Source organism: Stenotrophomonas aracearum, assembly GCF_031834615.1.
In the GTDB taxonomy this organism is placed as follows: Bacteria; Pseudomonadota; Gammaproteobacteria; order Xanthomonadales; family Xanthomonadaceae; genus Stenotrophomonas; species Stenotrophomonas aracearum.
The window spans coordinates 2,667,482-2,723,987 of record NZ_CP115543.1; the positions used below are offsets into that span (position 1 = coordinate 2,667,482).

The following is a 56,506-nucleotide window of genomic DNA, read 5'->3' on the forward strand; positions in this document are numbered from 1 at the left end:
GCGCACAAGGGCTTCGAGGAAGGCATCGCGGTGGCCGAGCTGATCGCGGGCCTGCCGGGCCACGTCAACATGGACACCATTCCGTGGGTCATCTACACCGAGCCGGAGCTGGCCTGGGTCGGCAAGACCGAAGAGCAGCTCAAGGCCGAAGGCATTCCGTACAAGGCCGGCAGCTTCCCGTTCGCCGCCAACGGCCGTGCCGTGGCGATGATCGAACCGGCCGGTTTCGTGAAGGTGCTGGCGCACGCTGAAACCGACCGCATCCTCGGCATGCACCTGGTTGGCGCGAACGTGTCCGAACTGGTCCACGAAGGCGTGCTGACCATGGAGTTCAGCGGCTCGGCCGACGACCTGGCCCGCATCTGCCACGCGCACCCGTCGCTGTCGGAAGTGGTCCACGACGCCGCCATGGCCGTAAGCAAGCGCGCCATCCACAAGGCCAACTGACCGGCCCTGGCGTGACGCAACGAAAAACCCCGCCTCGGCGGGGTTTTTTGTGGGTTACGCAGCGACGGGGCGACCGCCGCCGAGCAGGCGTGCGGGCAACATCAATACAGCGCCCAGGAACGCGAACAGCGCCGAGAACGTGATCCCGACCAGCCGGAACGGCAGGCTCAGCAGCCACACGAACGGCCAGGCCAGCAGGGCCAGGATCGCCAGCGGCCAGCACAGCACGAACAGCAGGCACCACACGCCGAGCGCGAACAGGGTCTTCATGACGGTCTCCAGGCGGCACCTTGCCGCGTGGGACCAGCGTGCCGCCCTGCCCCACCCGGTTCAACCGGTTTGCGACGAAACGCCGGATTCGCCGACGAACCCTTATTCGAACGAACCCACCGAATCGTGCGACAGGTTGTCGAACCGGGTGTACTCGCCGAAGAACTTGAGCTTGCACGAGCCGGTCGGGCCGCCTCGGTGCTTGCCGATGATGATCTCGGCCAGGCCCTTGTCCGGGGAATTTTCCTTGTTGTAGTAGTCGTCGCGGTAGATGAACACGATCATGTCCGCGTCCTGCTCGATTGCGCCGGATTCGCGAAGATCGGCCATCACCGGGCGCTTGTCGGTTCGCGTTTCCAGCGAGCGGTTGAGCTGGGAGAGCGCGATCACCGGCACGTTGAGCTCCTTGGCCAGACCCTTGAGCGAGCGCGAGATTTCCGAGATTTCGGTCGCGCGGTTCTCGCTGTTGCCCGGCACGCTCATCAGCTGCAGGTAATCGATCACGATCAGCCCGAGGTCGTGCTCGCGCTTGAGCCGGCGGCACTTGGAACGCAGGATCTCCGGCGACACACCCGGGGTGTCGTCGATGAAGATCTTGGTTTCCTTCAGCATGCGGATCGCGCCGGTGACGCGGCTCCAGTCCTCGTCTTCCAGCTGGCCGGTACGCAGGCGCTGCGCGTTGATGCGGCCGTTGGAGGAAATCAGGCGCATCGCCAGCTGCGAGGCCGACATTTCCATCGAGAACACCGCCACGCCCTTCTTGGACTTGATCGCGGCGTATTCGGCGATGTTCAGCGCGAAGGTGGTCTTGCCCATGGCCGGACGCGCGGCCAGGATGATCAGGTCGGTCGGCTGCAGGCCCGAGGTCATCGCATCGAAGTCGGCGTAGCCGGTCGGCAGGCCGGTGATGTTGCCGCCGTTTTCGAAGCGGTTGCGCAGCTCTTCGAAGGCGTCCTTCAGCGCGCCGGGCATCGCCACGAAATCGGTGCGGCCGCGGGCACCCTGCTCGGCAATGGCGAACACCGACTTTTCCGCCGCCGACAGCAGCTCGCTGCTCTCACGGCCCTCGGGCTGGAAGCCGTCGTTGACGATGTCGGTGCCGACCTGGATCAGCTGGCGCAGCACGGCCTTGTCGCGCACGATCTCCGCGTAGGCGGCGATGTTGGCGGCGGACGGCGTGGTGCTGGCGAGTTCGATCAGGTAGGCGCCGTCGCCGACCAGCTCCATCTTGCCCTGCGACTCGAACCACTCGCCCAGGGTCACCGCGTCGAACGGGCGGTCGCGTTCGGACAGCTCGCGGATCGCGCGGTAGATGGTCTGGTGGTCGCGCCGGTAGAAGTCGGTTTCGGTCAGCTGGTCGTTGACCCGGTCGTAGCTTTCCGGGGCCAGCATCAGGCCGCCCAGCACCGCCTGTTCGGCCTCGATCGAATGCGGCGGCACGCGCAGCGCGTCGATGCGCATCTCGTCGCGATCAAAGCGGTCACCGCGGTCTTTGCGGTCGGAACGGAAGCCGGAGCGGGCGGACATGGCGGAGTGATTCCATTTTGGTGCGTAAGACAGGGTTGCACGCCGCGACCCCCGCAACAAGAACGGATAACCTGTGGATAACCGGTGGATGCATTGGGGATAGGGCGTTAGCGCACGGCTGTTGGTCGTGCGCCGGGCCGCCATTATCGCACGCGCGCCCCGCCGGGATTACCCAGCCGTGTGGGTGGCGATGAACGCCAGGAACTTGTCGGTGAAGGACCTCAGGAAGTCGCGGGTACCTTCGTTGCTGATCGCGCCGTGCTCGTCGATCAGGCCTTCCTTGAAGTGGATGAACGCCTCCGGCTGCCCCAGCACCGGCATGTCCAGGTAGGCCAGCACGTTGCGCAGGTGCTGCTGGGCCAGTGCGGTGCCGATCGCGCCGATGGAGGCACCGATCACCGCTGCGGGCTTGCCGGCGAAGGCACTGTGGCCGTAGGGACGCGAGCCCAGGTCGATGGCGTTCTTGAGCACGCCGGGGATCGAGCGGTTGTACTCGGGGGTGACGAACAGGACCGCGTCGGCCTTGCGGATCTGGTCCTTCAGGCGCAGGCCTTCGGCCGGGTAATCCTTGTCGAAGTCCTGGTTGTAGAGCGGCAGGTCGCCGATCTGCACGTACTCGAAGGTCGCCTTGCCGGCGACCAGTTTTTCCAGCGCGTGGGCCAGCGCCTGGTTGTGCGAGCCCTTGCGCAGGCTGCCGACGAGGACGGCGATGGTGGGGTTGGCCATGGGTGTCTCCGTTCGAAGGGGAACGGTCAGCGTATGGCGGGGTGGCGTTGGATGTGGTGAAGGTAGGGGTGCCTGCGTGGCCAGCGTTCCCAAGGACACGCATGGCGTGTCGCTACGCGTAGAGACACGCCATGCGTGTCCCACGCCATGCCCGTCACGCGCGCGAAACCCCCGCCCGCACCTGCTTCCAATGCGCCTGCCAGGCCTGGAACATCAACACGTTCCACAGGTGCGTGTGCCACTTGCGCTCGCCGTTCTTGAACCGCGCCCACAGCGGCGCCACCGCGTTCACGTTGAACACGCCTTCGGCGGCCAGCCGCGCCGGGTCCAGCAGTTCATCGGCCCAGCCGCGCAGGTCGCCCTTCAACCAGGCGCTCACCGGCGCGCCGAACCCGCGCTTGGGCCGGTGCACCATGTCCTGCGGCACGTACCGGCCCAGTACCCGCTTGAGCAGGTACTTGCTGACCCCATCGCGCTGCTTCATGCCCAGCGGCAGCGACCAGGCGAACTCGGCCACGCGCCAGTCCAGCAGCGGCGCGCGTGCTTCCAGGCTGACCGCCATGCTGGTGCGGTCGACCTTGCACAGCAGGTCGTCCGGCAGGTAGGTGCTGAAATCAGCCAGCATCATCGCGTCGGCCGGCGAACCGGCGCCGTGCAGCGGGTCGGCCAGGTCGTAGAAGCTGCCCGCGCCGCGCGCACCGATCACCGCCGCGACCGGGTCGCGCCAGCGCGAAATGCGGTTGCGGTACACGTCGCCAATGCCGCGCGCGCCGGTTTCGGCCAGCAGCGCGGCCAGCCCGCCGGTGCGCGAGGACTCGCCCTGGGTGTGCGCATGCGCGGCCATCCAGCGCCGCAGCGGCGCCGGCACCCGGCCCAGCATCGTCCAGTTGCGCAGGGCGCGCTGGTAGCGGCTGTAGCCGAAGAACAGCTCATCGCCACCGTCGCCCGACAGCGCCACCGTCACCGCACTGCGCGCCAGCTTTGCCACCAGTGCGGTCGGCACCTGCGAGGCGTCGGCGAAGGGTTCGTCGAACATCGCCGGCAGGTCCGGCACCACCGCCAGCGCGTCGGCGCCGCTGACGTACAGTTCGGTGTGATCCGTGCCCAGGTGCCCGGCCAGCGCCTTGGCCAACGGCGCCTCGTCGTGGTCGGAGCCTTCGAAGCCGATGCTGAAACTGTGGATCGGACTGGACGACTGCGACTGCATCAGCGCCGCCACCACCGACGAATCGGTGCCGCCGGACAGGAACACCCCGACCGGCACGTCGGCCACCATGCGCAGCCCGACCGCGTCGCGCAGCACGGTGTCGAGCTGGTTTTCGGCCTCCTCGTCGCTGCCCAGGAACGGCTGCGCCAATGCCTGCTGCATGCGCTCGCGCGCATTCCAGAACGGCAGCTGCTGCTGGTCCGGGCGGTGCGCGGCCGCGCCGGCGGCCACCGCCGCCGCATCCAGCCGCAGCACGCGGCCCGGCATCAGCTTGAAGCAGCGCTCGTGGATGCAGTGCGGCGCGGGAATGTAGTCCAGCCGCAGCAGCAGGGTCAGCGCGTCGCGGTCGATGTCGTTGTCGAAGTCCGGGTGCTGCCACAGCGCCTTCAGCTCGGAGCCGAACACCAGCGTGTCGCCGGCCCAGCCGTAGTACAGCGGTTTCTTGCCGACCCGGTCGCGGGCCAGCCACAGGCACTGTTCGGCGCGGTCCCACAGGGCGATGGCGAACATGCCATTGGCCCGCTGCAGGGTGTCGTCGAAGCCCCACGCCACGAACGCCGCCAGCAGCACCTCGGTGTCGGAATGACCCCGGAACACGTGGCCCAGGCCCTCCAGCTCCCGCCGCAGCGCGGCGAAGTTGTAGACCTCGCCGTTGTAGGCCAGCACGTAGCGGCCATCATCCGAGGCCATCGGCTGGTGGCCCAGCGGCGACAGGTCGAGGATGCTCAGGCGGCGGTGCGCCAGCGCGATACCGCTGGCCGCATCGGCCCACACCCCGCTGTCATCCGGCCCACGGTGCAGCAGGGCATCGCCCATGCGGCGTGCCTGCTGTTCCAACGCGGCCTGCTCCCGTCCCGGAGCGGCCAGCAACATTCCTGCCAGTCCACACATGCGTCAAAGGTCCTGCGCCAACACCCGCGCGGCGCTTACCACCGCATTGTCGCTTGGAAGCACGCACAATGCTGCCCCTGCCAGCGGCGTGTAGGTGTCGGCGCCGCACACGCGCTGCAGCGGCAGGTGGCCCAGCCCGGCTTCGACCAGCGCGGTGATGATGCCCTCGCCCACCCCGGCGCTGTGCCGGCCTTCGTCGACCACCAGCACCCGGCGCGCGTCGGCGGCCTGTTCGGCAATGAAGCCGGCATTGAGCGGCACCAGCCAGCGCAGGTCGACCACGCGTACCTGCCAGCCGAGTTCGGCCTCGATGCTGCGCGCAGCGCGCAGGCTCATCGGCACGCCGTTGCCGTAGGTGAATATCACCAGGTCGCTGGCCTCGGCCGCGTACACCCGCCCCTCGCCCAGCACCAGCGCCTGGTCCGGTTCGGGGTACGGGAACAGCCACTGGCCATCGCCCGGGGCGTGCAGGTCCTTGCTCATGTACAGCGCGATCGGTTCCAGGAACACTGCCACGCGTCCATCGACCCGGGCCAGCGCCGCCAGCGTGCGCAGCATCATTGCCGCATCGTCGCCGCGCGAGGGACAGCCCACCACCAGCCCGGGAATGTCGCGCAGCGCGGCGATCGAGTTGTCGTTATGGAAGTGGCCGCCGAAGCCCTTCTGGTAGCCCAGCCCGGCAATGCGGACCAGCATCGGGTTGCGGTACTGGTCATTGGAGAAGAACTGCAGCGAACAGGCTTCGCCACGCAGCTGGTCGGCGGCGTTGTGCAGGTAGGCCAGGTACTGGATCTCCGGGATCGGCAGCATGCCCAGGTTGGCCAGGCCCTGGGCCATGCCCAGGATCATGGTTTCGTCCAGCAGCGTGTTGAACACCCGGCGCGGACCGAACGCTTTCAGCAGGCCCTTGCTGACCGTGTACACGCCGCCCTTCTGCGCCACGTCTTCGCCGAACAGCAGCGCGCTGGGGTATTTGCACAGCAGGTCATGCAGGGCCTGGTTGATCTGCACCGCCAGGTGGCGCGGCGGTTGCCGTTCGGGCAGTTGCGCGGCGCTGCCGAACGCGGCCTCGCGCGCGGCGGCGCCTGGCACCCGACGGGCCTCGGCATCCACCGCCGCCGGCGTGTACGGCGCGAGCGGCGCCATGATCTCGGCCAGCGCGGCCAGCTTCGGCCGCTGGTCGGCCGCCTCGGCCGCAGCGAAACAGCGCGCGCGCATCGCCTCGTAGCGCTCCTGCAGCAGCGCCGGGGTCATCCAGCCCGACTCCAGCGCGATCCGCGCCGAGCGCAGCAGCGGGTCGGCCGCTTCGGCCGCGCACAGCTCCGGCAGCGGCCGCCATTCGATCTCGAAGTCGGTACCGGCATGGCCCATCAAGCGGGTCGTGCGCAGGTGCAGGAAGGTCGGTCGACGGGTGCGCCGGCAGTGCTCCAGCGCGCGTTGCACCTGGTCGTGGCCGCTGGCCAGGTCCAGGCCATCGGCGAAGAAGTAGTCCAGCCCCGGGCGATGGCGGAAGCTTTCGGCAATCCAGCCCTCGGGGGTCTTCACCGAGATGCCGATGCCGTTGTCTTCGCAGACGAACAGGATGGGCGCCGGCAGCTTCTGGTAGGCGGCCCAGGCTGCCGTGTTGAAGGCGGTCTGCGCGGTGGCATGGTTGGCCGAGGCGTCCCCGAACGAGCAGATCACCACGCTGTCGTCGGGGATCGGCAATGCGTGCCCGATCCGGCGCGCAGTCTCGATGGCCATCGCCGTGCCCAGCGCCTTCGGCAGGTGCGAGGCAATGGTGGAGGTCTGCGGCAGCACCCACAGCGGCTTGCTGCCCCACACCTTGTGGCGGCCGCCGCTGGCGGGGTCGTCGCGGCTGGCCGCGAACGACAGCGCCGCGTCCATCACCGGGTCCATGTCCGGCAGCTGGCGGAAGCGCTCGGCCATGAACGCACCGGAGCGGTAGTGCAGGAAGGCCGGATCGGTATGCCGGGCCAGCCGCGCCACCAGCGCGTTGCCTTCGTGGCCGGAGGAGCCGATGGTGTAGAAGACCTTGTTCTGGACGCGCAGCACGCGCGCCATCAGGTCCAGGTGGCGGCTGGCCAGCTGCGATTCGAACAGCGCGTCGAAGCCCTGCGCGTCCAGCGTGCTGCCCGGCAGGATCGGCGCGCCGGGGTCGGGACGCGGCGCGGCGGGGCTGTCCCAGTGCTGCACGAACTCGATGAAGTTGGCGTCGCAGATCTCGGCCCGGTTGAGGCCTTTCATGCGCGCGGGAATCGGATCGGGGACCACGGCCACCATGCACTACCCTCCAGCTGAGCCGAACGGACGGACCGGGCGAGCATGGCGGCAAGCGGTGCGGGTTGCCAAGCGCGGGTGCAGCATGCGGAAACGCAACAGGCCGGCGATGTGCCGGCCTGTTGCGGGGTGTTTCGTTTGCCCGGCCGCCGTTACCGGGTGGTCGTATCCAGGGCGGCGGTCTGGGTGACCAGCTGGCCATCCACCACCGGCAGGCGGTCGCTGGCCGGCTTGTTGGCCATCTTGACCGTCTTTTCGACGCCGTCGTAGCGGTAGGTGACGTTGTAGCCGGTCACCGCGTTGGTGGTGCCCATGGCGATGCGGTTGCCCGGCTTGCTGGCCATGCGCATGGTGCCGGTGGTGCCGTCTTCATTGCGGTAGGTCACGTTGTAACCGGTGACCTTGGTCGACTCGGAGGTCGCCGTTTCGGTGTGGCACTGGCGCTCGGTGCGGTTGACCACGCGGCCACCGACGTGGCGCTTGTCGACCTGGTTGCCGATCATGCCGCCAGCGACGGCGCCGGCCGCGGTGGCTGCCTTGCGGCCGTTGCCGCCGCCGACCTGGTTGCCGAGCAGGCCGCCGATGACCGCACCGGCCACGGTGCCGCCGACGTTGCCGTCGCGCTCGGGCAGGCGCTCCTGCACCACCACGTCTTCGCAGACTTCATGCGGGGTCTGGGTGGTGGAGGTCTCGCGCACCGGCTCGGTGCCGATCACGGTGGCGTAGGCCTTTTCCTTCTGGGTCAGCGGATCGACCTTGACCACGTCGGCGTACTCCAGGCGACCGGCCTTGTCCACGGCCAGGTCGTCGGTGCGGGCACCGTCGTCGGCCAGCGGCGTGGTGTCGATGGTCGGGTGGGTCGGATTCGCGGTGACCGGGTCGGCGGAAGTACCGCTCTTCATGAAGGCGGCGGTGGCGATGCCGCCGACCAGCAGGGCGCCTGCGGCGACCAGGGCAGTAGTAGTTGTGCTCTTCATTTCCGTCTCCCTGCGGACGATCCGCAACGTTCTTGATGCGGATTCCAGCATGCCATTGCTGAACGGTATCTCCACATGACGCATACACCGCTGTAACCCATTCAGGTTCTGTGCGAGAGAGGCTCGTGATAGCGTTTACAGCATCTGTCGAGGAGGTCACACAATGCCGGGTCCCCTGCTGCTGCCGGTGATGTCGTGGGCGCAGAAGCTGCGTTATCCCACGCTGTTCAAGGTCACGGCCGCGTTGTTTGCGATTACGTTGTTCATTCCCGATCCGGTGCCGTTCGTGGACGAGATCCTGTTCGGCCTGGGCACGTTGCTGCTGGCCAACTGGAAGCGCCGCAGCGACACCCTGCCCCCGCGCCTGGACCGCCACGACGCGTGAACCTGTTTGACAGCCACTGCCATCTGGACGCCGACGAGTTCGATAACGACCGCGCGCAGGTCATTTCGCGCGCGCAGGCTGCGGGCGTCCACGCGCAGGTACTGCCGGCGGTGACCGCCGCCAGCTGGCCCAAGCTGCGCGAAACCGCCCGGATGGCCGAGGGCCTGTACCCGGCCTATGGCCTGCACCCGATGTTCCTGGACCAGCACCGGCCAGAGCACCTGGACCAGCTGCGCGAGTGGATCGTCCGCGAGAAACCCTGTGCGGTGGGTGAGTGCGGGCTGGACTTCTACGTGGACGGCCTGGATGCCGAGCAGCAGCAGTTCTACTTCGACGGGCAGCTGCGCATCGCGCGCGAGTTCGACCTGCCGGTGATCGTGCATGCGCGCCGCGCCGTGGATGCGGTAATTGCCGCAATCAAACAGGTAGGCGGGTTGCGCGGGGTGATCCACAGCTTCCCGGGCAGCCCGGAGCAGGCTGCGCAGCTGCACAAGCTGGGCTTCCTGGTCGGCCTGGGCGGCCCGTTGACCTACGACCGCGCCCAGAAGCTGCGCCGTCTGGTGGCGCAGCTGCCGTTGGAGCAGCTGCTACTGGAAACGGACGCGCCGGACCAGCCGGATGCGGGCATCCGTGGGCAGCGCAACGAGCCGGCGCGTTTGACGGTGATTGCTGAGACAGTGGCAGGGTTGCGCGGTGAGGCGGTGGAGGCGATCGCGGAACAGACGACCGAGAATGCAAGGCGGTTGTTCGGTCTCGCGTAGCGACACGCCATGCGTGTCCCACGTCGTGCGGGGCATCCCGCGGGACACGCGCGGCGTGTCGCTACGCGGGTACGACGTAGCGCGCGGTTACGCCGTAACCGTTTTTTTCTTCAGCAACATCTCCAGCGCCTTCCCCACCGCCGCGAACGCAAACGCGCCGGTGATATGCGTCGCCGCCCCCAATCCCGCCCCACAATCCAGCTTCAACGCCGCGTCCGCCCCCAACTGCGGACGCAGCCCACACACAGTCCCATCGGCCTGCGGGTACTTCACGTTCTCCAGCGAGTACACCGCCGGCACGCCGAAGTAGCGCGAGGCGTTCTTCGGAAAGTTGAAGTCGCTGCGCAGCTTCTTGCGGATCAGCGCCAGCATGGCGTCGTGCTCGGTGCGCGACACATCACGAATCCGCACCAGGGTCGGGTCGGTACGCCCACCGGCGGCGCCGACGGTCAGGATCGGCAGCTTGCGGCGGCGGCACCAGGCGATGGTTTCCACCTTGACCCGGAAGCTGTCGCAGGCATCGATCACCAGGTCGAAGTCGCGGTCGAGCAGTTCGACCATGTTGGACACGGTCAGGAACGAGGCGATCGCATCGACTTCGATGTCCGGGTTGATCGCGCGGCAGCGCTCGGCCATCGCCTCGGCCTTGTTGCGGCCGTACTGCCCGGCCAGTGCCGGCAGCTGGCGGTTGGTGTTGGAGACGCAGATGTCGTCGGCATCGATCAGGGTCAGGTGGCCCACCGCCGTGCGTGCCAGCGCTTCCACCACCCACGAGCCGACCCCGCCCATGCCGACCACCGCCACCCGGCGGCGCGACAGCTGGTCCACGGTGCCTGCCCCATACAACCGGTCGATGCCGGCAAAGCGTTCGCGCAATACGTCGTTCATGGCGTCCATTTTAGACGGCCCGGGGTCGGCGATGTACGGGCGCCCTGCGCGGCGGGTAGGATGCAGCGAGCCACCCACAAGGACGCCACGCCATGAACACCCCCACCCGCCGCCCGTCTGCCGCCTACCGCTACCTGTTCGTCGCCGGGCTGGGCCTGATCGTGGGCATCGTCGCTACGGTGATGGTCTCGCGTGCGATCCAGGCGCGGCAGGACCCGTTCCCGGACAGCCTGATGCACGTGATGCAGCGCCAGGTCGACCTGCTCGGCGACGCGCAGGCGCAGAACCGCTGCAGCCTGGCCGACAGCGTGCCGCGCCTGCAGACGCTGCGTTCGCTCTCCAACGACATGGACATCGCCTTCCCGGACATGCGCGACAACGCGCAGTTCCAGCAGCATGCCAGTGGCCTGCGCGCGACCCTCAACACTGCCCTGGCGAGCCCGCCCACCGACTGCGCGGCGATGGGCACGCTGGTGGAGAAGATCAAGACCAACTGCCAGGCCTGCCACCAGGATTTCCGCTGATTCATCTGCCAGCCACGATGTGAGGGTCGGATTGGCGCCCTGTTCACGCAGGACCCGACAGGATCGGCGCCATGCGACCCACACGGAGTACCACCATGAAGATCCAACTCATTGCTGCAGCTGCCATCGCGACCCTCGGCCTGGCCGGCTGCGCCACCTCGCCCGGCTATGGCGGGGGCGGCTACAACAGCGGTTACAACAACAGCGGCTACAACAACGGTGGCAACTACAACACCAACCGCTGCGCCGACTGCGGCATCGTGACCCGGATCAACCAGGTAGCCTCGGGCCGCAGCGCGCCGAGCGCGACCGGTGCGATCCTGGGCGGCATCGTGGGCGCGGTGGCCGGCCATGAGATCTCCGACCACACCGGCGGCAGCAAGGGCAACCAGAACGTCGCCGCCGCTGCAGGCGCCGTGGGTGGCGCGTTGGCCGGCAACCAGATCCAGAAGAACGTCACCAGCGACACCTTCGACATCACCGTGCGCATGGACGACGGCCGCACCGTGGTGGTCAACCAGCGCGACCTGGGCGGGATCCGCGAGAACACCTACGTGCGCGTGGTCAACGGCCGGGTGGTCATCCGCTGAGGCCTGGCGTCCGGCCCCTGCTGGAAAGAAGAAGGCCCGCTTGCGCGGGCCTTCTTCGTTACCACGCGTGCGCGGTGGCCGGCCGGATCAGACCGGCTGGACCTTGTCGGCCTGCAGGCCCTTCTGGCCCTGCACGACTTCGAAGCTCACCGACTGGCCTTCCTTGAGGCTCTTGAAACCCTGGGTTTCAATCGCGCGGAAGTGCACGAATACATCTTCACCGTTCTGGCGGCTGATGAAGCCAAAGCCCTTGGCGTCATTGAACCACTTCACAGTACCCTGCTCACGATCAGCCATCTCACTTACTCCCTGGTATCTCTGCTTTGTCGTTGGATACGCCTTTGCGGGCGGCTGACAGCAAGGGGGAAGCGAGGTGCATCGATGGAGCGGATCTGGAAGACCTACCATCATCAGGCCACGATCCACGGTGACCTTGCCAAGCTCAGCGACTGCAACTTAACCCGGGCAAAATCAAAAAGCAACTGGCATATTCCACAAATGTCAACCCAAATTCGGCAAACATACGGCACAGCATGGACCCTTCATTCATCTTTTACCTGATCGCGGTGCTGCTGGTCCTGGTCGGCATTGCCGGCATCGTGCTGCCTGCCCTGCCCGGCATTCCGCTGGTGTTCGCCGGGCTGCTGGTCGCGGCCTGGGGCGACGGCTTCGTGCATGTGGGCTGGGTGCCGCTGACGGTGCTGGGCCTGCTGACCCTGGCCTCGTTCGCGGTGGACGTGATCGCCACCATGGTGGGCGCCAAGCGGGTCGGCGCCAGCAGCAAGGCGCTATGGGGGACCTTCATCGGCAGCATCGTCGGACTGTTCTTCATGCCGATCGGGCTGTTCGTCGGCCCGCTGGCCGGCGCCCTGCTCGGCGAGTACTGGCATACCCGCGAACTCGGCCGCTCGACCAAGGTCGGGCTGGCCACCTGGCTGGGCATCCTGCTCGGGCTTGCGCTGAAGCTGGCGCTGGTGATCACGATGCTGGGCATCTTCGCGTTTGCCTGGTGGTTCTGATGTGCGGCGACTTCACGCCGCGCGCACGGGGGGCACCGGCATAAACGCGCTGAAACCGTCACGCGCGTCGTTTCGTGCGCTGGCGGGAATCCGGGGCAGCCGCCACACTGTTCCGGCTCTCCCCTCATTCATCGGCCCGTCCCCATGACCCACCGCCCCCGTTCGGCCCTGTTCTCCGCCCTGGCCCTGGCAACCGCGAGCCTGCCCGTGGCCGCACAGGAGGCCTCGCCGACTCCGGCAACGCCGGAGGCCTGTTCGCAGGTGAGCACCGACGCGGCGCGCCTGGCCTGCTACGACAAACTGTTCCGGCCGACCGCGGAAACCACCCAGGCCGCCGACGCAGCCGCGATTGCCGCCAAGCAGGAGCGGCGCGAGGAACGCGCGGCGGCGCGCACGCCCGACGCCCCGGCCACCGAACGGGTCAAGCAGCGGGTCGGCGAGGTGTTCAAGAACGACGGCCACAACGCCGCGCTGGCCAACGCTGGCAAGGGCTCGCTGCTGGACAGCCGCTGGGAACTGGCGCAGGACTCCAAGCTGGGCGCCTTCCAGCTGCGGGCCTACAAGCCGGTGTACCTGCTGCCCGCGTTCTGGACCAGCGACAAGAACCAGATGCCGCAGTCGCCGAACCCGGACAATACGGTGACCACGCCGCAGCAGCTGGACAGCAACGAGCTGAAGTTCCAGCTGAGCTTCAAGACCAAGGTGTGGGAGAACGTGTTCGGGGACAACGGCGACATCTGGGCCGGGTACACCCAGAGTTCGCGCTGGCAGGCCTACAACGCCGACAACTCGCGCCCGTTCCGCGAAACCAATTACGAGCCGGAAATCATGATGATGTTCCGCAACGGCTACTCCATCGGTGGCTGGCGTGGGCGCATGAGCGGACTCAGCCTGACCCACATGTCCAACGGCCGCGCCGATCCGTTGTCGCGCAGCTGGAACCGGGTGATCGCCACCATAGGCCTGGACCGCGAGAACTGGGCGCTGGTGCTGCGCCCGTGGTACCGCCTGCCGGAAGACCGCGAAGACGACAACAACCCGGACATCGAGGATTACATGGGCCGCGGCGACGCGACCCTGACCTGGAACCGCAACGGGCACGAAGTCTCGCTGATGGCGCGGCATTCGCTGCGCGGCGGCGACCGCTCGCATGGCGCGCTGCAGCTGGATTACGGCTTCCCGATCAGCAACCTGCTGCGCGGGCACGTGCAGGTCTTCGACGGGTATGGCGAGAGCATGATCGATTACAACCACAAGGCCACGTATGTGGGCGTGGGCGTGTCGTTGCTGGAGTGGTATTGAGGTTACGGTGCAGCCACGCAGGGCGTGGCTCTACCGGGTGATTATGTCCAGTCGCTGATCCCCTCGCGCCGATACACATCGGCAAAGGCCGACCGCGCCTTCATGTGGTCTGCAAACGCCTTCAACACCGGCCACGAATCACTCGGTCGGGGCATGTTGCGCGACCAGCGCATCAGCATCACCAGCATGAAATCGACCACGCTCAGGCGCTCGCCCAGCACGTACGGCCCGTTGTTCTCAAGGTGCTCGGCCATCTGCTGCCAGGCCGCCTCGAGCTGTTGTCGGGCCATGGCACGGGTGGCCTCGGTATTGGCCTCGCCGGCCGGCTCACTGGCGTAGAACCACGCCCGGTATGCCGGCTGCAGCGTATTGGCGCACCAGAACATCCAGCGATAGGCCTGGCCGCGTTCCGGCGTCCCCGGTGCCGGCAGCAGCCCGGCCTGCGGGTGCAGGTCGGCCAGGTGCAGGGCGATTGCCGCCGCTTCGGTGAATACCTGCCCATCGATGACCAGGGTCGGCACCCGCCCGGCCGGATTGAGCGCCAGGTAATCGGCGCCCTTCTGCTCGCGCGTATCGAAATCCAGCAGCACCAGTACGTGCTCGATGCCCAGCTCGATCAACAGCCAATGCACCACCAGCGAGGCGGTGCTGGACGATCCATACAGCGTGGTGGCCATGTGCGGCGCCTGCAGTCGGGAAACCCCGATTATGCCTGCGCCGCAACGCTCCGCAGGGCGGACCTCAGGCCACGACCACCGGAATGGCGCCGATACGGGCCTGCCACTCGCGCGGGCCGGTGATGTGCACCGATTCGCCGGTGGAATCGACCGCCACGGTCACCGGCATGTCCTGCACGGTGAATTCGTAGATCGCTTCCATGCCGAGGTCGGCGAAACCCACCACCTTGGCCGCCTTGATCGCCTTGGAAACCAGGTAAGCCGAACCGCCGACCGCCATCAGGTAGGCCGACTTGTTGTCGCGGATCGCCTCGATCGCGGCCGGGCCGCGTTCGGCCTTGCCGACCATGCCGAGCAGGCCGGTCTGTTCCAGCACCTGGCGGGTGAACTTGTCCATGCGGGTGGCGGTGGTCGGACCGGCCGGGCCCACCACTTCGTCGCGCACCGGATCGACCGGGCCCACGTAGTAGATGAAGCGACCCTTCAGGTCGACCGGCAGCGGCTCGCCCTTGTTGAGCATGTCGACCATGCGCTTGTGCGCGGCGTCGCGGCCGGTGAGCAGCTTGCCGTTGAGCAGCAGGGTCTGGCCCGGCTTCCAGCTGGCCACGTCTTCCGGGGTGATGGTGTCCAGGTCGACCCGGGTGCCCTTGGAGGCGTCATAGGTGATCTGCGGCCAGTCTTCCAACGACGGCGGGTCCAGCATCACCGGGCCGCTGCCGTCCAGGGTGAAGTGGGCGTGGCGGGTGGCCGCGCAGTTGGGGATCATCGCCACCGGCAGGTTGGCGGCGTGGGTCGGGAAGTCCTTGACCTTGATGTCCAGCACCGTGGTCAGGCCGCCCAGGCCCTGCGCACCGATGCCCAGCGCGTTGACCTTGTCGTACAGCTCCAGGCGCAGTTCCTCGGCGCGGTTGGAGGCGCCGCGCGCCTTGAGTTCGTTGATGTCGATCGGCTCCATCAGCGATTCCTTCGCCAGCAGCATCGCCTTTTCGGCGGTGCCGCCGATGCCGATGCCAAGCATGCCCGGCGGGCACCAGCCGGCGCCCATGGTCGGCACGGTCTTGAGCACCCAGTCGACGATGGAGTCGGACGGGTTGAGCATGGCGAACTTGCTCTTGGCTTCGGAACCGCCGCCCTTGGCGGCGACGATCACCTCGACGTGGTTGCCGGGCACCACCTTGACGTTGACCACGCCCGGGGTGTTGTCCCTGGTGTTGACGCGCTTGCCGGCCGGGTCGGCCAGCACCGAGGCGCGCAGCTTGTTGTCCGGGTGGTTGTAGGCGCGGCGCACGCCTTCATTGGCCATGTCTTCCACGCCCATGGTGGCGTCGTCCCAGCGGACGTTCATGCCGATTTCCAGGAACACGGTGACGATGCCGGTGTCCTGGCAGATCGGGCGGTGGCCCTCGGCGCACATCCGCGAATTGATCAGGATCTGGGCCATCGCTTCCTTCGCGGCCGGCGACTCCTCGCGCTCGTAGGCGGCGGTGAGGCTCTTGATGTAGTCGACCGGGTGGTAGTACGAGATGTACTGCAGCGCGTCGGCGATGGACTGGATGAGGTCTTCCTGCTTGATCGATGTCACGTAATGCTCGCTTGCTCGGGGCTGGCGGGGGGTAAGCCGGCCATTTTACCCCCCGAAGCGCCGTAGTGCCGGCCGCCGGCCGGCTCCAGGCGGTGCCAGGCAGCACGGGGAGCCGGCCGCTGGCCGGCACGACCTGTCACAGGCGACTACCCTGCCCCGTCTGAGTAGGTGAAGATCCCCCATTCCCCTTTGGAGAAACCCATGTCCGCTTCCCCCCGCGTCCCCTATGCCCGCCTGGCCGCCGACGCCTTCAAGGGCCTGCTGGCCACCAGCAAGGCCGTGCATGACAGCTCGATCGACCCCACCCTGATGGAGCTGGTGTTCCTGCGCGTGTCGCAGATCAATGGCTGCGGCTACTGCATGGACATGCATGGCACCGCGCTGCGCAAGGGCGGGATCGAGCCGCGCAAGCTGGACACCCTGCCGGCCTGGCATGAGAGCCGGTTCTTCGACGCGCGCGAGAAGGCCGCCCTGGGCTGGGCGGAGGCCCTGACCCGGCTGAGCACGGCGGCGCCGTCGGACGCGGCGTTCGACGCACTGGCACCGCATTTCGATGAAAAGGGCATCAGCGACCTGAGCATGGGCATCGCAGTGATCAATGCCTGGAACCGGCTCGGCGCGGGGTTGTTGCCGCCACTGCCGTAAAGCGGGCCACAACCGGCCAAAACCGATCGACACGACGTAGTGCCGGCCGCTGGCCGGCTCCACGCAATCGCCGGCAGCACCAGGAGCCGGCCGGCGGCCGGCACTACGCGTCGACGGGGGCCGGTGCACAATGCTCCGCATGCCTCCTGCGCCTCCCCAGAAAAACCCGAGCCTGCGCGAGCGCTTCAAGGCGATGCGCAACCTGCCACCGTTCCTGCGCCAGGTCTGGCAGACCAGCCCGGCGCTGACCATGGCCAGCCTGGGCCTGCGCGTGATCCGCGCGCTGCTGCCGGTGGCGATGCTGTACGTGGGCAAGCTCATCATCGATGCCGCGCTGCTGCTGAGCCGGCACGACGCCGGCTTCCCACCGTTCGGGGAGGCGCTCTCCAGGGGGCTGCTCAATCCGCTGCTGGGCCTGCTGGCGCTGGAATTCGGCCTGGCGATCGCTTCGGACCTGCTCGGGCGCATCGTCAACTACGCCGACAGCCTGCTCTCGGAGCTGTTCACCAACGTCACCAGCGTGCGCCTGATGGAGCACGCCGCCGAGCTGGACCTGGAGGACTTCGAGGACCCGGACCTGCAGGACAAGCTGGACCGCGCCCGGCGCCAGACCATGGGCCGGATGAGCCTGATGAGCCAGCTGTTCGGCCAGGTGCAGGACGCGATCACCGTGGCCAGCCTGGCGGTCGGCCTGCTGGTGTACGCGCCGTGGCTGATCCTGCTGCTCGCGGTGGCGCTGGTGCCGGCGTTCATCGGCGAATCGCACTTCAACGCGGCCGGTTACAGCCTGAACTTCCAGTGGACCCCCGAGCGCCGCCAGCTCGACTACCTGCGCCAGATCGGCGCCAGCGTGGAAACGGCCAAGGAAGTGAAGATCTTCAACCTGCACCGGTTCCTGATCGACCGCTACCGGTTCCTGGCCGAGAAGTTCTTCCGCGCCAATCGCGCCCTCGCCCGCCGCCGCGCGTTCTGGGGTACGTTGCTGGCTGCACTGGGCACGCTGGGCTACTACACCGCCTACGCCTACATCGCGTGGCGCACCGTCCGCGGCGACTTTTCGATCGGCGACCTGACCTTCCTGGCCGGCAGCTTCCTGCGCCTGCGCCAGCTGCTGGAAGGCCTGCTGATCGGGTTCTCGCAGGTGGCCAGCCAAGCGCTGTACCTGGACGACCTGTACTCGTTCTTCGAGATCGAACCGGAGATCCATTCGCGCGCCGACGCGGTGCCGGTGCCGCAACCGATCACCTGCGGCTTCGTGTTCGAGAACGTGGGGTTCCGCTACCCGGATGCCGAGGCGTGGGCGGTTCGGCACCTGGATTTCGAGCTGCGCGCTGGCGAAGTACTGGCCCTGGTCGGCGAGAACGGCGCCGGCAAGACAACGCTGGTGAAGCTGCTGGCGCGGCTGTACGACCCTGACGAAGGCCGCATCCTGCTCGATGGGCGCGACCTGCGCGAGTACGACCTGGACGACCTGCGCGCCAACATGGGGGTGATCTTCCAGGACTTCGTGCGCTACAACCTGACCGCCGGCGAGAACATCGGGGTGGGCCTGGTCGAGGCGATGACCGACGATGCGCGCATCCGTGACGCGGCCCGGCGCGGCATGGCCGATGAGGTGATCGAAGGACTGCCACAGGGCTACGAGCAGCTGATCGGGCGCCGGTTCAAGCAGGGCGTGGACCTGTCCGGCGGGCAGTGGCAGAAGATCGCCATCGCGCGCGCCTACATGCGCGACGCGCAGGTGATGATCCTGGACGAACCCACCGCCGCGCTGGACGCGCGCGCCGAGTTCGAGGTGTTCCAGCGCTTCAAGGAGCTGTCCGACAACCGTACGGCGGTACTGATCTCGCACCGGTTCTCGTCGGTGAGGATGGCCGACCGGATCCTGGTGCTGGCCGAGGGCCGGCTGGAGGCCAGCGGCACCCACACAGAGCTGATGGCGCAGGGAGGGCGCTATGCCGAGCTGTTTGAACTACAGGCTGCCGGATACCGGTAAAAATGGCGTTTCGGGCCAGTCAATGAGAATTTATCTCATTTGAGCTAGAATACCCTCGACAACACAGATCAGACCCCACCCCCATGTCTTCCGCTTTTGGTGCCGAAACGGTGCTTGAAGTCCGTCACTGGACGGACGCCTACTTCAGCTTCACCACCACCCGCGACAGCGGTTTCCGCTTCGAGAATGGCCAGTTCGTCATGATCGGGCTGGAAACGGAGGCGCGGCCGCTGCTGCGTGCGTATTCCATCGCCAGCGCCAACTGGGAAGAGAACCTGGAGTTCTTCAGCATCAAGGTGCAGGACGGTCCGCTGACCTCGCGCCTGCAGGACATCAAGCCGGGCGACAAGGTGCTGGTCGGCAAGAAGCCCACCGGCACGCTGCTGATCAGCGACCTGCATCCGGGCAAGCACCTGTACCTGCTGGGCACCGGCACCGGCCTGGCGCCGTGGTTGTCGGTGATCAAGGACCCGGAAACCTACGAGCGCTTCGACAAGGTGATCCTCACCCACGGCGTGCGCTTCGAGAAGGACCTGGCCTACCGCGAGCTGTTCGAGAAGGAACTGCGCGAGCACGAGTTCCTGGGCGAGATGATCGGCGACAAGCTGCTGTACTACCCCGCCGTCACCCGTGAGCCGTTCCCGAACCAGGGCCGCCTGACCTCGCTGATGGAAAGCGGCGAGATGCAGCGCACGCTGGGCCTGCCGGAGCTGAACCCGGAAAACGACCGCGCGATGATCTGCGGCAGCCCGCAGATGCTGGCCGACCTGCGCCACGTGCTGGACGCGCGGGGTTTCCAGACCTCGCCGCGCATCGGCACGCCGGGGCATTACGTGTTCGAACGCGCGTTTGTAGAGAAGTAACCGGCGTTACCCCAATGCGGCCTCCACATCTCCGCGCAGGTTTTCCGGCTTGTCCGTAGGCGCGTAGCGTTCCAGCACGCGCCCATCGCGGCCGATCAGGAACTTGCTGAAGTTCCATTTGATCGCGCTCAGGCCAAGCAGGCCGTTTTTCTCCTTCTTGAGCCACGTCCACAGCGGGTGTGCGCCGTCGCCGTTCACCTCGATCTTCTCCGACAACGGGAAGTCCACTTCATAGGTCAGCGAGCAGAAGTTCCGAATCTCCTCGGCATTGCCCGGCTCCTGGTGGCCGAACTGGTCGCACGGGAAGCCGATCACCACCAGGCCGCGCTCGCGGTACTCCTTCCACAGGGTCTCCAGGCCTTCGTACTGTGGCGTGAAGCCGCACTTGCTGGCCACGTTCACCAGCAGCAGGGCTTTGCCGCGGTACTGCTCCAGCGGCTGCGGCTGGCCGTCCAGGTCCACGAACGAGAAGTCGAATGCGGTGGTCATGGTCGTGCTCCGGAAGGGGGATGGGGTGATTGTAGGTTCGAAACCCTCACCTACACATGCCTTTCGACACAAGCCCGGGGCCGTCACCACGGGTTAACCTCGGGCACTTGTCTGACCGGAGATTTCCCCTTGACCACCCGTCTTGCCCTCGCTGTCGCCGTGACCCTCGGCCTTGCCCTGCCCGCCTATTCCGCCGTTGCCGCCACCCCGGCCGCCAACGCCGCCCAGCAGGCCAACCCGTTCTTCGCCGACAGCCCGCTGCCGCTGCACTACCCGCAGTTCGACAAGATCAAGGACAGCGACTTCGCTCCCGCCTTCGACGCCGGCATGGCCCAGCAGCTGAAGGAAGTGGAGGCCATCGCCAACAACAAGGCCAAGCCGACCTTCGAAAACACCCTCATCGCCCTGGAAAAGAGCGGTGACACCCTGGACCGCGCCACGACCGTGTTCTTCAGCCTGGTCGGCGCCGACACCAACGACACCCGCAAGAAGCTGCAGGCCGACTACTCGGCGAAGTTCGCCGCGCACAGCGATGCGATCGCGCTGAACGGCAAGCTGTTCGACCGCATCCAGGCCCTGTATGACACCCGCACCCAGCTCGGCCTGGACGCCGAAGGCGTGCGCCTGGTCGAGAAGTACTACGAAAGCTACGTGCGCGCCGGTGCCAAGCTCAATGAAGCCGACAAGACCAAGCTCAAGGCGATGAACGCCGAGCTGGCCAGCCTGGGCACGAAGTTCAGCCAGAACGTGCAGAACGAAGTGAATGCCTCGGCCGTGACCGTGGACGACGTCAAGCTGCTGGACGGCCTGTCGGACGAGCAGATCGCCGCCGCGTCGGAAGCCGCCAAGGCGCGCAAGCTCGACGGCAAGTACGTCATCGCCCTGCTCAACACCACCGGCCAGCCGCCGCTGACCAACCTGACCAACCGCGACCTGCGCAAGAAGATCTACGACGCGTCGGTCACCCGCGGCAGCCGCGGTGGCGAGTTCGACAACACCGCGCTGGTCGCGCGCATCATGCAGCTGCGCGCCGACAAGGCCAAGCTGATGGGCTTCGAGAACTTCGCCGCTTACAACCTGACCAACCAGACTGCCAAGACGCCCGAAGCGGTCAACGCGATGCTGGGCCAGCTGGCCCCGGCCGCGGTGGCCAACGCCAAGCGCGAAGCCGCCGACCTGCAGGCGATGATCGACAAGGAACAGAAGGCCGCCGGCAAGCCGACCTTCCAGCTCGAGGCGTGGGACTGGGCCTACTACAGCGAGAAGGTGCGCCAGGCCAAGTACAACTTCGACGAGTCCCAGCTCAAGCCGTACTTCGAGCTGAAGAACGTGCTGGAAAACGGCGTGTTCTTCGCCGCCAACCAGGAATACGGCCTGAGCTTCAAGCAGCGCACCGACCTGCCGGTCTACCACGACGACGTGACCGTGTACGACGTGTTCGACGCCGACGGCAGCCAGCTGGCGATCTTCATCTTCGACCCTTACGCGCGTGCGTCCAAGCGTGGCGGTGCGTGGATGAACTCCTACGTTTCGCAGTCCGCGCTGACCGGCTTCAAGCCGGTGGTGGCCAACCACCTCAACATTCCCAAGCCGCCGGCCGGCCAGCCGACCCTGCTGACCTGGGATGAAGTGACCACCACCTTCCACGAATTCGGCCACGCCCTGCACGGCATGTTCTCGAACGTGAAGTACCCGTACTTCTCGGGCACCTCGGTGCCGCGCGACTTCGTCGAGTTCCCCTCGCAAGTCAACGAGATGTGGGCCGACAACCCGCTGATCCTGAAGAACTACGCCAAGGACCACCGCAACGGCACGGCGATGCCGCAGGCGCTGCTGGACAAGGTGCTGGCCGCGTCGAAGTTCAACCAGGGCTTTGCCACCACCGAATACCTGGGCGCGGCCATGCTCGACCAGCGCTGGCACCAGATCGGTCCGGACCAGGTGCCGGCGGCCAAGGACGTGATGGCCTTCGAGCGCGCCGCGCTGGAGAAGGACGGGATCTACTACGCGCCGGTTCCGCCGCGCTACAAGACCCCGTACTTCAGCCACATCATGGGCGGCTACTCCGCCGGTTACTACGCCTACATCTGGTCGGAAGTGCTGGATGCCAACACCCAGAAGTGGTTCCGTGAAAACGGTGGCCTGAGCCGCAAGAACGGCGACCATTTCCGCCAGACCCTGCTGTCCAGGGGCGGCAGCGTGGATGCCATGCAGCTGTTCCAGGACTTCGCAGGTCATGCGCCGGAGATCGGTCCGCTGCTGGAAAAGCGTGGTTTGACCCAGCCGTAATCGGCTGAGCAGGCGCGATACCGAAACCGCCCGGCACTGCCGGGCGGTTTTTTTTGGTCATCGCGGTGCCAGATACCCGCCCGGAACCCCGTTCGGCGACAACACCAGCTGCCACAGCTGCGCATGCCGGCAGCGGAAACTCGCCATCGACCCGGCCAGATAAAACCGCCACATCCGCTTGAACCGTTCGTCATACCGCGCCGGATCCAACTGCCCCCACGCCGCCTCCACATTCGCCCGCCACGCCTGCAGCGTGCGGTCGTAATACGGCCCGAAGCTGTGCCAGTCCTCCAGCACGAACAGCCCCTCGAACGCGGCGGTGATCTGCGCGGCCGACGGCAGCATCGAATTCGGGAAGATGTAGCGTGCGATCCACGGGTCGGTACGGTGCCGCGAAATGTTGCTGCCGATGCTGTGCAACAGGAACAACCCGTCCGGCTTCAGGCAGCGCCGCGCCATCTCGAAATAACCGCGGTAGTTCTTGTCGCCTACGTGTTCGAACATGCCCACCGACAGGATCGCATCGAACGGCTCCTCCACGTCGTGGTAATCCTGCAGGCGGATCTCGATCGGCAGGCCGGCGCACAGCTCGCGCGCGAACGCGGCCTGTTCCTGCGAAATGGTGATGCCGACGCCGGACACCCCGTAGCGCTCGGCCGCGAACTTCAGCGCTTCGCCCCAGCCGCAGCCGATGTCGAGCACGCGCTGGCCGGGGCGCAGTCCAAGCTTGCGACAGATCAGGTCAAGCTTGGCTTCCTGCGCCGCATCGAGGTCGCGTGCCTGGGCCCAGTACCCGCAGCTGTAGACCAGACGCCTGCCAAGCATGGCGTGGTACAGGTCGTTGCCCAGGTCGTAATGGCGACGGCCCACTTCCAGGCTGCCGCCGCCGGCCTGCAGGTTGAACAGGCGGGCCTTCAGGCCATCGGCCAGTTCGCGCCAGCCATGCACGCGTTCGTCCACGTGCGCCTGCATCAGGTGCAGCAGGAACCCGTCCAGCGAGGCGGCATCCCACTGCCCGTCCATGTAGCTTTCGCCCAGGCCCAGCGAGCCCTGGGCGATGACGCGGGTGTAGAAGTGTGGGTCGTGGACCTGGATGTCGTGCGGACGCCCCCCGTCAACGGTGACGTCCGCCTCGTGCAGCAACTCGATGACCCGCCGTTGCAGCCCCCCGTCCATGTCGCCGCCCCCGTCAGCCCTTGGCGAACAGGCCGGCGTAGGCCGGCGCCACGTGCGGCACCAGCACGGCGGCCGGCACGTCCACGGTCTGGGTGCCGTCCGAGTACGGCCCGACCTGGTACGGCGGGAACACGAAACGCACCGCAGTGATCAGGCCGTTGGGGTCGGTGATCGGCTGGAACTGGCTGAAGTTGTCGGCGCTGGCGCCGGTGCCGTCGGCAATCATCCGGCTGGCGCTGCGCAGCGCTTCCTGCTGCTGGCCGGGCTCCATGTCGTCGCTGCTCAGCCGGGTCGCCACGCGCTCGCGCAGCTGGTCGGCCACGTAATCGCTGACCGCGCCCCAGCCTTTGGTATCCGGAATCAGCGTCTCGGCGGTCAGCATCTGCTGCTGTTCGGGCAGCCACACGAAGCGGGCCACCAGCGGCTCGCCGTGGGCACCGCCGGTGTAGCGGCTGCCGTCGGCACTGATCACCACCATCTGCGGCGTTTCCAGCAATTTCTCGAAACTCAGCGACAGCTCGTACGGCATGGTCGGCTTGTCGTTGCCCAGTCCGTCCACCGCCTGCTGCAGCTCGCCGCGCGCAGCGGTGGCGTAGTCCGACAGCGCCTTGGCCAGGCCCGGATAGCGGTTCACGTCCGGCGGGTAGCTGATGCCGACCACGGCCTGCGGGGTGTTTTCGATGACATCGCGCAGTTCCAGCGGTGCGTCGACGGTCGCCTGCGGAGCGGTGGTGTCCGGCTGCGTGGTGGCCGGGCCTTCGGTGGGCGCGGCGGTAGTGTCCGGCTCGCGCCTGCAGCCGGCCAGCAGCACCAGCCCCACGGCCAACGCCAGCGCACCGGTACGCAGCGCGCGGCGGTTTCCTGCGATTTTCATTGCAATCCCCTTGTTGAATCCCGTCATGATGTTCCTTCTTCCGTGAAAGGCACCTGTTTTTTTCAGGGCGCGAGCAGATCGTCGTACTCGGTGTGGTTCTCGAAGAAGTGCTGGGCGTACTCGCAGTCCGGCACAACCGTGTAGTGATTGTCGCGGGCATGGCGAAGCGCCACTTTGGTCAGCTCCCCCGCGATGCCGCGGCCGGCGATGGCCTCGGGCACGCCGGTATGGGTAATGACCATCTGACCGTCCTCGAGGGTGTAGTCCAGCACGGCGAGCTCCCCGCGAACGCGGGCCTGGAACCGGTGCTGATCCGGAAGGTGCTCCACCTCGTAAGCCAATCCCGGCGGGGTAACCGAAGCCATGAGCGGTGTCTCCTGCGGCGACTGTCGCGATAGTGCGCAGCACCCCGCCATGATCGCGTGAAGCCTGAACAGGGGCAACAGGCGACGCGTTGGGTCACATCTGGCCCTAAAGCTCCGCCGGCTCAAGCCGATATAGGGATCGGACAGGGCGTAAAAGCTGGCATGGCTTTTGCGACTCCTGCCTGCCCCATCCGTGTCCCAAGGAGCGTTACATGGACAATGCACCTGAAGTTGCCCTGCCCGGCGATGCCGACAGCTCGCTGCTCGAAGGCCTGTTCCAGCTGTCCCTGAACGGCCAGACCAACGGGTCGGACTTCGACCTGATCGACCACGAGGTCTACACCCGTCTGCTCAGCGCCTACGGCGTCGACCAGCGCTTCGCTGCCTGATCAGCCGCCCAGGCTGAAGCGCGGGTTGCTCAACTCGGCCAGGAAGTGCCCGAAGATCTCCGGGCGCATGGCCAGCATGAAGATCACGCCGAATGCGGCACCGGCCAGGTGCGCGCTGTGGTTGATGCGGTCCCCGCCCCGGCGGTCCATCCAGATGCTGTAGCCGACGTAAAACGCGGCGAAGACGATCGCCGGGGCCGGGATGAAGAACACGAAAATTTTGCTCCACGGGCTAAGCAGGACGAAGGCAAACAAAACCGCCGACACCGCGCCCGAGGCGCCCAGACTCATGTAGTTGGGGTTCTTCTGGTTCTTCAGGTAGCTGGGCAGGATCGACACCACGAGCGCCGCCAGGTAGAACGCCGGGTAGGTAAGGTAACTGCCAGTCAGGCTCACCATCACTGTTTCGATCTGGCCGCCGAAGAAGAACAGCGTGACCATGTTGAAGATCAGGTGCATCCAGTCCGCATGGATGAACCCATAGGTCACCAGGCGGTCGTACTGGCGCTTGCGGTCCACCGCCGGCGGCCACAGGATCAGGCGGTCGGCCAGTGCGCGGTTGTTGAACGCCATCCACGAAACAAGGGCGGTGATGGCGATCAGCAGCAGGTTTACGGGGGTCATGGCGGTACTCAGGCAGCGCGGTAGTTGTCGACCATACGATAGCGCTTGGCATACCAACCAAAGGCCAACGCCGCGACGAACGCGAAGCCGGCGAAGAAGAACATCAGGAAGGCGGCTTCGCTGAGCCCGGTACTGGCGATCTGGTGGGTCACCGTTTCATTGCGCACGGCGGCATTGGACAGCAGTACCCACAGGTTGCCGATGGTGGTGGTCAGGTTCCAGAAACTCATCACCACGCCCTTCATCGCCTGCGGCGCCTGGCTGTAGGCGAACTCAAGGCCGGTGGCCGAGACCAGCACCTCACCGAAGGTCAGCAGCGCATACGGCAGCATCTGCCAGAAGATCGACATGACGTTGCCGCCGTCCATCATCACCTGGATGCCGCCGACCACGATCCAGGCCAGGCCGCTGAAGGCGATGCCGGCGGTCATTCGGCGCAGCGCGGTCGGCTCGAAGCCGAAGCGGCGCAGTGCCGGGTACAGCACCAGGTTGTTGAACGGGATCAGGATCATCACCAGCAGCGGGTTCAGCGCCTGCATCTGCGAGGCGGTGAACCAGGACGGCATGGCCATCTGCTGGCCCTGCAGCACCCAGGTGGACGCCTTCTGGTCGAACAGCGAGAAGAACGGGGTGGTCAGCGCGAAGATCACCAGCACGCGCAGCACCGAACGAACGCCTTCCACGGCTTCGGCCGGGTGCACGGCACGGGCGCGGTCGAGCTGGATCCAGGTGCCGCCGCCCACGCCGGCCAGCACCAGCACCAGCGCGATGCACAGGCAGATCACGATGCCGAGGCTGCCGACCAGGCCCATCGAGGCCACCGCCAGCACCGCGCCGAGAATGGCCAGGGTGCGGCCCGGACGGCCCTTGCCCGGCACCTGCGCCGACAGCGCGGTGCGCACCACGTTGCCGAACGAATGCGGGTCCTTCGGCGGCAGCGGCACCAGCACGTAGCGCTTGCGGCCCAGCCAGAACACGAAGGTGGCCACGAACATCAGGATGCCCGGGATGCCGAACGCCCACTGCGGGCCGAGGTTCTTCAGCGCCAGCGGGATCAGCAGCGAGGCGAACAGCGAGCCGAAGTTGATGATCCAGTAGAAGGCGTCGAACACGATCTTGGCCAGGTGCTTGTTGCTCTGATCGAACTGGTCGCCCATGAACGAGGCCACCAGCGGCTTGATGCCGCCGGCGCCCAGCGCGATCAGGCCCAGGCCGAAGAAGAAGCCTTCGCGACTGTTCTCGAACAGCGCCAGGCAGGCGTGGCCGGCGCAGTAGATCAGGCTGAACCAGAGGATGGTGTGGTACTTGCCGAAGAACTTGTCGGCCAGCCAGCCGCCGAGCAGCGGGAAGAAGTACACGCCGATCATGAAGCTGTGCATGATGTCCTTGGCCTCGCCGGCCCGGCCATCGGCCGTGATCTCCTGCAGCAGCAGCGAGGTGATCAGGAACTGCACCAGGATGTTGCGCATCCCGTAGAAACTGAACCGTTCGCAGGCCTCGTTGCCGATGATGTACGGAATCTGGCGCGGCATCCTGCCCGTGCCAACGCTGGCGGCTGCGGTCGTGCTCATGCTATGGGGCTGTCCTGCGGCTTCAAAGGGCGCAAGGTTACCGGAAGGTCCCCGGCCGCGCACGCTGCGGCCGAACGTGACATTTGACGGAAGTCACGGCACGTCCACGGCTCAAGCGTAAACTTATCGTTATGCGCCTCCTCCCCACGGTTGTCGCAGGACACTGGCACGGCTGGCTCCTGCTCCTGATGTTGACCACCCCCATCCTGTCGGCCGATGCCCGCCAGGGCGAGCCTGCGCCGCGCCTGCTGAAGATCGCCACGCTGGAGCTGCCGGTGGGCGACGACAGCGAGTGGGAACAGCGCCGCGACCAGCTGCTGCAGGTGCTGGAGGGGCTGCAGCCGGACGTGATCGCGGTGCAGCGGGTGCAGCAGTCGCAGGGCCGCAACCCGGCCTGCTGGCTGGCGACCCGGCTGCGCTACAGCTGCGACTTCGTCACCGCCGACCCGCCCAGCCAGCGCCTGCGCCATGGCAGTGCCATGCTCAGCCGGCTGCCGGTGTCCGAGGACGGGGTGACCCTGCTGCATCCGCCGGGCCAGTTCAGCACCGCCGGCATGCTGCGGGTGAAGCTGCAGGAAGCGCTGGTCAACATCTATGTGGCGCGGCTGCGTCCGGACCCGGACGAGCCGACGGTGCGCCAGCACCAGACCAGCGACCTGATGACCTGGATCGGGGCCACGTCCGATGGGTTGCCGTCGCTGATCGCAGGCGACTTCTCCGCCGACACCGAAGAGCTGGTCAGCAGTTCGCCGGGCTTCCAGCCAGCGCGCAAGAATCCCGGGGAGCGGGTCGACCCGCCCTCGCTGGTCGGCGTGGCCGGCGGGCATGGCCTGGATGTGTTGTTCCAGGTATCCCATTTCGCCAGCCAGGGCCTGCAGCCGGTGAAGCTGCCCGCGCCGGAGGGGTCCGAAGGCGGCGGGGTTCGACTGGGGATCATCGCCACGCTGCGATTGCAGGACCAAGCAGCTACAAGGTAGTGCCGGCCGCTCGCCGGCTCCAGGCTGTGCCTGGTATTGCGAGGAGCCGGCCAGCGGCCGGCACTACGGTCTGCGACAATGCCAACAGCCCGCATATGAAAACGCCGGGCTTGGGGCCCGGCGTTCTTTGATCAGGCGATCGCTTCCTGGTAACGACGCTCGACTTCGTTCCAGTCGATGACGTTGAAGAACGCGCCGATGTATTCCGGGCGACGGTTCTGGTACTTCAGGTAGTACGCGTGTTCCCACACGTCCAGGCCCAGGATGGGGGTGTTGCCTTCCATCAGCGGGCTGTCCTGGTTGCCGGTGCTCTCAACCACGACCTTCTTGTCCGGGGTGACGCTCAGCCAGGCCCAGCCGCTGCCGAAACGGGTCAGCGCAGCCTTGGTGAAGGCTTCCTTGAACTTCTCGAAACCGCCCAGGTCCGCGTCGATCGCCTTGGCGACGTCGCCCTTCGGGTTGCCACCGGCGTTGGGCGCCATCACGGTCCAGAACAGGCTGTGGTTGGCGTGGCCGCCACCGTTGTTGCGCACCGGGCCCTGCAGGTTTTCCGGCAGCGACTTCAGCTTCTTGACCAGCTCTTCCACCGGCAGGTCGGCGTATTCGGTGCCTTCCAGTGCCGCATTGACGTTGTTGATGTAGGTCTGGTGATGCTTGGTGTGATGGATTTCCATCGTGGCCGCATCGATGTGCGGCTCAAGCGCGTCGTAGGCGTAGGACAGCTTGGGGAGGGTGTAGGCCATGTGGTTCTCCTGGTAGCTCACTCGCCCGGCGAAGACCGGGCGTTGCGAAGTCGATGATGGGGATGGATGTGAAGGTTACCAACCCCCCATGTAAGGGAATGTGCATCGCACCAGGAAATCAACGGGCTGCGGTAGTGCCAGGCCCTGCCTGGCAGTAGAGTACCCCCATGCGCAAACCCCTACTCCTCCTGCTCGCCATCCTCCTGCTGGTCGGCGGCCTGGTCGGCATCAAACAGCTGCAGCGCGCGCCTGCGCCGCAGTTCGCCCCTTCGCTCACCCAACCCGACACCGGCACGGCACCCCCCGCCAGCGCCCCGGCCAACCCCGGTGCCACGGCGCAACGTTCCGCCGATGCCCTGCCCGCCTTCCTGCCACCGGAGGCGCGCCAGACCCTCGTGCTCATCCAGCGCGGCGGGCCGTATCCGCACCGCCAGGACGGCAGTGTTTTCAGCAACCGCGAACAGCGCCTGCCCGACCGGCCGCGCGGTTACTACCGCGAGTACACCGTGGACACGCCGGGCGCCGGCAACCGTGGCGCACGCCGTATCGTGACCGGCGGCACCCCGCCGACCGGTTGGTTCTACACCGACGACCATTACGAGACCTTCCGCAGTTTCGAGGTCCCACCTGCCGGGAGCTGGCAATGAATCACGATGCATTCGAACTGGGCCTGGACGACATCAACAATGCCGGCGTGTACGCGATCGGCAACGATGACATCGGGCCGTTGTCCGCGGCAATGCGCGATGCGGGGCTGCGCGTGGCCACCATCGACCTGGCCGGCTGCCACGACAAGCGCACGCTGCTGACGCGCATGGCGACGCAGCTGGATTTCCCCAGGACTTTTGGCGGAAATTGGGATGCGCTGCTCGACTGTCTTCGCGACCTGTCGTGGCTGAAGGCGAATGGCTATGCGCTGTTTTTCAGCGATGCCGATGGCCTGCGGGGCGATGCGGAGAAGGATTTCGATACGTTGCTGGACGTGCTGGATGAAGCCTGCCAGGCGTGGGCCGAACAGAACGTGCCGTTCTGGGCGTTCCTGGCGGTGACCGAGGCGTAGAGACACGCCATGCGTGTCCTCGCGGTGCCGGACCGCGCGCGATGACGCAACCCGTGGGACACGCATGGCGTGTCGCTACGCGGGTCGCCATTACCGGGAGCCGTTGTCTTCCTGTAGTTCCTTCTTGAACGGCACATCCGGTGGCGGCCTGGCCACCGCCGGCTGGTCCTGCATGTTCGGGTCGGTCAGGCCGCAGCCGCCGCCGAACTGCAGGATCGAAATCACGCAGGAAATCTTCGAGCTGGTGCCGGGAATCGGAATCTCCACGGCCTTGATGCCCTTGCGCACCCATTCGGCCAGCAGCGATTCGTTCGGTGCCCAGTATTTGTCGAACGAGGTGGGCGTGTAGTCGTATGGCGGGCGCTTGAGCCAAGTGCCGGACTGCGCGATGCGCTCCTTGCTCCAGCCGTCGTTCTCGCCGCCGGGGGCGCCGCGCTCACTGTCGCCACTGCCGTCCTGGCCGGGCACGCGCACGCTGCCGTCGGCATTGAACAATCCATCGCCGGTGCGGCCGGCGCCCTGGTTCGCCTGGGCACCGCTGCGCTCGCCGTCGCGGTTGCGGTTGGCCGCGCCCCAGTCGTCGCCCTTGGCCGGGGTGGACCAGTCACCGGGATTCGGCGCCGGGCGCGCGGCCGGTGCCGGCGAGGTCGAGGGCGTGGACGCCGTGCTGCGACTCGGCGCGGCCTGGCGGGCCGGGTTCGGGCTGGTGCTCGGCGTGGCCGAGGGCGTGCTCGCCGTTGCGCTTGGCGTGGCAGGCGCCGGACGCGGCGCGGCATTGGGCACGGTACGCTCGCGCACGCTGACCTCCAGGCTGCGCCCGGGCACGGTGATCTCACGCTGCGGCACTGGCGCTACGGTGACCGACACGGAGGGCGCCGGTGCAATTTCCCGCTCGCGCACCTGCAGGTCGCGTTGCGGCACCCGGATCTCCACCTGCGGCCCGGCGGTGGGCACCGGCGGGGTGGGCGCGGTGACGGTGGTGACTTCGCGCTCGCGCACGGCCAGCTCGGGGGTGCGCAGCTGCGGTTCAACCGGACGCAGCGTCGGGGTGACCGGGGTCGGGGTCGGCGCCTGGACCACTTCGACAGTGCGCTCGCGCACCTGCACCTCGGGGGCCTCGCGCGGAATCACGCGGACTTCGGTACGCGGCACGCTGGTCGGCGGCACCACGAAATCGGTGGTGGCCTCGGCCACGTCGGTGGCCTGGACCGGTTGTTCGACCGGCGTGGGCGCGGGAGTCGGCGGGGCCGGTTCTGCGGTCGCGGTGGGCTGCGGAGGCGGCGGCGTGGGTTCGGCGTCGCTGGTGGACGGGGGTGTGGGCGGCTGTGGGGCGGTGGCCGCTGGCGTGCGGGCGGACGCGCGCGAACGTGCCTGCGCGGCGGCGGCGGCGGCTGCAGCACTGCTGGCCTCGGCGGGATCGCCGCCGCCGCTGTCCTGCGGGGTGCCGCTGCCGAGGAACTCGACCTGGATGCGGCCGCCATCGCCGCCCTGCTCCGGCGTTACCGGCGGGCGGATCAGCGCGACCCACAGCAGCAGTGCGGCGAACAGCAGGTGCAGCAGCAGGCTGACCACGCCGGAGGTCCAGCGCATCCAGCGCTGGTCGCGCGGGGCCGGGTCCCAGGTCTGCCAGAGCAGCCGGCGCATGGCCTGCACGGTACCCAGCGCCGGCAGGCGGCCGGGCGAACCGGGCAGCGGGCGCTGGATCAGTTCGGCAATGACTTCGGAGGAGCGGAACGGGCGCGGCAGCGGCGTCATCGAACGCAGCCACAGGCCCCACCCGTAAGGGAGGCCGGTGGTTTTTTCAACGATGCGTTTTTCCGGCTGGCGAGCCAGCAGCGCGTGGAGGATCTCGTCAGCCCGGCGCAGTGTCACGCAGGACGATCAGGCAGCCGTGCCGCGGGGAATGTACGGCGCGTGCCCGCTGTCATGGTCGGTCGCGTCACGCACGGCGGTGATGCCGGGCACGCGGCCCATGAGCGTTTTTTCGATGCCCTGCTTGAGGGTGACGTCAGCCATGCCGCAGCCCTGGCAGCCGCCGCCGAAACGCAGCAGTACCACGCCGTCGGAGGAGACTTCCTGCACGGCGACCTTGCCACCGTGCGAGGCCAGCTGCGGGTTGACTTCGTTTTCCACGACCCAGCGCACGCGCTCGACCAGCGAGGCGGACTCGGCCGGCACTTCGCCCTTGATCTTGGGCGCCTTGATGGTGAGCTGCTGGCCGCCGGTGCCGTTGGTGACGATGTCGATGTCGGCACCGTCCATCCAGGCGACGCTGGTGGCGGCGACGTAGAGGGTGAAGCCGTCGCAGTCCACGGCCCACTCGTCGCCGAGCAGGTCGGACGGTTCGGCGAACTCCAGCCGGGCGTCGGCGCGCGGGGTACCGGCGTCGACGGCGCTGAGGCGCACGCCCATGCCGGGCACGGCTTCGCGCTCGATGAGCTTGCGGAAATAGGTCTGGGCAGTGTCGGAGATCTGGATCATGCGGCTATTCTAGCGGCTTACATGTTATGCGCTCATTCGGTTTATACACTGTCCGGCGCATTGTTCAGGCATACACGAGGTGGAGGATTCCATGGCCGACCTGATTCCGCTGGCCCAGGCGCACTGCGTGCCCCGCAAGGGCAGCGACCACAAGCTGGGCGAGGCCCGGGTAGCGGAGCTGCTGCCGCAGATCCCGGGCTGGGAACTGGCCGAACAGGGCCAGGCGCTGACCCGGACGTTCCGCTTCAAGGACTACTACCGGACCATGGCGTTCGTGAACGCCCTGGCCTTCATCGCCCATGCGGAGGACCACCACCCGGACCTGGGGGTGCATTACGACCGGGCGGTGGTGCGCTTTTCGACCCACGACGTGGGTGGGCTGAGCGAGAACGACTTCATCTGTGCAGCCAAGGCTTCGGGCCTGACGGAGTGAGTGATATGACGATGCGTATCGGAATGCGCGCCGGACTTGCGGGCGCGGTGTTGGTGGGACTGGTTGCCTGTGGCGGGCCGTCGACGCCGGCCACGCCGGTGGCGCCGCCGACCGAGGTGGCGGCGGTGAAGACGCCGCCGCCGGTGTACCCGATCGAGCTGGCCTGCCAGTCGGTGGGCGGTACGACGACGCTCAAGGTAGTGGTCGGCACCGACGGCAAGCCGGGGCAGATGCAGGTGGTGGCGGGCAGCGGCAACGCGCAGCTGGACGAGCAGGCACGGAAGGCGGTGGAAGGCTGGCAGTTCAAGGCGGCCACGCGCGCGGGCCAGGCGGTGCCGACGACGATCCAGGTGCCGGTAAGCTTCAACCCGCCGCAGCCGAAGCCGGACGAGTGCTTCGCGGTGGAAGAACGACTGCGTCGCGGCGGCTGATCAGGGACGGACCCGGAACGGATGCTGGATATTTCTTCTGAGAACGTATGGGTCGCGCTGCTGGTGACCCTGGCTGCGGGGCTGGCGACCGGCCTGGGCAGTCTGATGGTGTTGTTCTCGCGCCGCCCGAACCCGCGCCTGCTGGCGTTCGGGCTGGCGTTTGCGGGCGGTGCGATGGTGTTCGTGTCGCTGACCGAGATCCTGACCAAGGCGATCGATTCGTTCACGCTGGCCTACGATGCGCGGATCGGGTACGCGTATGCGACCGGTGCGTTCCTGTGCGGGGTGGTGTTGATCGTGCTGATCGACCATCTGATCCCGAACCCGCACGAGAGCCTGGACAAGCAGGACCCGATGTTCCGGGAGAACAACAAGGCGTACATCAAGCGGGTGGGCCTGCTGACGGCGGTGGCGATCACGGCGCACAACTTCCCGGAGGGGCTGGCGACGTTCTTTGCGACGCTGGAAAGTCCGTCGGTGGGGATGCCGCTGGCGTTCGCGATTGCGATCCACAACATTCCGGAGGGCATCGCGATTGCGGTGCCGGTGTATTTCGCTACGCAGAACAAGTTCTATGCGTTCGGGGCGAGCCTTTTGTCGGGGCTGGCGGAGCCTATCGGGGCGGCCATAGGGTACGTGCTGCTGTCAGGGGTCTTGAATCACGCCACCTTCGGCTGGGTGTTCGGGCTGATTTCCGGGGTGATGGTGTTCCTGGCACTGGACGAGCTGCTGCCGGCGGCCAAGCGGTACGCGAAGGGCCACGAGACCGTGTATGGCCTGGTGGCGGGCATGGCGAGCCTGGCGATCAGCCTGGTGTTGTTCAAGTGGTGATGCGCTGTTCGTCGGTGTTCGCCGGCATCCGGTAGAGCCGGGCCCTGCCCGGCTGCTGTTGGTGTCAGGCCGGTAGAGCCGGGCCCTGCCCGGCTGCTGTTGGATTCAGGCGAACAGCCGTGGAGTGCGCGGGTCCCCTGGCTTGGGCCGCCCGGTGCCGGTTTGCGGGGTCGCCGTAAACCCATCCATGGGGGCTACGCGGACGCCATCCATGGCGCCGAGTCCCCCGCAAACCGACACCGGGCGACCCTTCGACAGTTGGCCGGTGGCCACGGGAAACGCGGGTGTCGGTCGTTGGCCGACCCTGCGATCCCGATCATTTCCATGCGTTACCGGGCGCGGATGATTTCACGGCGGTCGTTTGGGAAGCGACCCTACCAAAGCAGGCCAGCGCACGGTCTCGAACCCGCGTAGAGACACGCCACGCGTGTCCGCTCTTGAAGTCGCCGTAGAGCTGTCTGGAGAAAAGCCCCCTTCTTGTTGAAGGGGGCGCGCCGAAGGCGCGGGGTTAAGGTGGAATGCCCGGATAACGCGGGCCGAAGGCCCGTCTTATCCCGGAGCGGGGCTGCCCGGCGACCGCCCCTGCACGTACAAATTGAGGCGCTGCTTTGGGCGACCAAACGACTCCCGCCCAGTCACCCCAACCGGTTCAACACCTCGACCAGCTCATCCGCCAGCGGCGCATTCAGCGTGTACGGGGTCTTGCCGTTGTCGAGAGCGAACTCCAGCGAGGCGGCGTGCAGGAACAGGCGTTTCAGGCCGATCTGCTCACGAAGGCGCTTGTTGACGTCCGGATCGCCGTATTTGTCGTCACCGGCGACCGGGTGGCCGAGGTGCTGGGCGTGTACGCGGATCTGGTGGGTGCGGCCGGTTTCGATGCGGACTTCGCAGTAGGAATGGCCGCCGCGGCGTTCCAGCACCTTGAAATGGCTCACCGATTCTTTGCCGATGGCGTTGACCTGCACATGGCGCTCGCCGCCCTGGCGCAGACCCACGTGCAGCGGGGCGTCCACGGTCATGGTGCCGTCGGGCATGCGGCCGACCAGCAACGTCAGGTAACGCTTGCGGATGCCGGCGCCATGGTCTTCACGCAGCAGGGCCTGCAGCTCGCTCAGGGCGGAGCGCTTCTTGGCCACGATGAGCAGGCCGGAGGTGTCGCGGTCCAGGCGGTGCACCAGCTCGAGGGTCTTGCCCGGGCGCAGAGCGCGCAGGGTCTCGATGGCGCCGAAGCTGATCCCGCTGCCGCCGTGGCTGGCCACGCCGGAGGGCTTGTTCAGGGCGAGCAGGCGCTCGTCTTCGTAGACGATGGCGTCTTCCAGGCGTTTCATGAACGCGGCGGGCGGGCCGGCCTTGTCTCCTTCTTCGGTGAGACGGACGGGCGGGACGCGGACTTCGTCGCCGGCTTCGAGCTTGCGCTCGGCCTTGGCGCGGCCGCCGTTGACGCGGACCTGGCCGCTGCGCACCAGCTTGTAGACCAGGCTGCGCGGCGCGCCCTTGAGCTGCCCCAGCAGGAAGTTGTCCAAGCGCTGGCCGGCACGGTCCTCCGGCACGGTCAGGAGACGGACGCTGGTCTTGCCTTCAGCGGGTTTGGCGGGCGGTGCGGTGTCGGTCATTGGCCTTTTATTCTGTTACACTCGGCGGGCGAGATAAGGGATTGATTTCGTTGGAAGTTGCTCTGGGCCAGAAGCCCGACTTCCCTCGATTCCGGCACAGTGCGCAGCCACCGCCCCCGGGGCGGCCATGTTAGCGGCTCACCGGCAGTCCCGGCCATCGCCGGATGCCTGACACGCGTCTGCGCTGAAAAAATGTCCCTGTGGCGCTCCAGCCTGGCTGAAAGCTGCCTCCGGCCCGTAATACCCAAACCAAGAAAATGTAGCGCTCCCGCGGCCTGCCGTGGTGTCGTAGCGCTGGAAGCCCAAGCCGCCCTCCCCGCGCATGCGCGATGGGCGTCGAAGCGTGACCAGAAGCGAAACCCCATGGCGTTCCGCGCGGTAGCAGCGCGCGAGGAACGCACTATGAAGCGAATGCTGATCAACGCCACGCAGGCTGAAGAGCTGCGGGTTGCCATCGTGGATGGCCAGACGCTGTACGACATCGACATCGAACAGCCGTCCAAGGAACAGAAGAAGTCGAACATCTACAAGGGCCGCATCACGCGCCTTGAACCGTCGCTGGAAGCGGCCTTCGTCGAATACGGTGGCGAACGCCACGGCTTCCTGCCGCTGAAGGAAATCTCCCGCGATTACTTCCAGGCCGGGGTCGACCACAACAAGGCGACCATCCGCGAACTGCTGCGTGAAGGGCAGGAAGTGGTGGTCCAGGTCGACAAGGAAGAGCGTGGCAACAAGGGCGCCGCCCTGACCACGTTCATCTCGCTGGCCGGCCGCTACATGGTGCTGATGCCGAACTCGCCCACCGCCGGTGGCGTCTCGCGTCGCATCGAGGGCGAAGACCGCGCCGCGCTGAAGGAAGCGCTGGACAAGCTGAACATCCCCGACGACATGGGCGTGATCATCCGCACCGCCGGCGTCGGCCGCGATGCCGAAGAGCTGCAGTGGGACCTGGACTACCTGCTGCAGGTCTGGAAGTCGATCGCCGAAGCGGCGCTGACCAAGCCGGCCCCGTTCCTGATCTACCAGGAATCGCGCCTGATCGTGCGCGCCCTGCGCGACTACCTGCGCGCCGATGTCGGCGAGATCCTGGTGGACACCGAGGAACTCTACGAGACCGCCCGCGAATTCATGCAGCAGGTGATGCCGCAGACTCTGCGCAAGCTGAAGCATTACAAGGACGACATCCCGCTGTTCAACCGCTTCCAGATCGAATCGCAGATCGAAGGCGCGTATGAACGCAACGTGCGCCTGCCGTCCGGCGGCTCGATCGTGGTCGACCAGACCGAAGCGCTGACCGCCATCGACGTGAACTCCTCGCGCGCCACCAAGGGCAGCGACATCGAGGACACCGCGTTCCAGACCAACCTGGAAGCGGCCGAGGAAGTGGCCCGCCAGCTGCGCCTGCGCGACCTGGGCGGCCTGGTGGTGATCGACTTCATCGACATGTCGTCGAACAAGCACCAGCGCGAAGTGGAAAACCGCCTGCAGAACGCGCTCAAGTACGACCGCGCGCGCGTCCAGCTGGGCCGCATCTCGCGCTTCGGCCTGATGGAAATGAGCCGCCAGCGCCTGCGTCCGAGCCTGGGCGAGTCCAGCCAGATCGTCTGCCCGCGCTGCGACGGCCATGGCCGCATGCGCAGCGTGGAGTCGCTGTCGCTGTCGATCATCCGCGTCGCCGAAGAGCATGCGATGAAGGAGAACACCGGGCAGGTGCTGGTCCAGGCCCCGGTCGAGATCGCCAACTACCTGCTCAACGAAAAGCGCAACGCGCTGCGTGAGATCGAACAGCGCCACGACGCGCCGATCGTGATCGTCGCCGACGAGCAGCTGCACACCCCGCATTACGAAGTGACCCGCCTGCGTGAAAACGAGCTGGGCGAAGACAGCGGCCGTCCGAGCTACCAGCGCGGCACCCCGCGCAAGCTGCCGGTGCACGCCCTGACCAAGGCGCAGCTGAACATTCCGGCCGCCCCGGCGGTGACCAACGTCAAGCACAGCTCGCCGGCGCCGGTGCGCGAAGTGGCCGAACCGGTCGCTGCACCGGCACCGGTCGCCCCCGCCCCGGTCGCTGCACCCGCCGCTACCGGCGTGGTCGGCTGGCTCAAGCGCATCTTCGGTGGCGAACCGGCACCGGCCGCCGCCCCGGCGCCGGCTGCACGCCCGGCCCAGGACGGCAACCGCAACGGTCGCAACAAGGACCGCAACGGCAAGGACCGCAATGGCCGTCGCGATGAGCGTGGCGAGCGCGGCGAGCGGTCCGCCGGCCAGGGCCAGAACCAGGGCCGTGGCAAGGACCGCCGCGACGACCGTGGCGAGCGCGGTGGCAAGGGCGAGCGCCGTGAAGGCGAGCGCCGCGACGAGCGCCGCCAGGACGCGACCGTCCAGGCGACCGCCCCGAACGCCGGCCAGCCGCAGCAGGGCAAGCAGCGCAATGAGCAGCAGCCCAAGGCGCCGCGCAACGAACAGCAGCCCAAGCTGAACCAGAACCAGGGCCAGAAGCAGAAGCAGCCGCGCCAGCAGAATGAGGGCGACAAGCCGCAGCGTCAGCCGCAGGCCGAAAACGCCAAGCCGGTGCAGAACGACGCCACCGTCGCCGATGCCGCGCTGGTCGCCGCCGCTGCGGTGACCGTGGCCGACGCCGCCACCCCGGCACCGGCTGCGCCGGTCGCCACTCCGGTGGCAACCCCGGCCGCTGCGGACGACACCCAGGCCGCCGTGGTCGAAGGCGACGCCGGCGAGCACGGTGAAGCACCGGGCACCGCCGATGACGCTGCGGGCGAAGGCGCCTCGCGCCGTCGTCGTGGCCGTCGCGGTGGCCGTCGCCGCCGTCGTGGCAATGGCGAGCAGGCTGCCGGCAGCGAAGGTTCGATCGACGATGCAGGTCTGGATGACGACGCCGAGAGCGACGAGCAGGACAACGACCAGGACGGCGACACCGCCGCCCCGGCCGCACGTCCGGCCGTGACCCAAGGCCAGCCGCAGCCGGAGTTCGACTTCGACGATGAAGGCGCTGCAGCCTCCGCTCCTGCTGCTGCTCCGGCTCCGGCTGCACCTGCGCCGGCACCGGTCCAGGCCCCGCGCCCGGCCCCGGTCGCCGCCGTGGCTGCCGCCGCGCCGCTGGCCGTGGTCAGCAGCCCGGTGGTGACCGCTGGTCACGCCGAGCCGACCCCGGCACCGGCCCCGAAGGCCGAGCCGGTGGCCGAACGTGCGCCGTCCTACACCGACCGCGTGCCGTTCGTGGAGTCGCCGATGCCGGTGGCTGCCCCCGTGGCTGCGCCGGTGGACGCTGCACCGCAGGCGGAAAAGCCGGTGGCTGCTGAAGCGCCGAAGGCCGTTGAAGCCGCAGTCGTGACCGAGGCGCCGAAGGCTGTCGAAGCGCCGGTCGTTGCCGAAGCACCGAAGGCGGTCGAGGCTCCGATCGTGACCGAGGCACCGAAGGCGGTTGAAGCTCCGGTCGTGACCGAGGCTCCGAAGGCTGCCGAAGCTCCGGTTGTGGCCGAAGCACCGAAGGCTGTCGAAGCGCCGGCCGTGACGGATGCGCCGAAGGCAGTCGAGGCCCCGGTGGCGGTCGACGCACCGAAGGCCGCAGACGCCATCGACGCCCAGCCCGAGCGCAAGGGTCCGACCGAAGTCGGTCGTCCGGTCCAGACCCGCATGCTGGAGCCAACCCCGGTGGCGCAGACCGGCCAGCTGTTCGGCAGCGTCCAGAGCGACGCCGCCCCGACCGACGCCGCCGCCCAGGCCGCGCACGCCGAAGCCCGCGAAGACATCCCGACCGATGAACTCGCCCCGGCCGAAGCCGCCGCCAAGGAAGAACAGGACAAGGCCGACAAGCCCTGACCCCTTCCCGGAGGTAGAGCCACGCCCTGCGTGGCTCCTACGCAGAACCCAGACAGCGGCCGAAAGGCCGCTGTCTGCATGTGCGGGGCCCGGAAAACTCGACAACCCGTTAACGCAACAGGGCGCATCGTCCTGCACGCGGGGGCGCACGTTGAGAGACTGCCATGGCTTCTCCCTCCGGCGCACTTAATGCGCCCGCCCGCTATCGCTATGACGCCGAGAATGTGCTGGTCTCTACCGGCACTGCCAGTCGACCCCAGTGGCGTTACTGGCGTGACAAGACGGTGGTTAATGCCGCAGGGGAAGGCCGCGAACTAAGCTGGGCGTACTGCGCGGGCCAGCGGATTGCCACCAAACGCAGTGGGATCGGCGGCGGCCCGATCGCGACCCTTCTGGCAACGGATCCATCGGGCTCCGTGTTGATGGAGGCTGATCTTGGCGTGCGCAGCCAGCGCTATACACCTTCTGGCTACCTGCCCTCGGAGAGAACCGAGCTTCATCCCGCCTACAACGGCGAACTGCTGGACAATCCGAGCGGTTGCTATCTGTTGGGTGCGGGCCACCATCGCCCTTACAGCCCAACCCTGCAGTATTTCCTTGCGCCGGATGCGCTCAGCCCGTTCGGCAAAGGCGGTACGAACGCGTACGCGTATTGCGCGGGCGATCCGATCAACCGCACTGACCCGACAGGTAACTTCTGGAAATGGGTACTGGCCGCAGCCAGTGTTGCCCTGGCCGTCGTGAGCGCTGGCACACTCATAGCGCCCTTGCTTGCAGGCACCGCCGCACTAACGGTTTCCTCAGCTGTTGGAATTGGGGCGGCTCTAGTGGGGGTAGCGGCCGAAGCGGGCTCGCTGATTGCGGAAGGTCTCGGAGATCACACCACGGCAGGAATTCTTGGTGTCATGGGCATGTTCGTCAACGTCTCCCAAGTGGCCATTGCAATACCATCCGCCGCGAAGAAGGCCGCCATGTTTGTTTCAGAACTACGCGAGCACGGCTACAAGATTGCCGATGCGATGAATCCTTCGGGCGGCTGGCACACGGGAGGCTACCTGAAGCTGCGTGATGCGTCCCCTTACTCGCCACGGCCGCCGGCATCGACCAAGCCACACGTGTATTACATGCCGGGAAAGAAGAGCAAGACAAAGTGGTCATCACCGGTAGCTATAGCACCAAGCGGACCTACGGTTCCCCCGGTCGACTACAGCGTCATTGGGACTGAAGCGCAGACCATCCTTCGGATGATCCATAGCGGCGCTCCGATGAAGTATCCGCAACACGATGGTATGCCGTTCCAGAATTATGAGAAGTTCCTTCCGCGTGCCCAGCCAGGCGATTACCTGGAATACACCGTTCCCACGGCCGGCGTGTACGGTCGGGGCCAACAGAGATTGGTATTGGGCGACTATGTACCGAATGGGCCGGCGGGGCCAAGGGTCGTGTATCACACAACCGATCACTACAAGACGTTCTTCGAGGTGAAGTTCCCGATGACGATGGACCCCTGGTATCCCCGCTGACGCCTTCCGGCGTGCACCCAACCTACGGCGCGAACTGCAACCTTGCCCACACGCCGTAATGGTCCGACGCCCAGCGGCCTTCTGCATACGGCTGGTCGAACAGCAGGCGCGCCTCGCGCGCGACCAGCTGGTCCTGCTGGAAGAAGATGTGGTCGATGCGCGAGGGTGCTTCGTAGTAGTGCCGGTTGAGCGTGCTCACCTGCGCCAGCTGGTTGTTCACGTGCACGCTGCCGTAGCTGTCGCCGTAGCGCTGGCGCAAGGCGCTCAGATCGCCGGCATCCACCAGCGCGTTGAAGTCGCCGGCGATCACCACCGGCGCGTCGCCGGACGTGGCGGCAATGTATTGCAACAGATCCGCCACCTGCTCGCCCCGGATACGTCCGCCGTTCTCGTCCGAACGTTCGTTGAGGTGCGTGGCGTACACGTTCACCGGCTGGCCGTCGACATCGATGCGCAGGTGCGCCACGGTGCGGTAGTCGGTGCGCGGCGCCAGCAGGTGCTCGCCACGCGCCAGCACCGGACGACGGGTCAACAGCGCATTGCCGTAGCGCTTGAAGCGCCCCGGCGGATCGGTCGACACGAACTGGTAGTCGTAGCCCAGCTTGCCTGCCAGCCACGCCGCCTGGTTGCGCACGTACGGCTTCTGGATCACTTCCTGCAGCGCGATCGCGTCGGGCTGCAGCGCCTCCAGTTCGCGCAGGATCACCTGCCGACGCTGTGGCCAGTCTTCGCGGTCATGGTGCAGGTTGAAGGTCACCATGCTCATGCCCGGCGCCTGCGGTTCGGCCGCGCGCGCCGGCAGGATCGCCAGCGCGCACGCGACCAGCATGCACCGCATGCCGGCCGCTACCCACCGCGCGCTCATGGCGCCTTGCGTTCGGCGCGACGCACCGAGGCGGGAATCTGCACGTCGACCTTGGCCGGCACCTGGGTGATGCGCAGCTCGCCGTTGATCCACTGCGCGGGTTCACCGTTGATGGTGGCCTCGCCCGGCTCACCGCTGTACGGCCACGGCAGCACCAGCCCACCCTGCGGTACCACCAGGCCCGGCTGCACCTGCAGGGTCAGCAGCTTGTCGCTGCGGCTGAGCGAATAGCCCAGCTGGCCATACGGCGTGCGCAGACCCTTGATGGCTACGCCCTGCCCTTCAAACCAGCGGACCGGAACGCCCGCCGCCAGCACCAGGCTGTCGTCAACGTCGCGGGTGTAGGCGAACATGTCCAGCGCCGAGCGCACGAAGTCCGAGGCCACCCATGCATGCGGCAGGTCGCCGACGAAGAACGGCTTGCGCGGCGTATGCGAGACCACCTCGGCCCACTGGTTCCACGCCTGCGGCGCGCGGTCCTTGAAGAAGAACTCGGTGGCCTGCCAGGCGCGGTCGCGCCAGCCCAGGCGCACGAACGCGGCCACATTGCGCCACTCGTACGGGGTGTAGTCCTTCCATTCGCGCTTGCCGTCGCGGCGCGCTTCGAACTCCTTCCAGTACCGCTCGAAGGTGTTGTTCAAATAAGGCTGCGGCAACCTGCCCTGCTCGCCGGCCGGGGCCAGCGCGATGGTGGTCGAGGTTGCATCGAAATCGCCGAGCTCGGCCGAACCTGGCAGGAAATCGATCCTGTGCAGCGCGGTGGCCGCCAGCAGCGAAGCCTGCAGGTCGTCACGGAACTGGTCGCGCGACTCGGCGATCTGCATCGCCTCGACCTTGCCCAGCGTGCTGGCGATCACCGCCGCGTCCTTGTAGCCGCGCAGCGCCCAGAAGTTGTCCCAGTACGAATGCATCGGCTTGGCCGAATAGCCTTCGTGGCTGATCGACACCGGCATCATTCCGTAGAAGGCCGCGTTGCGCGCGCGGTTCTCTTCGGTGCGTTCGCTCAGGCGCAGCTGCTCCATGTACTGGTACGCGCCCTGCACATGCGGCCACATCAGCTCCAGGAAGGTGCTGTCGCCGGTGTAGCGCCAGTACTCGGCGATGTTGAAGATCAGTTCGCCGTGGCTGTCGTTCTCCGGCACCGGGTCGGCGCCGCGCGGGTCCACGCAGCACGGCACCTTGCCGTTGTCGAACTGGTACGGCGCGTACCAGTTCACGTACTCGCGCACTGCGTCGCTGCGGCCCATGCGCAGCAGGCCTTCGGAAATCATCGCGCCGTCGCGGATCCAGCTGCGCGAGTACGAGCGCGTGCCCGGCTGCAGGCTGGGCCCGATCCGCGAGATCAGCATGTGCGCCAGCGCGGTGCGCAGGGTGTCGGCCAGCGGCTTGCCCGCCGTCGGTACCTGCAGCGAGACCTGGTCCAGCTTGGTGCGCCACATCGAGGCGACCTGCTGCTGCGCCTTGTTGGCGTCGAAGTCCTTGGGCGTGGTCCAGCTGCCGGTCTGCGGCAGCACGATGGCGACCTCGCGCGTCTGGCCCGGTTCGAGCCGCCACTTGTACAGAAGCGCGCCCGAGGCCAGCCCGGTGGGATCTCGCACTTCGGTGGCGGTCGGCAGGTTGCCTGCGGCCAGATGAGTCACTTCCAGCTTGCCGTCGAACGGGCTGGCGAAGGCCGCATCCGGGGCCTGCACCGGGAACACGCGCGGCGTGCCGTTGACCTCGACCCGGCCCGGTTCGATATCGAGCCGGTCGATCCGGCTTACCCCGCCCACGGTGTTGAGGAACTGACGCGGCGGATTCACCTGCCACGGCCGCACCGCCAGCGCCAGAGTGTAGTCGTGCGCGACCTTGTCCGGGTTGTGCAGCGTGTAACGACCGACCAGCTGCGCCTTGTCCGGGGTGCCCTGCACGAAGCCGGTCACCTTCAGCGCTGCCTGTGGGTGGCTCCAGTCGACGCTGGCGATCGGCAGGTAATCGTCCTGCAGCGATTGCCTGCTGTCCACGTCGGCCCAGCTCAGCAGCTTCTTGTCGACCAGCACGAACGGTTCAACGCTGAAGCTGGCCTTGGCCGGTTCCAGCGCGCCGTCTTCACCGATCAGCGCCTGCTCCTTGCCGCCGTCCAGGCCCAGCAGGGTCCAGTACGGCTGCTCACCGCTGAAGCCGCGCGGCACGAAGCCTCGGGTCAGGTCGGCGCCGACCGATTCGACGAAGTCATTCGGGGTGGCGGCAAAGTCCAGCGGCTTGATCGAAATGTCGCGGATGCCGTAGCGCCAGCTGCGGCCGCTTTCCAGGTCGAAGCGCAGGTAGCGCGCTTCGGTATCGGGCAGCGCCAGCCAGTCGCGGTCGCCGCCGCCACCGGCAGTGATCTCGCGCAGCGTCTTCCAGTCGCGGCCGTCCACCGAGGAACGCACCACGTAACGGGTGGCTTCCAGGCCCGGCAGCCACTGGATCACCGCGCCGCCGAACTCGCGCACCTTGTGCAGGTCCAGGCTGATGGTCTGGTCGGGCACGCCGCCGCTGATCCACACCGTGTCGGGCTTGCCATCTGCAATCCGACTCTGCAGCGCGGTGGCGGTGTCGGCGATCACCGACGGTGCCAGCGCCGAGGTATCGGCCGGCGGCAGCGGCTGCAGCGTGAGCCGGTCGAAGCAGACCGTACCGCGCCCGCCGACCTTGCTGTAAATGGTGAACTCGACCGCCGCGCTCTTGCGCAGGGTCTTGTCCGGGTCCGGGCCCCAGGCCTTGTCGATCTGGCGCTGGCGGTACTGCACCGGGCTCCAGGTCTTGGGGAAGGTGTAGCCGGGCCGGTTGACCCACCACACGTTGTCGCCGCTGGCGTCGATCAGCTTGAACTGCAGGTCGTTGCCGGGCGAATCGCCACGGATCTGGAAGCCCACCTGGTAGTTGTCCGGCCAGGTGACCGGCAGCTCGCGGCGGATCGCCACGTAGCCGGAGACCTCGTGGAAGTCGTAGTCCACGCACAGCGCACGGCCGCCGTTGGCGCCGGCCACGCTGCGCAGCGAGCCGCTGACCTGGTCGGACACCACCAGCTTCCACGGCGCCATGTCGTCGAAGCTGTCCAGGACCTTGGGCGCCGCCGGCACTGCCGGGGGCGCGGCAGGCGCCGCCAACGACCACACCATACCCAACCCCAGAACCCCCGCGACGACGGCACGCTTCACCCTTTCACACTCCCCAGCAACAGACCTTGGATGTAGTAGCGCTGCAGCACCAGGAACAGTGCCAGCACCGGAACCACCGTGACCACCGCGCCGGCCATCATCATTTCAACGTCCATGATGTGTTCGCGCGACAACGTGGCCAGGGCAACCGGCAGAGTGTAGTGCTCCTGGTCGGTCAGCACGATCAACGGCCACATGAAATCGTTCCACGCGCCCATGAAGGTAAAGATCGACAGGGTCACCAGCACCGGCTTGAGCATCGGCAGCACGATCTGGAAGAAGATTCGCAGCTCCCCTGCCCCGTCGATCCGCGCCGCTTCCAGCAGTTCGTCGGGAATCGAGCGCGCGTACTGGCGCACCAGGAAGATGCCGAACACGCTGGCCAGGGCCGGCACGATCACGCCGCCGAAGCTGTTGACCAGGCCCAGCTGCTTCATCAGCAGGAACAGCGGCAGCATCGCCACCTGGGCCGGGATCACCAGCGCCGCCAGCAGCACCTGGAAGATCCGCTCGCGGCCGACGAAGCGCAGCTTGGCGAACGCATAGCCGGCCATGGTGTTGAGCAGCAGCGAGCCCAGCGTGATCGCCAGCGAGACGAACAGGCTGTTGACGAAGTTGTTGCCCATGCCGGTGCGGGCGAACAGCTCGTGGTAGTTGGCGGTGGTCACCGACGAAGGCAGCAGCGGTGGCGGGAAATGCGCCGCTTCGCCGGTAGGCATGAACGACACCGACAGCATCCACAGCAGCGGCGCCAGGCTGACCGCAGCCAGCACCAGCAACCCACCGTTCACCCACCACGCATGCCAGCGCGACTGGCCGATCTCACGACTCATACCAACTGCCTCTTGCGGCCGAAACGCAGCATCAGGCTGGTGACAGCGAGGATGATCAGGAACAGCAGGAACGCCACCGCCGACGCGCGGCCCAGGTTCCACCACTTGAAGCCTTCCTCGAACATGAAGTAGAGGACGCTCACGGTGCTCTGCAATGGGTCGCCGCGGGTCATCACGTAGGGCTCGGCGAACAGCTGGAAGTAGCCGGACACCGTGATTACCCCGACCACCAGCAGCACCGGGCCGAGCATCGGCAGGGTGATGTGCAGGAACTGCTTCCAGCGCGAGGCGCCGTCGATGCGCGCGGCCTCGTACAGGTCATGCGGGATTGCCTGCAGGCCGGCCAGGAAGATCACCATGTTGTAGCCGAAGTTCTTCCACACCGCGAACAGCATGATGGTCGGCATGGCCCAGTTCGGGTCGCCCAGCCAGTCGATCGGGCTGATGCCCAGATGGCCCAGCCCGTAGTTCACCAAGCCGTAGCTGGTGTGGAACAGGTAGCGCCAGATCACCGCCACCGCCACCAGCGTGGTCACCACCGGGGCGAACAACGCGGTGCGGAACAGCGCCTTGAAGCGCGCGGCCGGCGCGTTGAGCAGCATGGCCGCGCCCAGCGACACGCCAATGGACATTGGCACGCCCACGATCACGAAGTACGTGGTGTTCCACAGCGACTTCCAGAACATCGGGGTCTGCAGCAGGTCGATGTAGTTGCCCAGCCCGACGAAGCGCAGGTTGCCGCCATCGGCCAGCGCATACAGGTCGAAGTCGGTGATGCTCAGCGCCAGCGCCGAGAACACCGGCAGGCCGAAGAACACGCCAATCACCAACAGCGAAGGGCCGGCGAAGATCCAGCCGGCAAGCGAACGCTGCTTCACGGGGTCACCTCCGCGCCTTCTGCCTGGGTCCGCTGCTCATGCATCCAGCGGCGCTTGGCCAGTACCTTGTCCACGCGTTCGTCCAATCGGTTCACTGCCACATCCTGGTCCAATCCACCGCGCACCACCTGTTCGGTGACGATGCGCATTTCCTGCACGATCCGCTCCCACTCCAGCACCTTCGGCGTAGGCCGCACGCGTTCGAGCTGGTCGCGGAACGGCTGCGCCAGCGGGTCGTTGGCCAGCGAGGCGAACTCCCACGTGCTGCGCCGGGGCGGCAGGTCACCGATGATGGAATGGAAGCGTTCCTGGATCGCCGGCCGCGACAGGAACTCGATCAGCTTCCACGACGCTTCCTTCTGCTGCGAGTTGCGCGAGATCACCAGGCTGGTGCCCCCGGCAATGCCGGCGCCGGGGCCTTCCGGGCCCGGCAATGCAGCGGTGCCCCACTGCCCTTCCAGTTCCTTCGGCTGCAGCTTCTTGAACTCGCGGATGTTCCAGGGGCCCGAGAGATAGAACACGTTGAAGCCGCGGAAGAATTCATCCCACACGTTCGAGATCTGGGTCTCGGACATGCGCGGCGCCCAGCCCTGGGCAAACATGTTTTCGTAGAACGCCAGCGTGCGGCGGAACCCGGGGCTGCGGAAGTTGCCGCGGGTGTCGTGGTCGCGCAGCAGCGGGTCGGGCTGCTGCAGCGCGAACGACAGCTGCTGCTCGAACTCGTTGATCGGCATCAGGATCGCGTAGCGGTCCGGACCCTGCATCGTCTTGATCGCCGCCATCATGGTGTTCCACTCGTCCCAGGTGCGGGGCGGGTGGTCGAAGCCGGCCTTGTCCAGCAGGTCCTTGCGGTAGTACAGCAGGCGGGTGTCCACGTACCACGGAATGCCGACCAGCTGGTCGTGGATGACGTTGGTGTCCCAGATGCCCTGGAAATAGTCGGCCGGGTCCACCACCTTCGACTGCGCCACGAACGGCGCCAGCGGGGTCAGTGTGTCGAGCTCGGCGAACTCGGGGATCCAGGTATTGCCGAGCTGGAACACGTCCGGCAGGCCATCGGCGGCGAACGCGGTCAGCAGCTTCTCATGCGCTGCGGTCCAGGGGATGTTCTGCACGTCCACGTGGATGCCGGGATTCTCCGCTTCGAACTCACGGATCAGCTCGGTGACCACCTCGGCTTCGCGGCCCATCGCCCAGAAGCGCACGGTCACCCCTTCCGGTTCCTTGCGGCAGGCACTCAACAACAGGCTGCCGGCAACCAGCAGCACCACACTCACCCACAGCTTGGGGCGCGACGACAAAAACACTGCTTACTTCCCCTGGGGCTGGTTGCGGTTCGAATTGGCGTTGTTCTTCTGTTCCTGCGCGGCGGCCGCACGCGACTCGGCGATGCCCATGGAACGCGCGGCAGCGGCCTTTTCATCCTTCTGCAGTTCCATCGGCTGGTCCTCGCCTTCCGGGGTCAGCCAGCCGCCACTGAAACCGGCGCGCTCCAGGCCGCGACGGATGTGCGGGTTCTTCTTCATCGTGTCCCACACGAAATCGTTGCGGTAGTTGGCGATCATGGTCAGGATCGGGCCCTGGTCGATGCCGATGTAATCGCTGGCCACCCAGCCGCGATCCGGCACGATGCGCCCGGTCTTGAGCGGAATGTCGAAGTTGAAGCTGGGGTTGAACGAATCCAGGAAGCCGTAGCTGGAATACAGGTAGTCGCCGTAGCGCTTGTGCATTTCCAGCGTGGCCGGGATCACTTCTTCCGGCGCGAACACCACCGAAGCAATGGCGGCGGTCGGCGCGATGGTGCCGTCGTCGAAGTTTTCGCGCAGGCCGGCGCCGCGCGAGGAGTAATGGCGGAACTGGCGCTGCTCGCCGCGGAACTCCTGGGTGGTGTTCTGCGGGCCGTCGCTGGCGGTCAGGCCCCACACGTTCTCGCCGTAGTCCTTCCACTGCGCCGGGTTGGCGATGGCGTACTCGCGCTGGGCCAGCGCGGCCGAGCGGCTGTTGAGGAAGTAGGTGCTGCCGCGCTCGCGCATGTACGCGTCCTGGATGTCGCGGAAGTCGATCCAGACGTGGCTGTACTGGTGCCCGAACAGCGGGCCGAAGGACAGGTATTCCTGGCCCTGGAACACGCCCCAGTCGTTGTCGTAGGTGCGAGTCCACACGGTCCACGCGTCCGGGCTGACCGGATGGGTCGGCGAGCCGAGCGCGAGGATGTAGACCATCATCGCCTCGTTGTAGCCCATCCAGTCATGGTCGATGAAGCCGCTTTCCGGGAACCAGCCCATCGAGATCAGCGGGGCGCGCTGCTGCAGCCACGGCCAGTCGACGCGCTTGTACAGCGTATCGGCGATGGCGCGGATCTCTTTCTCGCGCGCGTCGTCGCCGGTGTAATAGGACTGCGCGAACAGCACGCCCATCATCAGCAGTGCGGTATCCACGCTGGACAGTTCCACCCAGCTGTCATAGCGGTGGCCCTGCTGCATGTCCAGGAAGTGGTAGTAGAAGCCCTTGTAGCCACCCTTGCCGGTGCGCTGCGGGCCCATCGGCATGTCGCGGAAGAACTTCAGGGTGGTCAGCGTACGGTCGACCGCCTGGGTGCGGCTGACCCAGCCGTTCTCCACGCCGATCGGGTATGCGGTCAACGCGTAGCCCACCGAGGCGATGCTGGCGAACGGACGCGAGGGATAGCGGTCCGGGCTGAGCCCGTTGACCTCGTTGGTGGTGTCCCAGAAGAACTGGAAGGTGCGGCGTTCGATATCGTCGAACAGCGGCGGCAGCTCGGGTTTCATCGGGCGCGGCGGAACGTCGGCCTCCACCAGGATGACCGGCGGCTTGGGCTTGGCGGGCTGTTCTTCTGCCTGCGGCTTGCAGCCCACGATCGCTGCAGCCAACACGGCCAGAGCCAGAACACGACGTGCCTTCATCGACCACCACCTCATTTACGTGTGCGTTTCAGGGAGGATAACGTCCCTGCAACTGAAATCGTTTACAAACCATGTTCCAAAAAAACCGGCGCCACCCTCAGGCGGCGCCGGCTGTTGCGATCAGAAGCGGAAGCCGACTTCTGCCTTCACCTGGCGCGGCGTACCGACGATATCGCCGGTCTCGTTGTAGCTGGCCAGCAGCTTGCCGTTGGACTTGGTGTAGTTGTAGTTGGAGAAGTTGTCGAAGTTGAACACGTTGATGATGTCGATGCGCGCGTACAGCTCGGTATCGCCCGGCATCTTGAACGTCTTCGTGGCCTGCAGGTCGACCGAACGATAGCCCCAGATCTTGCCACCGAGCAGGAAGCGACCGTTGCCGTCCGGCACGGCGGCGCCCGGGGTCGGCAGGTCGAAACCGCTGGCCTGGGTGACCGGGTACCAGTCATTGACCGCCGTCGGCGTGGCCAGGGTGATCTTGCCGCCGAAGGTGATGTCCCAGAAGCCGGCATACGAACCGGTCAGCACGATGCGGTGACGCGGCGCACCGTTGGAACGGATGGTCGGGTAGTCGGTGATCAGGCCGCGGTCGAACGCGTAATGTTCATTGATGTCGCGGTTGTGGCGGGCCGTGGTCCAGGTGTAGGCGATCGAGGTGCCCCAGCCGCTTTCCTTGGTGAACGGCTTCTGCGCCGACAGCAGCACCTGCGTGGCACGGGTCTTGATGCCCTGCTGGCCGATGATCAGGCTGCCGAAGCCCGGGATGTTGCAGCTCCAGGCCTGGCTCAGGCCCGGCGAGGTGCCACCGCACAGGCGCGGGTCGTCGAAGAACTGGCCGGTCGGGTAACGGTTGCCCAGGGTGAACGCGAAGCCGTCATAGGTCAGCGTACGCGCCACGGTGGCGTCGGTCAGCCACTCGCCGATCTGGTTGGACATGCCCAGGCTGAACTGGTCGGCGTACGGCGCCTTCAGGTTGTTGTTGAGCAGGTCCACTTCCAGGCCGGCATTGCTGGTCGAACCGACCAGGGCCTGCAGGTTCTGGATGCCGTTGAGCAGGTTCGGATCCCAGTCGTAGCACGCGGCCTGGCCGTTGAGGCAGGCGCCGGTGGCCGGGTTGCGGAAGTAGATCGTCGGCTGCGGCAGGGCCAGCTTGGTGGTTTCCAGCTGCAGGTAGTCGAACAGGTCGCGGTCGTAGGAACGGCCGGCGCCACCGTGCACGACGTGCATCTCGTCGGCGTTGATGTCATACGAGAAGCCCAGGCGCGGCTGCCAGGCGTTCTTGAACGCCTTGCGGTTGTGGCCGGTGCTGATGTAGTCGTTGATGTTCAACCCGCTCAATGCCAGCGACTGCGCATAGGTCTGGCCAGCGGCCGCGCGCGGATCCTGGCTGTACAGCGCCGCCACCACTTCCGGCGGGGTCACGAAGTCCAGGTAGCTCGGGTTCTTTTCGTAGTCCCAGCGCAGGCCCAGGTTCAACTGCAGGTGGTCGTTGACCTGCCAGTCGTCCTGGATGAACAGGCCGATCTGCTTGACCTTCGAACGCACTTCACCGGTCACGCCGGTCACGCCGGTCACCGGCTTGACGAACTGCGCCTTGTACGGGATCGAATCCGGGAAGTCCGGGTCGCCCAGGGTATAGGTGAACTGCGGGTTGATCTCCTGCGCGTCGGACGCGTACAGGTCGATTTCCTTGTACTTGGCGCCCATCTTGATGGTGTGGTCGCCCTGCCACTCGATGCCGTCCAGGGTCAGGTTGTCTTCGATCGACCAGCCCTTCTGGCCCTTCACCTGCGAATCCAGCGCCGAAGCGCCGCCGATCTGCACCAGGGTGCGGTCGTCGGTGCCGTCCGGGGCGGTGTACACATAGCCGTTGCCGATGGTCAGCGGCACCGGGTTGTTGAACGAATCTTCGTGGGTGAGCATCAGCTCGTTGTAGAAGCGCTCACCGCTGTGGTTCCAGCGCAGCGCGTAGCGACGGTCGGTGTTCTCGGTTTCCTTGCCGTGCGACGGCGCGGTCTGCCCGCTGAACTGCTGCTGGGTTTCGTCGCGGTCCTGGAAGGTCAGCTCGATGCGGTCGTTGTCGGTCGGCTCGACGTCGATCTTGGCGAAGATCAGGTCCTGCTCGAACGGCTGGCTGGCCGGGCCCAGCTGGGCGGCGGCATCGGCCGGCAGCAGGCCGACGCGGTTGGTCACCGAACCTTCCGGGGCGATGGTTACCGGCAGGTCGAAGCGTTTGGCTTCATAGGTCACGAAGAAATGCGCCTTGTCCTGCACGATCGGGCCGCCCAGGGCGAAGCCGTATTCCTTCTCGGCCGAGACTTCCTTGCTCTTGCCTTCCTGGCGCTCGGCCGGGGTCTTGGCGCGCATGTCTTCGTCGGTGTAGCGGTAGAACGCTTCACCCTTGAATTCGTTGGTACCGGACTTGGTCGCCGCGGTCACGGCCGCGCTGGAGACCTGGCCGTACTCGGCCTTGTAGTTGCCGCTGATGACCTTGTATTCGCCAATGGCCAGCTGCGGGAACGGGTTGCCGGCACTGCCGGACTGGCCGGCGACGCCGCCGCCCTTGACGTAGCTCTTCTGGCCCACGCCGTCGATGTAGACGTTGGTGCCGTCGGCATTGGTGGCACCGCCGCGCAGCGAGGTGTTGCCCTTCGCATCACGGGTGAAGATCATGCCCGGCACCGCGTCGGCGAATTCCAGGAAGTTGCGCGAGACCTGCGGGGTGGTCTGGATCTGCTGCAGGCTGACCGTCTTGCCCACTTCAGAGGTACGCACTTCCTGCAGCAGGGTCGGCGCGACCACGTTGACGGTGTCGAGGTTGGTGGCGTTGGCCGTGGAACCGTTGGCGGGAGCGCCGCTGAAGTTCAGCGTCGCGGTCGATGCCACGGTCACGGTGACCTTCTGGGTCTGGCCGTTGGCGACCACGTCATAGGTGCCCGGGTCCAGGCCCATCAGCGAGTAGCTGCCGTCGGCGCGGGTGGTGGCGCGGCGCACGCTGCCGCTGGCCACGTTGGTGGCGGTGACTTCGGTACCGGCTTCGGCCTGGGCGACCTGGCCGCGCAGCGACGAGGTGGCGGACTGGGCCATCACGGCCGGCGCAGCACCCAGCAACAGGCAGCTGACCAGGGCACTGCTGAGCAGGCGGCGGGCCGGCATGCGGGTGCGGTTATTGAAATACGTCATGTAAATCTCCGGGTGGTGGAAGCCGTCATCGCGGCTGCCTGTCTTTTTTTGAAGTTACGGCGTTACGCTTTTCTTGCTTGAATCACGCACGATCAGGGTGGGTACAAGCGTCTGCTTGTCGCCTTCCGTCTCCGTGTTGTTGCCATCCATCAACTGCAGCAGGCGCGTCGCCGCCTTGTCGCCCAACTCGGCGATACTCACCTGCATCGTCGTCAACGAGGGGTGAACGAAACGCGCCAGCGGAATGTCATCGAAGCCGGCCAGGGCCACATCGGCGGGCACGCGCACGCCGGCCTGCGCGAATGCATACAGGCAGCCGAGCGCCATCATGTCGTTGGCTGCGAACACCGCATCGGGCAATGCGCCGGCGGCCAGCAGCTCCTGCCCGGCACGGTGGCCGGAGGCTTCGTCGAAGTCGCCTGGCAGCTCGATACCGTGCGCTTCGCCACCGAACGCGGCCAGCGCGTCGCGGAATCCGCGCAGGCGTTCGCGCGCATCGAAATTCAGATCGGGGCCGGCGATGAAGGCAATGCGCCGATGCCCGGCATCCAGCAGGTGGCGGGTCATCGCCATCGCGCCAGCGTGGTCGTCGATGCTCAGGACCGGGTGGTCCTGGTCCGGCAGATACGTGTTGATCAGCACCGTGGGCAGCGACTGCGGCAGGTTGTCGGTCAGGAAACCCGGGCTTTCCGCATACGGCGAGAGCACCAGTAGCCCGTCGACCCGGCCGCGCATGGCGCGCAGGGCCGCGCCCTGCTGCTCCTGGTCGCCGTGGTAGCTGGACACCAGCAGGTGCTGGCGGCGCGCGCGTGCCACCCCGTCGATGCCGCGCATCAGTTCGGAGAAGAATTCGCCATACAGGTCGGGCAGCACCACACCGATGGTGTTGGTGCGCCGGCTGCTCAGGCTGCGGGCGGCCGCGTGCGGGGTGTAGCGCAGGCGCGCTGCCACCTCGAGCACCAGCTTGCGCACGGGCTCGGCGACGTTTTCATGGCCGTTGAGCGCACGCGAGACCGTTGCCACGCTGACGCGGGCTTCGCGGGCTACATCTTTGATGGTGATGGCTGCCTTGTTCACTTCGCCGCCCTCCACGGCTTAGAGATCTGGGCTTGGCGCGGAATGTAAGCGTTTTCATTCCCAGATGTAAACAGTCCGTTAGGCGAATGTCTCACGGCGGTAACCTCGAGATGTCTTGAAGAGGTCGCCCCGGGACTTGCCGGGACAAGGCAGGACAAGGGTTTCAGCCCTGTTCTGGCGGGGTCTGGGCGTCGATGGACAGCGCGTGGATATCGGTCTCCATCATCGTGCCCACGGCCGCATAGACCATGCGGTGGCGCGCAAGCGGCAGCTTGCCCTTGAACGCGGCGCTGACCACGCGCACGTTGAAATGCCCGCGCCCGTCGCGCGCGCCTTCATGGCCGGCATGGCGGTGGCTGTCGTCTTCCACCTCCAGCAGCACCGGGTCCAGCGCGGCCTGCAGGGCCGCGCGGATGCGCTCGACCCGGTTCACGGCAGCACCTTACGGAACGGGCGCACCTGCACCCGGGTGTACACGCCGGCCTCCACGTAGGGATCTTCGGCGCCCCAGGCCTGCGCCTGTTCCAGCGAATCGAACGCGGCAATCACCACGCTGCCGCTGAAGCCGGCCGGACCCGGGTCTTCGCTGTCGATGGCCGGGCACGGGCCGGCCAGCAGCAGCCGGCCCTCGTCGCGCAGGGCTTCCAGGCGGGCCAGGTGGGCCGGGCGGGCCGCCAGCCGGGCGGGCAGCACATCGGTGCCGTCATAGCCTTCAATCACATACCACACGGGCAACTCCAGGGTTCAGCTAAACAAACCCCGCGATTCTAGCCCGCCTCGCTGGACACTGCCGTTGTGAAGCCGTACTCTTGTCCACATTGCACGTGGCTGGACGCAGCAACCCGGTCGGTACCGGGCCCCCTGCCCCACACCAGCACACGTAGACGACCTCCTGTAGTTCTGCCGCTGCACGTTCGCAGCGCGTCCTGCTGCTGTTTGAAATGTGGAACCACGCCGGCACAGGCGTGTCATGGCTTGCGGCCGGGTCCGGCGCAGCAAACTGGTCCGTTGCAATACCGACGTCAATCTTGATGACTTCCGAACTCGCGCTCGACGCGAACCCGCAAACCCGGCCGACCGCCCCGCAGCAGCAGGAAATGCCGCTGGCCGTGGTGCATGGTCAACCGGTCCTGCAGATCCCGCAGGACCTGTACATCCCGCCGGATGCGCTGGAAGTCATCCTGGACGCGTTTGAAGGTCCGCTGGACCTGCTGCTGTACCTGATCCGCCGGCAGAACCTGGACATCCTGGACATCCCCGTCGCCGAAATCACCCGGCAGTACGTGGACTACATCAATGTCATGCAGGAGCTGCGCTTCGAACTGGCCGCCGAGTATCTGGTGATGGCCGCGATCCTGGCCGAGGTGAAGTCGCGGATGCTGCTGCCGCGCCCGCCGAGCATCGAAGGCGAGGAAGGCGACCCGCGTGCGGAACTGGTGCGCCGGCTGCAGGAGTACGAACGTTTCAAGCAGGCTGCCGAAGACATCGACGCCCTGCCCCGCCAGGACCGCGACACCAGCCTGGCGCATGCCTTCGTGCCCGACCGCGCGGCGATCAAGCTGCCGCCGCCGGTGGACCTGAAGGAAATGCTGCTGGCGCTGCACGACGTGCTCAAGCGCGCCGAGCTGTTCACCGGCCACGCGATCAAGCGCGAGGCCCTGAGCGTGCGCCAGCGCATGGGCGACGTGCTGGGCCGTCTGGAAGACGGCAAGTTCTACCGTTTTGAAACGCTGTTCACCGCCGAAGAAGGCAAGCTGGGGGTACTGGTCACCTTCCTGGCCCTGCTCGAACTGGCCAAGGAACAGCTGCTGGACATCGTGCAGGAGGCGCCGCTGGCGCCGATCTACGTCAAATCCCTGGCCGCCGGCAACACCAACGAACCGCTGCAGTTCAACAGCGAATTCGACGATGCCGACGCCGCCAACGAATCCGACTGAGCACCCGACCCACGCATGGATCAACCGCTGATCAACCGTATTGTCGAAGGGGCGCTGCTGGCCTCGAGCCAGCCGCTGACCCTGGCCCAGCTGCAGGGCCTGTTCCCGGAAGAGGAACCGGCGCCGCCGGGCAGCATCGAACGGGCACTGGAACTGCTGCGCGAAGGCTGCGCCGAGCGTGGCGTGGAGCTGGTCGAGGTCGCCTCCGGCTTCCGCTTCCAGGTCACCAACGAGGTCCACGGCTTCATCACCCGGCTGTGGACCGAGCGCAAGACCCGCTACACCCGCGCCACCCTGGAAACCCTGGCGCTGATCGCCTACCGCCAGCCGATCACCCGCGGCGAGATCGAACAGGTCCGTGGCG

Annotated in this window: 51 protein-coding genes and 1 pseudogene (2 of these 52 cut by a window edge); 22 read left to right on the forward strand and 30 right to left on the reverse strand. The window is 66.8% G+C overall.

What is annotated here, in order from left to right; all coding sequences use genetic code 11:
- Nucleotides 1–447 carry the final stretch of a dihydrolipoyl dehydrogenase gene (lpdA, locus tag PDM28_RS12135; RefSeq protein ID WP_311182211.1) on the forward strand. Its footprint begins 990 nt before the window's first position, so only the last 447 of its 1,437 coding nucleotides appear in the window; the start codon falls outside the window, past its left edge; the stop codon is at nt 445–447.
- A gap of 54 nt (nt 448–501) precedes the next feature.
- Here lpdA and PDM28_RS12140 read toward each other — a convergent pair whose 3' ends face one another.
- The 6 genes from PDM28_RS12140 to PDM28_RS12165 all read right to left on the reverse strand — a co-directional run bounded on the left by PDM28_RS12140 (nt 502) and on the right by PDM28_RS12165 (nt 8,325).
- Nucleotides 502–717 carry a hypothetical protein gene (locus PDM28_RS12140; RefSeq protein WP_070209277.1) on the reverse strand — a complete coding sequence of 72 codons (216 nt, stop codon included), beginning with the start codon at nt 715–717 and terminating at the stop codon, nt 502–504.
- Nucleotides 718–819: 102 nt separating this feature from the next.
- Nucleotides 820–2,244, reverse strand: coding sequence for a replicative DNA helicase (locus tag PDM28_RS12145; protein WP_311182213.1), 1,425 nt, complete (start codon nt 2,242–2,244; stop codon nt 820–822).
- 168 nt (nt 2,245–2,412) lie between these two features.
- Nucleotides 2,413–2,970 carry an NADPH-dependent FMN reductase gene (locus PDM28_RS12150; protein WP_311182215.1) on the reverse strand — a complete coding sequence of 186 codons (558 nt, stop codon included), beginning with the start codon at nt 2,968–2,970 and terminating at the stop codon, nt 2,413–2,415.
- A 154-nt stretch (nt 2,971–3,124) separates the two neighbouring features.
- Nucleotides 3,125–5,068, reverse strand: coding sequence for an asparagine synthase (glutamine-hydrolyzing) (asnB, locus tag PDM28_RS12155; RefSeq protein WP_311182216.1), 1,944 nt, complete (start codon nt 5,066–5,068; stop codon nt 3,125–3,127).
- A gap of 3 nt (nt 5,069–5,071) precedes the next feature.
- On the reverse strand, nt 5,072–7,351 hold the full coding sequence (locus tag PDM28_RS12160) for a thiamine pyrophosphate-dependent enzyme (protein ID WP_311182217.1): 2,280 nt from the start codon (nt 7,349–7,351) through the stop codon (nt 5,072–5,074).
- Between the two features lie 149 nt (nt 7,352–7,500).
- Nucleotides 7,501–8,325 carry a glycine zipper 2TM domain-containing protein gene (locus PDM28_RS12165; RefSeq protein ID WP_311182218.1) on the reverse strand — a complete coding sequence of 275 codons (825 nt, stop codon included), beginning with the start codon at nt 8,323–8,325 and terminating at the stop codon, nt 7,501–7,503.
- A 163-nt stretch (nt 8,326–8,488) separates the two neighbouring features.
- Here PDM28_RS12165 and PDM28_RS12170 point away from each other — a divergent pair, with 163 nt between their 5' ends.
- Together PDM28_RS12170 and PDM28_RS12175 are read left to right on the forward strand one after the other, a co-directional pair.
- Nucleotides 8,489–8,710: a DUF6116 family protein gene (locus tag PDM28_RS12170; protein ID WP_102944684.1), complete on the forward strand. Its 222-nt coding sequence runs from the start codon at nt 8,489–8,491 to the stop codon at nt 8,708–8,710.
- The gene (locus PDM28_RS12175; protein ID WP_311182219.1) at nt 8,707–9,471 is read left to right on the forward strand and encodes a TatD family hydrolase; all 765 of its coding nucleotides are present in this window, start codon (nt 8,707–8,709) and stop codon (nt 9,469–9,471) included. The genes PDM28_RS12170 and PDM28_RS12175 overlap by 4 nt, the downstream gene beginning before the upstream one ends.
- A gap of 87 nt (nt 9,472–9,558) precedes the next feature.
- On the opposite strand, the gene PDM28_RS12180 is transcribed toward PDM28_RS12175, so the two are convergent.
- A complete protein-coding gene (locus tag PDM28_RS12180) occupies nt 9,559–10,359 on the reverse strand; it encodes a tRNA threonylcarbamoyladenosine dehydratase (RefSeq protein ID WP_311182220.1) in 801 nt (266 codons plus the stop codon).
- Between the two features lie 92 nt (nt 10,360–10,451).
- Between PDM28_RS12180 and PDM28_RS12185 the strand changes: the two genes are divergently transcribed.
- Nucleotides 10,452–10,883, forward strand: a complete 432-nt coding sequence (locus PDM28_RS12185) for a cytochrome c (RefSeq protein WP_102944682.1) — start codon at nt 10,452–10,454, stop codon at nt 10,881–10,883.
- Nucleotides 10,884–10,978: 95 nt separating this feature from the next.
- Nucleotides 10,979–11,473 carry a glycine zipper 2TM domain-containing protein gene (locus PDM28_RS12190; RefSeq protein ID WP_102944681.1) on the forward strand — a complete coding sequence of 165 codons (495 nt, stop codon included), beginning with the start codon at nt 10,979–10,981 and terminating at the stop codon, nt 11,471–11,473.
- Between the two features lie 87 nt (nt 11,474–11,560).
- Here the strand turns inward: PDM28_RS12190 and PDM28_RS12195 are convergent, their stop codons facing one another.
- On the reverse strand, nt 11,561–11,770 hold the full coding sequence (locus tag PDM28_RS12195; protein WP_070208491.1) for a cold-shock protein: 210 nt from the start codon (nt 11,768–11,770) through the stop codon (nt 11,561–11,563).
- A 236-nt stretch (nt 11,771–12,006) separates the two neighbouring features.
- On the opposite strand from PDM28_RS12195, the gene PDM28_RS12200 reads away from it, so the two are divergent.
- Both PDM28_RS12200 and PDM28_RS12205 read left to right on the forward strand, forming a co-directional pair.
- Entirely contained in the window at nt 12,007–12,492 is a 486-nt protein-coding gene (locus PDM28_RS12200; RefSeq protein WP_311182221.1) for a DUF456 domain-containing protein, read from the forward strand.
- A gap of 144 nt (nt 12,493–12,636) precedes the next feature.
- Entirely contained in the window at nt 12,637–13,794 is a 1,158-nt protein-coding gene (locus PDM28_RS12205; RefSeq protein WP_311182222.1) for a phospholipase A, read from the forward strand.
- Between the two features lie 41 nt (nt 13,795–13,835).
- On the opposite strand, the gene PDM28_RS12210 is transcribed toward PDM28_RS12205, so the two are convergent.
- Nucleotides 13,836–14,471: a glutathione S-transferase family protein gene (locus PDM28_RS12210; RefSeq protein WP_311182223.1), complete on the reverse strand. Its 636-nt coding sequence runs from the start codon at nt 14,469–14,471 to the stop codon at nt 13,836–13,838.
- A gap of 64 nt (nt 14,472–14,535) precedes the next feature.
- Nucleotides 14,536–16,053, reverse strand: coding sequence for a fumarate hydratase (locus PDM28_RS12215; RefSeq protein ID WP_311182224.1), 1,518 nt, complete (start codon nt 16,051–16,053; stop codon nt 14,536–14,538).
- Nucleotides 16,054–16,254: 201 nt separating this feature from the next.
- On the opposite strand from PDM28_RS12215, the gene PDM28_RS12220 reads away from it, so the two are divergent.
- The 3 genes from PDM28_RS12220 to PDM28_RS12230 all read left to right on the forward strand — a co-directional run bounded on the left by PDM28_RS12220 (nt 16,255) and on the right by PDM28_RS12230 (nt 19,557).
- A complete protein-coding gene (locus PDM28_RS12220; protein WP_311182225.1) occupies nt 16,255–16,698 on the forward strand; it encodes a carboxymuconolactone decarboxylase family protein in 444 nt (147 codons plus the stop codon).
- Between the two features lie 139 nt (nt 16,699–16,837).
- Nucleotides 16,838–18,694: an ABC transporter ATP-binding protein gene (locus PDM28_RS12225; protein WP_311182226.1), complete on the forward strand. Its 1,857-nt coding sequence runs from the start codon at nt 16,838–16,840 to the stop codon at nt 18,692–18,694.
- 83 nt (nt 18,695–18,777) lie between these two features.
- Nucleotides 18,778–19,557 carry a ferredoxin--NADP reductase gene (locus PDM28_RS12230; RefSeq protein WP_311182227.1) on the forward strand — a complete coding sequence of 260 codons (780 nt, stop codon included), beginning with the start codon at nt 18,778–18,780 and terminating at the stop codon, nt 19,555–19,557.
- Between the two features lie 6 nt (nt 19,558–19,563).
- Here PDM28_RS12230 and PDM28_RS12235 read toward each other — a convergent pair whose 3' ends face one another.
- Nucleotides 19,564–20,046, reverse strand: coding sequence for a glutathione peroxidase (locus PDM28_RS12235; protein ID WP_311182229.1), 483 nt, complete (start codon nt 20,044–20,046; stop codon nt 19,564–19,566).
- Nucleotides 20,047–20,175: 129 nt separating this feature from the next.
- On the opposite strand from PDM28_RS12235, the gene PDM28_RS12240 reads away from it, so the two are divergent.
- Nucleotides 20,176–22,335, forward strand: coding sequence for a M3 family metallopeptidase (locus tag PDM28_RS12240; RefSeq protein WP_311182230.1), 2,160 nt, complete (start codon nt 20,176–20,178; stop codon nt 22,333–22,335).
- Between the two features lie 57 nt (nt 22,336–22,392).
- Here the strand turns inward: PDM28_RS12240 and cfa are convergent, their stop codons facing one another.
- The 3 genes from cfa to PDM28_RS12255 form a co-directional block, all read right to left on the reverse strand.
- On the reverse strand, nt 22,393–23,511 hold the full coding sequence (cfa, locus tag PDM28_RS12245) for a cyclopropane fatty acyl phospholipid synthase (RefSeq protein ID WP_311182231.1): 1,119 nt from the start codon (nt 23,509–23,511) through the stop codon (nt 22,393–22,395).
- Nucleotides 23,512–23,524: 13 nt separating this feature from the next.
- The gene (locus PDM28_RS12250) at nt 23,525–24,385 is read right to left on the reverse strand and encodes a DUF3298 and DUF4163 domain-containing protein (protein ID WP_311182232.1); all 861 of its coding nucleotides are present in this window, start codon (nt 24,383–24,385) and stop codon (nt 23,525–23,527) included.
- 62 nt (nt 24,386–24,447) lie between these two features.
- Entirely contained in the window at nt 24,448–24,750 is a 303-nt protein-coding gene (locus PDM28_RS12255) for a GNAT family N-acetyltransferase (protein ID WP_311182234.1), read from the reverse strand.
- Between the two features lie 212 nt (nt 24,751–24,962).
- Here PDM28_RS12255 and PDM28_RS12260 point away from each other — a divergent pair, with 212 nt between their 5' ends.
- The gene (locus PDM28_RS12260; protein WP_311182235.1) at nt 24,963–25,139 is read left to right on the forward strand and encodes a hypothetical protein; all 177 of its coding nucleotides are present in this window, start codon (nt 24,963–24,965) and stop codon (nt 25,137–25,139) included.
- Here PDM28_RS12260 and PDM28_RS12265 read toward each other — a convergent pair whose 3' ends face one another.
- Nucleotides 25,140–25,763, reverse strand: a complete 624-nt coding sequence (locus PDM28_RS12265) for a rhomboid family intramembrane serine protease (RefSeq protein ID WP_311182236.1) — start codon at nt 25,761–25,763, stop codon at nt 25,140–25,142.
- Between the two features lie 8 nt (nt 25,764–25,771).
- Entirely contained in the window at nt 25,772–27,334 is a 1,563-nt protein-coding gene (locus tag PDM28_RS12270; protein WP_102944668.1) for a POT-type proton-dependent oligopeptide transporter, read from the reverse strand.
- A 188-nt stretch (nt 27,335–27,522) separates the two neighbouring features.
- Here PDM28_RS12270 and PDM28_RS12275 point away from each other — a divergent pair, with 188 nt between their 5' ends.
- The gene (locus PDM28_RS12275) at nt 27,523–28,311 is read left to right on the forward strand and encodes an endonuclease/exonuclease/phosphatase family protein (protein WP_311182237.1); all 789 of its coding nucleotides are present in this window, start codon (nt 27,523–27,525) and stop codon (nt 28,309–28,311) included.
- Nucleotides 28,312–28,442: 131 nt separating this feature from the next.
- On the opposite strand, the gene PDM28_RS12280 is transcribed toward PDM28_RS12275, so the two are convergent.
- Nucleotides 28,443–29,054: a superoxide dismutase gene (locus PDM28_RS12280; RefSeq protein ID WP_070209615.1), complete on the reverse strand. Its 612-nt coding sequence runs from the start codon at nt 29,052–29,054 to the stop codon at nt 28,443–28,445.
- A 167-nt stretch (nt 29,055–29,221) separates the two neighbouring features.
- Between PDM28_RS12280 and PDM28_RS12285 the strand changes: the two genes are divergently transcribed.
- Nucleotides 29,222–29,701, forward strand: a complete 480-nt coding sequence (locus tag PDM28_RS12285) for a guanyl-specific ribonuclease (RefSeq protein ID WP_311182238.1) — start codon at nt 29,222–29,224, stop codon at nt 29,699–29,701.
- The gene (locus PDM28_RS12290; RefSeq protein WP_311182239.1) at nt 29,698–30,114 is read left to right on the forward strand and encodes a barstar family protein; all 417 of its coding nucleotides are present in this window, start codon (nt 29,698–29,700) and stop codon (nt 30,112–30,114) included. The genes PDM28_RS12285 and PDM28_RS12290 overlap by 4 nt, the downstream gene beginning before the upstream one ends.
- 90 nt (nt 30,115–30,204) lie before the next feature.
- On the opposite strand, the gene PDM28_RS12295 is transcribed toward PDM28_RS12290, so the two are convergent.
- Both PDM28_RS12295 and PDM28_RS12300 read right to left on the reverse strand, forming a co-directional pair.
- Nucleotides 30,205–31,986 (reverse strand): hypothetical protein, encoded by a 1,782-nt coding sequence (locus PDM28_RS12295; RefSeq protein ID WP_311182240.1) that lies wholly within the window; start codon nt 31,984–31,986, stop codon nt 30,205–30,207.
- Between the two features lie 9 nt (nt 31,987–31,995).
- Nucleotides 31,996–32,595 (reverse strand): NfuA family Fe-S biogenesis protein, encoded by a 600-nt coding sequence (locus PDM28_RS12300; protein ID WP_070209612.1) that lies wholly within the window; start codon nt 32,593–32,595, stop codon nt 31,996–31,998.
- Nucleotides 32,596–32,686: 91 nt separating this feature from the next.
- Here PDM28_RS12300 and PDM28_RS12305 point away from each other — a divergent pair, with 91 nt between their 5' ends.
- Genes PDM28_RS12305 through zupT form a run of 3 tightly spaced genes read left to right on the forward strand, consistent with a single transcriptional unit; the run spans nt 32,687 to nt 34,290 of the window.
- Nucleotides 32,687–33,028 carry a 4a-hydroxytetrahydrobiopterin dehydratase gene (locus tag PDM28_RS12305; protein WP_070209613.1) on the forward strand — a complete coding sequence of 114 codons (342 nt, stop codon included), beginning with the start codon at nt 32,687–32,689 and terminating at the stop codon, nt 33,026–33,028.
- Nucleotides 33,029–33,033: 5 nt separating this feature from the next.
- On the forward strand, nt 33,034–33,459 hold the full coding sequence (locus tag PDM28_RS12310) for an energy transducer TonB (RefSeq protein WP_311182241.1): 426 nt from the start codon (nt 33,034–33,036) through the stop codon (nt 33,457–33,459).
- Between the two features lie 21 nt (nt 33,460–33,480).
- Nucleotides 33,481–34,290, forward strand: a complete 810-nt coding sequence (zupT, locus tag PDM28_RS12315; RefSeq protein WP_102944662.1) for a zinc transporter ZupT — start codon at nt 33,481–33,483, stop codon at nt 34,288–34,290.
- 635 nt (nt 34,291–34,925) lie between these two features.
- On the opposite strand, the gene PDM28_RS12320 is transcribed toward zupT, so the two are convergent.
- Entirely contained in the window at nt 34,926–35,903 is a 978-nt protein-coding gene (locus tag PDM28_RS12320) for an RluA family pseudouridine synthase (protein WP_311182242.1), read from the reverse strand.
- A gap of 411 nt (nt 35,904–36,314) precedes the next feature.
- Here PDM28_RS12320 and rne point away from each other — a divergent pair, with 411 nt between their 5' ends.
- Nucleotides 36,315–39,743: a ribonuclease E gene (gene rne / locus PDM28_RS12325; RefSeq protein ID WP_311184683.1), complete on the forward strand. Its 3,429-nt coding sequence runs from the start codon at nt 36,315–36,317 to the stop codon at nt 39,741–39,743.
- Between the two features lie 164 nt (nt 39,744–39,907).
- Entirely contained in the window at nt 39,908–41,266 is a 1,359-nt protein-coding gene (locus tag PDM28_RS12330) for an RHS repeat-associated core domain-containing protein (protein WP_311182243.1), read from the forward strand.
- Nucleotides 41,267–41,288: 22 nt separating this feature from the next.
- Here PDM28_RS12330 and PDM28_RS12335 read toward each other — a convergent pair whose 3' ends face one another.
- From PDM28_RS12335 to PDM28_RS12380, 10 genes are all read right to left on the reverse strand, one after another.
- Nucleotides 41,289–42,104 carry an endonuclease/exonuclease/phosphatase family protein gene (locus PDM28_RS12335; RefSeq protein WP_425507664.1) on the reverse strand — a complete coding sequence of 272 codons (816 nt, stop codon included), beginning with the start codon at nt 42,102–42,104 and terminating at the stop codon, nt 41,289–41,291.
- A gap of 23 nt (nt 42,105–42,127) precedes the next feature.
- A complete protein-coding gene (locus PDM28_RS12340) occupies nt 42,128–45,274 on the reverse strand; it encodes a discoidin domain-containing protein (RefSeq protein WP_311182244.1) in 3,147 nt (1,048 codons plus the stop codon).
- Between the two features lie 35 nt (nt 45,275–45,309).
- Nucleotides 45,310–46,146, reverse strand: a complete 837-nt coding sequence (locus PDM28_RS12345; RefSeq protein ID WP_070209662.1) for a carbohydrate ABC transporter permease — start codon at nt 46,144–46,146, stop codon at nt 45,310–45,312.
- On the reverse strand, nt 46,143–47,024 hold the full coding sequence (locus PDM28_RS12350; RefSeq protein ID WP_070209663.1) for a carbohydrate ABC transporter permease: 882 nt from the start codon (nt 47,022–47,024) through the stop codon (nt 46,143–46,145). Before PDM28_RS12350 ends, PDM28_RS12345 begins: the two co-directional genes overlap by 4 nt.
- Nucleotides 47,021–48,307 (reverse strand): sugar ABC transporter substrate-binding protein, encoded by a 1,287-nt coding sequence (locus PDM28_RS12355; protein ID WP_484605323.1) that lies wholly within the window; start codon nt 48,305–48,307, stop codon nt 47,021–47,023. The genes PDM28_RS12350 and PDM28_RS12355 overlap by 4 nt, the downstream gene beginning before the upstream one ends.
- Nucleotides 48,308–48,334: 27 nt before the next feature.
- Nucleotides 48,335–49,948, reverse strand: coding sequence for a glucoamylase family protein (locus PDM28_RS12360; protein ID WP_425507598.1), 1,614 nt, complete (start codon nt 49,946–49,948; stop codon nt 48,335–48,337).
- A gap of 120 nt (nt 49,949–50,068) precedes the next feature.
- Nucleotides 50,069–53,128 carry a TonB-dependent receptor gene (locus PDM28_RS12365; protein ID WP_102944655.1) on the reverse strand — a complete coding sequence of 1,020 codons (3,060 nt, stop codon included), beginning with the start codon at nt 53,126–53,128 and terminating at the stop codon, nt 50,069–50,071.
- Nucleotides 53,129–53,182: 54 nt separating this feature from the next.
- Nucleotides 53,183–54,220, reverse strand: a complete 1,038-nt coding sequence (locus PDM28_RS12370) for a LacI family DNA-binding transcriptional regulator (RefSeq protein WP_311182246.1) — start codon at nt 54,218–54,220, stop codon at nt 53,183–53,185.
- 148 nt (nt 54,221–54,368) lie between these two features.
- Nucleotides 54,369–54,638 (reverse strand): BolA family protein, encoded by a 270-nt coding sequence (locus tag PDM28_RS12375; RefSeq protein WP_311182247.1) that lies wholly within the window; start codon nt 54,636–54,638, stop codon nt 54,369–54,371.
- Nucleotides 54,635–54,934, reverse strand: a complete 300-nt coding sequence (locus tag PDM28_RS12380; RefSeq protein WP_102944652.1) for a YciI family protein — start codon at nt 54,932–54,934, stop codon at nt 54,635–54,637. Before PDM28_RS12380 ends, PDM28_RS12375 begins: the two co-directional genes overlap by 4 nt.
- Nucleotides 54,935–55,236: 302 nt before the next feature.
- On the opposite strand from PDM28_RS12380, the gene PDM28_RS12385 reads away from it, so the two are divergent.
- Nucleotides 55,237–56,142, forward strand: a complete 906-nt coding sequence (locus tag PDM28_RS12385; protein ID WP_102944651.1) for a segregation and condensation protein A — start codon at nt 55,237–55,239, stop codon at nt 56,140–56,142.
- 15 nt (nt 56,143–56,157) lie between these two features.
- Nucleotides 56,158–56,506, forward strand: a pseudogene (gene scpB, locus PDM28_RS12390) (SMC-Scp complex subunit ScpB) (it continues 637 nt past the right edge of the window).

Bases quoted from the DNA above. Each gene is read 5' to 3' on its own strand.
- PDM28_RS12190 (WP_102944681.1), top strand. From the start codon at position 10,979: ATGAAGATCCAACTCATTGCTGCAGCTGCCATCGCGACCCTCGGCCTG.
- PDM28_RS12285 (WP_311182238.1), top strand. From the start codon at position 29,222: ATGCGCAAACCCCTACTCCTCCTGCTCGCCATCCTCCTGCTGGTCGGC.
- PDM28_RS12340 (WP_311182244.1), bottom strand. From the start codon at position 45,274: ATGGTGTGGTCGTTGGCGGCGCCTGCCGCGCCCCCGGCAGTGCCGGCG.
- PDM28_RS12235 (WP_311182229.1), bottom strand. From the start codon at position 20,046: ATGACCACCGCATTCGACTTCTCGTTCGTGGACCTGGACGGCCAGCCG.
- PDM28_RS12145 (WP_311182213.1), bottom strand. From the start codon at position 2,244: ATGTCCGCCCGCTCCGGCTTCCGTTCCGACCGCAAAGACCGCGGTGAC.
- PDM28_RS12220 (WP_311182225.1), top strand. From the start codon at position 16,255: ATGTCCGCTTCCCCCCGCGTCCCCTATGCCCGCCTGGCCGCCGACGCC.
- PDM28_RS12270 (WP_102944668.1), bottom strand. From the start codon at position 27,334: ATGAGCACGACCGCAGCCGCCAGCGTTGGCACGGGCAGGATGCCGCGC.
- PDM28_RS12345 (WP_070209662.1), bottom strand. From the start codon at position 46,146: ATGAGTCGTGAGATCGGCCAGTCGCGCTGGCATGCGTGGTGGGTGAAC.
- PDM28_RS12290 (WP_311182239.1), top strand. From the start codon at position 29,698: ATGAATCACGATGCATTCGAACTGGGCCTGGACGACATCAACAATGCC.
- zupT (WP_102944662.1), top strand. From the start codon at position 33,481: ATGCTGGATATTTCTTCTGAGAACGTATGGGTCGCGCTGCTGGTGACC.
- PDM28_RS12360 (WP_425507598.1), bottom strand. From the start codon at position 49,948: ATGAAGGCACGTCGTGTTCTGGCTCTGGCCGTGTTGGCTGCAGCGATC.
- PDM28_RS12265 (WP_311182236.1), bottom strand. From the start codon at position 25,763: ATGACCCCCGTAAACCTGCTGCTGATCGCCATCACCGCCCTTGTTTCG.
- PDM28_RS12200 (WP_311182221.1), top strand. From the start codon at position 12,007: ATGGACCCTTCATTCATCTTTTACCTGATCGCGGTGCTGCTGGTCCTG.
- PDM28_RS12165 (WP_311182218.1), bottom strand. From the start codon at position 8,325: ATGAAGAGCACAACTACTACTGCCCTGGTCGCCGCAGGCGCCCTGCTG.
- PDM28_RS12195 (WP_070208491.1), bottom strand. From the start codon at position 11,770: ATGGCTGATCGTGAGCAGGGTACTGTGAAGTGGTTCAATGACGCCAAG.
- PDM28_RS12205 (WP_311182222.1), top strand. From the start codon at position 12,637: ATGACCCACCGCCCCCGTTCGGCCCTGTTCTCCGCCCTGGCCCTGGCA.
- PDM28_RS12160 (WP_311182217.1), bottom strand. From the start codon at position 7,351: ATGGTGGCCGTGGTCCCCGATCCGATTCCCGCGCGCATGAAAGGCCTC.
- PDM28_RS12210 (WP_311182223.1), bottom strand. From the start codon at position 14,471: ATGGCCACCACGCTGTATGGATCGTCCAGCACCGCCTCGCTGGTGGTG.
- PDM28_RS12305 (WP_070209613.1), top strand. From the start codon at position 32,687: ATGGCCGACCTGATTCCGCTGGCCCAGGCGCACTGCGTGCCCCGCAAG.
- PDM28_RS12255 (WP_311182234.1), bottom strand. From the start codon at position 24,750: ATGGCTTCGGTTACCCCGCCGGGATTGGCTTACGAGGTGGAGCACCTT.
- PDM28_RS12230 (WP_311182227.1), top strand. From the start codon at position 18,778: ATGTCTTCCGCTTTTGGTGCCGAAACGGTGCTTGAAGTCCGTCACTGG.
- PDM28_RS12170 (WP_102944684.1), top strand. From the start codon at position 8,489: ATGCCGGGTCCCCTGCTGCTGCCGGTGATGTCGTGGGCGCAGAAGCTG.
- PDM28_RS12260 (WP_311182235.1), top strand. From the start codon at position 24,963: ATGGACAATGCACCTGAAGTTGCCCTGCCCGGCGATGCCGACAGCTCG.
- PDM28_RS12275 (WP_311182237.1), top strand. From the start codon at position 27,523: ATGTTGACCACCCCCATCCTGTCGGCCGATGCCCGCCAGGGCGAGCCT.
- PDM28_RS12280 (WP_070209615.1), bottom strand. From the start codon at position 29,054: ATGGCCTACACCCTCCCCAAGCTGTCCTACGCCTACGACGCGCTTGAG.
- PDM28_RS12320 (WP_311182242.1), bottom strand. From the start codon at position 35,903: ATGACCGACACCGCACCGCCCGCCAAACCCGCTGAAGGCAAGACCAGC.
- PDM28_RS12300 (WP_070209612.1), bottom strand. From the start codon at position 32,595: ATGATCCAGATCTCCGACACTGCCCAGACCTATTTCCGCAAGCTCATC.
- PDM28_RS12250 (WP_311182232.1), bottom strand. From the start codon at position 24,385: ATGAAAATCGCAGGAAACCGCCGCGCGCTGCGTACCGGTGCGCTGGCG.
- PDM28_RS12310 (WP_311182241.1), top strand. From the start codon at position 33,034: ATGACGATGCGTATCGGAATGCGCGCCGGACTTGCGGGCGCGGTGTTG.
- PDM28_RS12225 (WP_311182226.1), top strand. From the start codon at position 16,838: ATGCCTCCTGCGCCTCCCCAGAAAAACCCGAGCCTGCGCGAGCGCTTC.
- PDM28_RS12185 (WP_102944682.1), top strand. From the start codon at position 10,452: ATGAACACCCCCACCCGCCGCCCGTCTGCCGCCTACCGCTACCTGTTC.
- PDM28_RS12180 (WP_311182220.1), bottom strand. From the start codon at position 10,359: ATGAACGACGTATTGCGCGAACGCTTTGCCGGCATCGACCGGTTGTAT.
- PDM28_RS12150 (WP_311182215.1), bottom strand. From the start codon at position 2,970: ATGGCCAACCCCACCATCGCCGTCCTCGTCGGCAGCCTGCGCAAGGGC.
- asnB (WP_311182216.1), bottom strand. From the start codon at position 5,068: ATGTGTGGACTGGCAGGAATGTTGCTGGCCGCTCCGGGACGGGAGCAG.
- PDM28_RS12335 (WP_425507664.1), bottom strand. From the start codon at position 42,104: ATGCGGTGCATGCTGGTCGCGTGCGCGCTGGCGATCCTGCCGGCGCGC.
- PDM28_RS12385 (WP_102944651.1), top strand. From the start codon at position 55,237: ATGACTTCCGAACTCGCGCTCGACGCGAACCCGCAAACCCGGCCGACC.
- PDM28_RS12365 (WP_102944655.1), bottom strand. From the start codon at position 53,128: ATGACGTATTTCAATAACCGCACCCGCATGCCGGCCCGCCGCCTGCTC.
- cfa (WP_311182231.1), bottom strand. From the start codon at position 23,511: ATGGACGGGGGGCTGCAACGGCGGGTCATCGAGTTGCTGCACGAGGCG.
- PDM28_RS12330 (WP_311182243.1), top strand. From the start codon at position 39,908: ATGGCTTCTCCCTCCGGCGCACTTAATGCGCCCGCCCGCTATCGCTAT.
- PDM28_RS12140 (WP_070209277.1), bottom strand. From the start codon at position 717: ATGAAGACCCTGTTCGCGCTCGGCGTGTGGTGCCTGCTGTTCGTGCTG.
- rne (WP_311184683.1), top strand. From the start codon at position 36,315: ATGCTGATCAACGCCACGCAGGCTGAAGAGCTGCGGGTTGCCATCGTG.